This window comes from Thermococcus prieurii, from assembly GCF_054657655.1.
This window is the reverse complement of sequence record NZ_BAAHYH010000002.1, coordinates 1207690-1263635: the sequence shown is the minus strand read 5'-3', so window position 1 is coordinate 1263635 and position 55946 is coordinate 1207690. Positions and strand designations below refer to the sequence as shown.

Annotated in this window: 55 protein-coding genes, 1 other RNA gene and 3 pseudogenes (2 of these 59 only partly in view); 42 read left to right on the top strand and 17 right to left on the bottom strand. The window is 55.8% G+C overall.

What is annotated here, in order from left to right; genetic code table 11:
- A protein-coding gene (alaS, locus tag ACYQ04_RS10220; protein WP_460129280.1) for an alanine--tRNA ligase crosses the window boundary here: on the top strand, window positions 1–2071 show its 3' portion. It extends 671 nt beyond the left edge of the window; 2071 of the gene's 2742 nt are visible here — the last part of the coding sequence; its start codon lies beyond the left edge, outside the window; it ends in the stop codon at window positions 2069–2071.
- 36 nt (window positions 2072–2107) lie between these two features.
- Window positions 2108–2476, top strand: a complete 369-nt coding sequence (locus tag ACYQ04_RS10215) for a hypothetical protein (protein WP_460129278.1) — start codon at window positions 2108–2110, stop codon at window positions 2474–2476.
- Here ACYQ04_RS10215 and ACYQ04_RS10210 read toward each other — a convergent pair.
- From ACYQ04_RS10210 to ACYQ04_RS10200, 3 genes are all read right to left on the bottom strand, one after another.
- Window positions 2448–2912: a hypothetical protein gene (locus ACYQ04_RS10210; protein ID WP_099209519.1), complete on the bottom strand. Its 465-nt coding sequence runs from the start codon at window positions 2910–2912 to the stop codon at window positions 2448–2450. The two genes, ACYQ04_RS10215 and ACYQ04_RS10210, sit on opposite strands and share 29 nt — an antisense overlap.
- A 75-nt stretch (window positions 2913–2987) precedes the next feature.
- A complete protein-coding gene (locus tag ACYQ04_RS10205) occupies window positions 2988–3740 on the bottom strand; it encodes a Nif3-like dinuclear metal center hexameric protein (protein ID WP_460129276.1) in 753 nt (250 codons plus the stop codon).
- Window positions 3737–5137, bottom strand: coding sequence for an ATP-binding protein (locus ACYQ04_RS10200; protein WP_460130167.1), 1401 nt, complete (start codon window positions 5135–5137; stop codon window positions 3737–3739). The genes ACYQ04_RS10205 and ACYQ04_RS10200 overlap by 4 nt, the downstream gene beginning before the upstream one ends.
- A gap of 93 nt (window positions 5138–5230) precedes the next feature.
- Between ACYQ04_RS10200 and ACYQ04_RS10195 the strand changes: the two genes are divergently transcribed.
- The gene (locus tag ACYQ04_RS10195) at window positions 5231–7000 is read left to right on the top strand and encodes a tRNA uridine(34) 5-carboxymethylaminomethyl modification radical SAM/GNAT enzyme Elp3 (protein ID WP_460129273.1); all 1770 of its coding nucleotides are present in this window, start codon (window positions 5231–5233) and stop codon (window positions 6998–7000) included.
- Here the strand turns inward: ACYQ04_RS10195 and ACYQ04_RS10190 are convergent.
- The 4 genes from ACYQ04_RS10190 to ACYQ04_RS10175 all read right to left on the bottom strand — a co-directional run bounded on the left by ACYQ04_RS10190 (window position 6997) and on the right by ACYQ04_RS10175 (window position 11515).
- On the bottom strand, window positions 6997–7554 hold the full coding sequence (locus tag ACYQ04_RS10190) for an HdeD family acid-resistance protein (RefSeq protein ID WP_460129270.1): 558 nt from the start codon (window positions 7552–7554) through the stop codon (window positions 6997–6999). The two genes, ACYQ04_RS10195 and ACYQ04_RS10190, sit on opposite strands and share 4 nt — an antisense overlap.
- 99 nt (window positions 7555–7653) lie before the next feature.
- Window positions 7654–9573 carry a COG1470 family protein gene (locus ACYQ04_RS10185; protein WP_460129268.1) on the bottom strand — a complete coding sequence of 640 codons (1920 nt, stop codon included), beginning with the start codon at window positions 9571–9573 and terminating at the stop codon, window positions 7654–7656.
- Window positions 9574–9578: 5 nt separating this feature from the next.
- Window positions 9579–10595: an ABC transporter permease gene (locus ACYQ04_RS10180; protein ID WP_460129267.1), complete on the bottom strand. Its 1017-nt coding sequence runs from the start codon at window positions 10593–10595 to the stop codon at window positions 9579–9581.
- A complete protein-coding gene (locus tag ACYQ04_RS10175; protein ID WP_460130166.1) occupies window positions 10592–11515 on the bottom strand; it encodes an ABC transporter ATP-binding protein in 924 nt (307 codons plus the stop codon). The genes ACYQ04_RS10180 and ACYQ04_RS10175 overlap by 4 nt, the downstream gene beginning before the upstream one ends.
- Window positions 11516–11624: 109 nt before the next feature.
- Between ACYQ04_RS10175 and ACYQ04_RS10170 the strand changes: the two genes are divergently transcribed.
- The 11 genes from ACYQ04_RS10170 to ACYQ04_RS10120 all read left to right on the top strand — a co-directional run bounded on the left by ACYQ04_RS10170 (window position 11625) and on the right by ACYQ04_RS10120 (window position 19837).
- Window positions 11625–12140 carry a YkgJ family cysteine cluster protein gene (locus ACYQ04_RS10170; RefSeq protein ID WP_460129265.1) on the top strand — a complete coding sequence of 172 codons (516 nt, stop codon included), beginning with the start codon at window positions 11625–11627 and terminating at the stop codon, window positions 12138–12140.
- A gap of 27 nt (window positions 12141–12167) precedes the next feature.
- Window positions 12168–12734: a hypothetical protein gene (locus ACYQ04_RS10165; RefSeq protein WP_460129263.1), complete on the top strand. Its 567-nt coding sequence runs from the start codon at window positions 12168–12170 to the stop codon at window positions 12732–12734.
- 30 nt (window positions 12735–12764) lie between these two features.
- A complete protein-coding gene (locus ACYQ04_RS10160) occupies window positions 12765–13268 on the top strand; it encodes a PUA domain-containing protein (RefSeq protein ID WP_460129261.1) in 504 nt (167 codons plus the stop codon).
- Between the two features lie 439 nt (window positions 13269–13707).
- Entirely contained in the window at window positions 13708–13980 is a 273-nt protein-coding gene (locus ACYQ04_RS10155) for a hypothetical protein (protein WP_460129259.1), read from the top strand.
- Between the two features lie 15 nt (window positions 13981–13995).
- Window positions 13996–15006, top strand: coding sequence for a hypothetical protein (locus tag ACYQ04_RS10150; protein WP_460129257.1), 1011 nt, complete (start codon window positions 13996–13998; stop codon window positions 15004–15006).
- Entirely contained in the window at window positions 15003–15773 is a 771-nt protein-coding gene (locus ACYQ04_RS10145) for an ABC transporter permease (RefSeq protein WP_460129255.1), read from the top strand. The genes ACYQ04_RS10150 and ACYQ04_RS10145 overlap by 4 nt, the downstream gene beginning before the upstream one ends.
- Window positions 15770–16189: a hypothetical protein gene (locus ACYQ04_RS10140; RefSeq protein WP_460129253.1), complete on the top strand. Its 420-nt coding sequence runs from the start codon at window positions 15770–15772 to the stop codon at window positions 16187–16189. The genes ACYQ04_RS10145 and ACYQ04_RS10140 overlap by 4 nt, the downstream gene beginning before the upstream one ends.
- Window positions 16186–16842, top strand: coding sequence for an ABC transporter ATP-binding protein (locus ACYQ04_RS10135; RefSeq protein WP_460129251.1), 657 nt, complete (start codon window positions 16186–16188; stop codon window positions 16840–16842). Before ACYQ04_RS10140 ends, ACYQ04_RS10135 begins: the two co-directional genes overlap by 4 nt.
- On the top strand, window positions 16799–18430 hold the full coding sequence (locus tag ACYQ04_RS10130) for a PEGA domain-containing protein (protein ID WP_460129249.1): 1632 nt from the start codon (window positions 16799–16801) through the stop codon (window positions 18428–18430). Before ACYQ04_RS10135 ends, ACYQ04_RS10130 begins: the two co-directional genes overlap by 44 nt.
- A gap of 92 nt (window positions 18431–18522) precedes the next feature.
- Entirely contained in the window at window positions 18523–19269 is a 747-nt protein-coding gene (locus ACYQ04_RS10125) for a KaiC domain-containing protein (RefSeq protein ID WP_460129248.1), read from the top strand.
- 22 nt (window positions 19270–19291) lie between these two features.
- Window positions 19292–19837 carry a hypothetical protein gene (locus tag ACYQ04_RS10120; RefSeq protein WP_460129246.1) on the top strand — a complete coding sequence of 182 codons (546 nt, stop codon included), beginning with the start codon at window positions 19292–19294 and terminating at the stop codon, window positions 19835–19837.
- A gap of 1 nt (window position 19838) precedes the next feature.
- Here the strand turns inward: ACYQ04_RS10120 and speD are convergent, their stop codons facing one another.
- The gene (speD, locus tag ACYQ04_RS10115) at window positions 19839–20264 is read right to left on the bottom strand and encodes an adenosylmethionine decarboxylase (protein ID WP_099209535.1); all 426 of its coding nucleotides are present in this window, start codon (window positions 20262–20264) and stop codon (window positions 19839–19841) included.
- Between the two features lie 305 nt (window positions 20265–20569).
- Between speD and ACYQ04_RS10110 the strand changes: the two genes are divergently transcribed.
- The 15 genes and pseudogenes from ACYQ04_RS10110 (at window position 20570) to ACYQ04_RS10040 (ending at window position 35379) form a co-directional block, all read left to right on the top strand.
- A complete protein-coding gene (locus tag ACYQ04_RS10110; RefSeq protein WP_460129244.1) occupies window positions 20570–21478 on the top strand; it encodes a protein translocase subunit SecF in 909 nt (302 codons plus the stop codon).
- A pseudogene (locus tag ACYQ04_RS10105) lies at window positions 21475–22996 on the top strand (preprotein translocase subunit SecD). The gene ACYQ04_RS10110 and the pseudogene ACYQ04_RS10105 overlap by 4 nt, the downstream one beginning before the upstream one ends.
- A complete protein-coding gene (locus tag ACYQ04_RS10100) occupies window positions 22996–23673 on the top strand; it encodes a potassium channel family protein (protein ID WP_099209538.1) in 678 nt (225 codons plus the stop codon). Before ACYQ04_RS10105 ends, ACYQ04_RS10100 begins: the two are co-directional and overlap by 1 nt.
- A gap of 144 nt (window positions 23674–23817) precedes the next feature.
- Complete coding sequence (locus ACYQ04_RS10095) at window positions 23818–24129, top strand: V-type ATP synthase subunit H (RefSeq protein ID WP_099209539.1); 312 nt, start codon at window positions 23818–23820, stop codon at window positions 24127–24129.
- Window position 24130: 1 nt separating this feature from the next.
- Window positions 24131–26140, top strand: a complete 2010-nt coding sequence (locus tag ACYQ04_RS10090) for a V-type ATP synthase subunit I (protein ID WP_460129241.1) — start codon at window positions 24131–24133, stop codon at window positions 26138–26140.
- 3 nt (window positions 26141–26143) lie between these two features.
- Complete coding sequence (locus ACYQ04_RS10085; protein WP_099209541.1) at window positions 26144–26629, top strand: V-type ATP synthase subunit K; 486 nt, start codon at window positions 26144–26146, stop codon at window positions 26627–26629.
- Between the two features lie 35 nt (window positions 26630–26664).
- Window positions 26665–27276, top strand: a complete 612-nt coding sequence (locus ACYQ04_RS10080; RefSeq protein WP_167914235.1) for a V-type ATP synthase subunit E — start codon at window positions 26665–26667, stop codon at window positions 27274–27276.
- A complete protein-coding gene (locus ACYQ04_RS10075; protein ID WP_460130164.1) occupies window positions 27276–28376 on the top strand; it encodes a V-type ATP synthase subunit C in 1101 nt (366 codons plus the stop codon). The genes ACYQ04_RS10080 and ACYQ04_RS10075 overlap by 1 nt, the downstream gene beginning before the upstream one ends.
- Complete coding sequence (locus ACYQ04_RS10070) at window positions 28373–28681, top strand: V-type ATP synthase subunit F (protein WP_099209543.1); 309 nt, start codon at window positions 28373–28375, stop codon at window positions 28679–28681. The genes ACYQ04_RS10075 and ACYQ04_RS10070 overlap by 4 nt, the downstream gene beginning before the upstream one ends.
- Before the next feature lie 6 nt (window positions 28682–28687).
- Window positions 28688–30445, top strand: coding sequence for an ATP synthase subunit A (locus tag ACYQ04_RS10065; RefSeq protein ID WP_460129239.1), 1758 nt, complete (start codon window positions 28688–28690; stop codon window positions 30443–30445).
- Between the two features lie 5 nt (window positions 30446–30450).
- Window positions 30451–31842, top strand: a complete 1392-nt coding sequence (locus tag ACYQ04_RS10060) for an ATP synthase subunit B (protein WP_099209545.1) — start codon at window positions 30451–30453, stop codon at window positions 31840–31842.
- A 28-nt stretch (window positions 31843–31870) separates the two neighbouring features.
- Window positions 31871–32515 carry a V-type ATP synthase subunit D gene (locus ACYQ04_RS10055; protein WP_099209546.1) on the top strand — a complete coding sequence of 215 codons (645 nt, stop codon included), beginning with the start codon at window positions 31871–31873 and terminating at the stop codon, window positions 32513–32515.
- 100 nt (window positions 32516–32615) lie between these two features.
- Window positions 32616–33383 carry an oxygen-binding di-iron domain-containing protein gene (locus ACYQ04_RS10050; RefSeq protein ID WP_460129237.1) on the top strand — a complete coding sequence of 256 codons (768 nt, stop codon included), beginning with the start codon at window positions 32616–32618 and terminating at the stop codon, window positions 33381–33383.
- A gap of 9 nt (window positions 33384–33392) precedes the next feature.
- Window positions 33393–34145: a methyl-accepting chemotaxis protein gene (locus ACYQ04_RS10045; RefSeq protein ID WP_460129236.1), complete on the top strand. Its 753-nt coding sequence runs from the start codon at window positions 33393–33395 to the stop codon at window positions 34143–34145.
- A gap of 10 nt (window positions 34146–34155) precedes the next feature.
- Window positions 34156–35379 (top strand): alanyl-tRNA editing protein, encoded by a 1224-nt coding sequence (locus ACYQ04_RS10040; RefSeq protein ID WP_460129234.1) that lies wholly within the window; start codon window positions 34156–34158, stop codon window positions 35377–35379.
- Here ACYQ04_RS10040 and ACYQ04_RS10035 read toward each other — a convergent pair.
- From ACYQ04_RS10035 to ACYQ04_RS10005, 7 genes are read right to left on the bottom strand one after another with little or no spacing between them, the layout of a single operon-like run.
- Window positions 35357–36625, bottom strand: a complete 1269-nt coding sequence (locus ACYQ04_RS10035; RefSeq protein ID WP_460129232.1) for an ABC transporter permease — start codon at window positions 36623–36625, stop codon at window positions 35357–35359. The two genes, ACYQ04_RS10040 and ACYQ04_RS10035, sit on opposite strands and share 23 nt — an antisense overlap.
- Window positions 36622–37689 (bottom strand): ABC transporter permease subunit, encoded by a 1068-nt coding sequence (locus ACYQ04_RS10030; protein ID WP_460129231.1) that lies wholly within the window; start codon window positions 37687–37689, stop codon window positions 36622–36624. The genes ACYQ04_RS10035 and ACYQ04_RS10030 overlap by 4 nt, the downstream gene beginning before the upstream one ends.
- Before the next feature lie 49 nt (window positions 37690–37738).
- Window positions 37739–38572, bottom strand: a complete 834-nt coding sequence (locus ACYQ04_RS10025) for a PP-loop family protein (RefSeq protein WP_460129229.1) — start codon at window positions 38570–38572, stop codon at window positions 37739–37741.
- 27 nt (window positions 38573–38599) lie between these two features.
- A complete protein-coding gene (locus ACYQ04_RS10020) occupies window positions 38600–39265 on the bottom strand; it encodes a hypothetical protein (protein WP_460129227.1) in 666 nt (221 codons plus the stop codon).
- 17 nt (window positions 39266–39282) lie between these two features.
- A complete protein-coding gene (locus ACYQ04_RS10015) occupies window positions 39283–40203 on the bottom strand; it encodes a radical SAM protein (RefSeq protein WP_460129225.1) in 921 nt (306 codons plus the stop codon).
- 47 nt (window positions 40204–40250) lie between these two features.
- Window positions 40251–40952 (bottom strand): dihydroorotate dehydrogenase electron transfer subunit, encoded by a 702-nt coding sequence (locus tag ACYQ04_RS10010; RefSeq protein WP_460129224.1) that lies wholly within the window; start codon window positions 40950–40952, stop codon window positions 40251–40253.
- Window positions 40936–42159, bottom strand: a complete 1224-nt coding sequence (locus tag ACYQ04_RS10005) for a dihydroorotase (protein ID WP_460130163.1) — start codon at window positions 42157–42159, stop codon at window positions 40936–40938. The genes ACYQ04_RS10010 and ACYQ04_RS10005 overlap by 17 nt, the downstream gene beginning before the upstream one ends.
- A gap of 340 nt (window positions 42160–42499) precedes the next feature.
- Here ACYQ04_RS10005 and ACYQ04_RS10000 point away from each other — a divergent pair, with 340 nt between their 5' ends.
- The 9 genes and pseudogenes from ACYQ04_RS10000 to ACYQ04_RS09960 all read left to right on the top strand — a co-directional run bounded on the left by ACYQ04_RS10000 (window position 42500) and on the right by ACYQ04_RS09960 (window position 51907).
- The gene (locus ACYQ04_RS10000; protein ID WP_460129223.1) at window positions 42500–45034 is read left to right on the top strand and encodes a CGP-CTERM sorting domain-containing protein; all 2535 of its coding nucleotides are present in this window, start codon (window positions 42500–42502) and stop codon (window positions 45032–45034) included.
- A gap of 186 nt (window positions 45035–45220) precedes the next feature.
- Window positions 45221–45685, top strand: coding sequence for an ABC transporter permease family protein (locus ACYQ04_RS09995; protein WP_460129221.1), 465 nt, complete (start codon window positions 45221–45223; stop codon window positions 45683–45685).
- On the top strand, window positions 45625–46236 hold the full coding sequence (locus tag ACYQ04_RS09990; RefSeq protein ID WP_460130161.1) for an ABC transporter permease: 612 nt from the start codon (window positions 45625–45627) through the stop codon (window positions 46234–46236). Before ACYQ04_RS09995 ends, ACYQ04_RS09990 begins: the two co-directional genes overlap by 61 nt.
- A 10-nt stretch (window positions 46237–46246) precedes the next feature.
- Entirely contained in the window at window positions 46247–47794 is a 1548-nt protein-coding gene (locus ACYQ04_RS09985) for an ABC transporter permease (protein WP_460129219.1), read from the top strand.
- Between the two features lie 10 nt (window positions 47795–47804).
- Window positions 47805–48763 (top strand): annotated as a pseudogene (locus tag ACYQ04_RS09980) (ABC transporter ATP-binding protein).
- Between the two features lie 10 nt (window positions 48764–48773).
- Window positions 48774–49781: an ABC transporter ATP-binding protein gene (locus tag ACYQ04_RS09975; protein ID WP_099209560.1), complete on the top strand. Its 1008-nt coding sequence runs from the start codon at window positions 48774–48776 to the stop codon at window positions 49779–49781.
- 24 nt (window positions 49782–49805) lie between these two features.
- Window positions 49806–50282 carry a hypothetical protein gene (locus tag ACYQ04_RS09970; protein WP_460129217.1) on the top strand — a complete coding sequence of 159 codons (477 nt, stop codon included), beginning with the start codon at window positions 49806–49808 and terminating at the stop codon, window positions 50280–50282.
- Entirely contained in the window at window positions 50279–51043 is a 765-nt protein-coding gene (locus tag ACYQ04_RS09965) for an NAD+ synthase (protein WP_460129216.1), read from the top strand. Before ACYQ04_RS09970 ends, ACYQ04_RS09965 begins: the two co-directional genes overlap by 4 nt.
- Before the next feature lie 9 nt (window positions 51044–51052).
- Window positions 51053–51907, top strand: coding sequence for an EamA family transporter (locus tag ACYQ04_RS09960; protein WP_460129214.1), 855 nt, complete (start codon window positions 51053–51055; stop codon window positions 51905–51907).
- Here ACYQ04_RS09960 and glnA read toward each other — a convergent pair.
- Window positions 51898–53043, bottom strand: a pseudogene (glnA, locus tag ACYQ04_RS09955) (type I glutamate--ammonia ligase); the annotation flags it as partial. The gene ACYQ04_RS09960 and the pseudogene glnA overlap by 10 nt on opposite strands.
- A 191-nt stretch (window positions 53044–53234) precedes the next feature.
- Between glnA and ACYQ04_RS09950 the strand changes: the two are divergent.
- The 4 genes from ACYQ04_RS09950 (at window position 53235) to rnpB (ending at window position 55932) form a co-directional block, all read left to right on the top strand.
- Window positions 53235–53639, top strand: coding sequence for a DUF61 family protein (locus ACYQ04_RS09950; RefSeq protein ID WP_460129212.1), 405 nt, complete (start codon window positions 53235–53237; stop codon window positions 53637–53639).
- A gap of 93 nt (window positions 53640–53732) precedes the next feature.
- Window positions 53733–53918: a hypothetical protein gene (locus tag ACYQ04_RS09945; protein ID WP_460129210.1), complete on the top strand. Its 186-nt coding sequence runs from the start codon at window positions 53733–53735 to the stop codon at window positions 53916–53918.
- A gap of 41 nt (window positions 53919–53959) precedes the next feature.
- Window positions 53960–55573: a COG1361 family protein gene (locus ACYQ04_RS09940; RefSeq protein ID WP_460129208.1), complete on the top strand. Its 1614-nt coding sequence runs from the start codon at window positions 53960–53962 to the stop codon at window positions 55571–55573.
- A 37-nt stretch (window positions 55574–55610) separates the two neighbouring features.
- An RNA gene (gene rnpB, locus ACYQ04_RS09935) (RNase P RNA component) lies at window positions 55611–55932 on the top strand.
- On the opposite strand, the gene ACYQ04_RS09930 is transcribed toward rnpB, so the two are convergent.
- A protein-coding gene (locus tag ACYQ04_RS09930) for a DMT family transporter (RefSeq protein ID WP_460129206.1) crosses the window boundary here: on the bottom strand, window positions 55918–55946 show its 3' portion. The gene runs 817 nt beyond the window's last position; only the last 29 of its 846 coding nucleotides appear in the window; the start codon falls outside the window, past its right edge; its stop codon occupies window positions 55918–55920. The two genes, rnpB and ACYQ04_RS09930, sit on opposite strands and share 15 nt — an antisense overlap.

The following is a 55946-nucleotide window of genomic DNA, read 5'->3' as shown; positions in this document are numbered from 1 at the left end:
CCCGAGCCAGGTGGTCGAGATAAAGGGCGACTACTACGTCCCGATGGAGACGAGGGTCGTTGATACCGGCTACGGCCTCGAGAGGCTCGTCTGGATGAGCCACGGCACTCCAACGGCTTACGACGCCGTTCTTGGCTACGTTATCGAACCGCTCAAGAAGATGGCCGGCGTTGAAAAGATAGACGAGAGAATTTTGATGGAGAACTCCCGCCTCGCTGGAATGTTCGACATCGAGGACATGGGCGACCTGCGCTACCTTCGCGAGCAGGTTGCCAAGCGCGTCGGCATAACCGTCGAGGAGCTGGAGAAGGCCGTTAGGCCCTACGAGCTAATCTACGCGATAGCCGACCACACGAAGGCCCTAACCTTCATGCTCGCCGACGGCGTAATCCCGTCCAACGTCAAGGCAGGCTATCTGGCGAGGCTTCTCATCAGGAAGAGTATAAGACACCTCCGCGAGCTCGGTCTGGAGATTCCGCTCGCTGAAATCGTCGCCATGCACATAAAGGAACTCTCACCGACGTTCCCCGAGTTCAAGGAGATGGAGGACGTTATACTCGACATCATCAACGTCGAGGAGAAGCGCTACCACGAGACCCTCAAGAGGGGAAGCGACCTGGTGAAGCGCGAGATAGCCAAGCTCAAGAAGAAGGGCATAAACGAGCTCCCGCTCGACAAACTCATCCTCTTCTACGAGAGCCACGGCCTGACGCCGGAGATAGTGGCCGAGATTGCCCAGAGGGAGGGCATAAAGGTCGAGATTCCGGACAACTTCTACACGCTCGTTGCCAAGCAGGCCGAGAAGACCGAGAAGAAGACCGCCGGAGAATACGTGGTGGACTTCGAGCTGGTTAAAGACCTGCCCGACACGAGGACGCTCTACTACGAGGACCCCTTCATGAAGGAGTTCGACGCCGAGGTCGTTATGGTCATAGACGACTGGATAATCCTTAACCAGACGGCCTTCTATCCGGAGGGTGGCGGTCAGCCCTACGACACCGGAACGCTCGAGGTTAACGGCGGGGAGGTCAAGGTCACCAACGTCCAGAAGGTCGGGAAGGTCATACTCCACAGGGTCGAGAGGCCGGAGCTCTTCAAGGAGGGAGCCAAAGTTCACGGAAAGCTCGACTGGGACAGGAGAATCCAGCACATGCGCCACCACACGGGGACGCACGTCCTCATGGGCGCGCTCGTCAGGGTCTTAGGAAAGCACGTCTGGCAGGCCGGTTCACAGCTCCATACCGACTGGGCCAGGCTGGACATAAGCCACTACAAGCGCATAAGCGAGGAGGAGCTCAGGGAGATAGAGCGCCTCGCCAACCGCGTCGTCATGGAGAACAGGAAGGTCACCTGGGAGTGGCTCCCGAGGACGGAGGCCGAGATGAAGTACGGCTTCAGGCTCTACCAGGGTGGAGTCGTCCCCGGAAGGGTCATCAGGGTGCTCAAGATCGAGGACTGGGACGTCCAGGCCTGCGGTGGAACGCACCTGCCCAACACTGGCCTTATAGGTTCGATCAAGATTCTGAGAACCGAGCGCATACAGGACGGCGTTGAGAGAATAATCTTCGCCGCCGGAGAGGCCGCGGTTGACTGGATGCAGGAGACCGAGAGGCTCCTCAAGAGAACCGCCGAGACCTTCCGCGTCCCGCCCGAGAAGGTGCCGGAGACTGCCGAGAGGTTCTTCAACGAGTGGAAGGAGGCGAGGAAGGAGGTCGAGAAGCTCAGGAAGGAGCTGGCGAAGCTCCTCGTCTACGAGCTGGAGAACAGGGTCGAGAAGGTTGGCGATGTAGAATTCATCGGCGCGGTCGTTGAGGGCACGATGGAGGACCTCCGCGAAGCGGCCAACAGGCTCAGAAAGGAGAAGCACGTCGTTGTCCTCATCAGCAGGGAAGGCCACTTCGTTGTTGCAGTCGGCGACGGCCTCGACCTTAAAGCGGGAGAGCTGGCGAAAGTAATAACCTCCGTCGCCGGCGGTGGCGGCGGTGGAAGGAAGGAACTCGCGCAGGGCAGGATAAAGAACCCGCTGAAGGCCGAGGAAGCGATAGAGGAGGTTAAGAAGAGGCTTGGTTGAGTTTTTCTTTTCTTCCCTCCTGATTCAACCCAAGAGGTGTCCCCAATCAAGGTCAAAACCCTAACCCGCCAGATAATCGCGCTCGCAGATGAACTCGGCCTTAAAGCCGTTCCAGAATACAGAACCCGGGACGGCACTAGAATAGACGTGGCGATACTCGACGGCGAGAAAAAGCTTTTGGCGATAGAGCTTGAGGCTTCCTTCAAGTGGTTCCCCCAGAGGGTCCTCTACGACGTGGTCAAGGCCCACAGAGCTGGCTTCCCCGAGCTCTGGATAATCACTCCCTTTCAGGGAAGCCCCGGCTGGGTTGTCAAATACGCGGAAGAAGTCGGGCTCATCCTTAGGATAATGGGAGAAGAGAGGGTTCTTTCAAAGCTCAGGACTTTTCTCCCTTCCGGTACTTGATGTAGATGACGTCTTCAGCGTGCCAGAACGGGGCCTTTTCTCCGATGACCTTTATCTCTGGCGTGGCTTCTCCATTGACAACCTTAACCGCGAGCTCCTTGGGAAGCTGGAACTGTACGTATACTTGACTAGGGAGGCTGTCCTTGTTTACCGTTATTCTGAACGTGGTTGTCCCCCTGTAGTTTTTGTCCCCGTATCTGACCAGATAGCTCGTCCCCTCTGGGAATTTAATCGTCAGCTCAAAGGAGCTTATCTTGGGGTTTATGTGCATCGTAAAGAGGCCAAAGCCATCCTGTGTTACAAACGTAACGCTCTGGTTGTCTATGTAGAACACCTCTTTGTAGTCAATCGTAGCCGGCGGCAGCTGGGCGGTCTTGAAAGCGTACGCCACGAGTGCAATCGTGATAATTGCCATAATAGCGAGGGCCTTGTTCATCCCTGTCACCCGAAAAACTTTGTTTCAGCAGGTTATTAACGCTTTTGTGTAGGTGATTACGCCGAAAAAACGAAATTAAAGGCCGGTTGGCTCATCTATGAAGAAGACGCTCAGTCCAAAGCGCTCTCTAACGAGCTCCATCAAAGCCTTAACTCCCAGCGTCTCTGTCTTGTAGTGCCCCGCGACCAAAACACTCTGGGGCAGGTCGAGGGCGGTTAGGTAATCCGCGTGGCCGAATTCGCCGGTGATGAGCAGGTCTATTCCCTTCCTGTAAGCTTCTTCCAGCGCAAAGGCGCCTGCCCCGCTTATCGTACCGACGGTTTTAATCTTCCTCTCCCCGAACTCGTAGGTCTTAACGGTCGTGTCGAGCTTCTCCGCTATTATCTGGGCTACCTTCTCAATCGGCTGTGGTTTTTCAAACTCGCCGTAGAAGCCTATGCTCAGGCCCTTGTACTCGCCGAAGGGTCCCCTAGGTTCCAGACTGAGGAGCCTGAGCAGGCCGACGTTGTTGCCGGCTTCCGGATGAGCATCGAGGGGCAGGTGGGCGGCGTAGAGGTTCAGGCCGTTCTCGATTAGCGCCTTCAACCGCTTGTAGTGGATACCTGTTATGTAGTTAAGACCTCCCCAAATCATCCCGTGATGCACTATCAGCATGTCGGCCTTTCCCTTCACTGCCTTCTCGATTGTTCTGAGCGTCGTGTCAACGGCGAAAGCTACCCTCTCAACCTCCGTCTTTCCCTCCACCTGGAGACCGTTGCTCGACTTGTCAGGGTAAGCCGAAACCTGAAGGTACTCGTCGAGGAAAGCGACCAGCTCGTCGCGGTTCATTTCTCTCCCTCCAGCAGGTTTTTGATTCCCTCCTCATCGAGGGCTATAACGTTTTCCGGAACGTTCCTTAGCTTCCTCGCGATTAGGAGGTAATAAACCTCTCCCCTCCAGCCGGTGAGTTCCACCTTCCTTCTGAGCTCCTCAAGGAGCTTCTCAGCGTTCTGAGCCTTCTTCCTCCACTTGCACTCTCCAAAAATGGCTTTCCTCCCCCCGGGATCCAGGGCAACGATGTCAATCTCGTAGACCTTCTTCTTTCCACCTTCTCTGTAATAGCCCCAGTGTCGCCCGATAACTGCCGGCTGAAACGGGAGAAAGTTTCCGCCGAGCCTTAACAGCTCCCTGCAGGTGAAGTCGAACCTTTTGCCAGCGTAGTCCGGGAGATTCCTTTTAACGTCTCCCCATAGCCTTTCCCGGTTCACTTCGTACTCGCTCAGCCTCGGCTGGACGAAGTGGAACCAGAAGTTCAGGAAGGGATGCCTTAGGTAGAGGACGCTCCCCTTCCCCAGAACTGCCCTATCGTAATCGACGAGCTTGAAGTAGTTCACCAGCTCGTGGAGTTGTCTCGTTATCGAGGTTTCCTTCCTGTTCAGGTAGCCGGCAATCTCACCCGGCGAAGTCGAGCCGTTGGCTATCGCCTCAAGGATATCGTAGTAAACCCCCGAGCGCTTCCCAAACTCCAGCGAGAGTATCCTCGGGACTTCCTCCTCCAGGGGCGCCGAATAGCTGAAGATTAGCTCCTCGAGAATCCTTTCCGCGCCCTCGCCTTCAAGCCCCTCGTCCTCAACGGCCACCCAGTAGCGGGGAAAGCCACCAAAGACGGAGTAGAGCGTTATGAAGTCGTCGAGGTTCTCTATTCCAACTTCCCTCGCCATCTCGTAGCTTCCCCTGATGTCGAGAGGCTCTAAGCGAAGCTCCCGCTTTATTCTCCCGTAGAGGGGCTCTTTGGAGTCCTTGAAGAGCTTTTCCACCATTCCAACCGTTGAGCCAGTAAAGATTAGGAGCAGGGGCTTCCCTTCGTTCTCATCCATAAACCGCTGAAGCGTTGAATAGACCGAAGGCTCGACGAAGCGGAAGTCCTGAAACTCATCGAAAGCCACCGCGCCGGTGAAACGCTCAAATAGAACCTCGAAGAAGTCGTCCCAGCTCTTGAGCTCCTCCCTTTTGGAGAGAACGCCTTTTCCCCGGAGGATTTCCGAGTACTCCCTCAGGAGGGAGGCCGAGCTTTTGCCCCTGTTCACGAAGAAGTACAAATCGCCCTCGCTCAGGAACTCCCTCAGCAGTCTCGTTTTCCCCACCCGCCTGAGGCCGTAGATGGCAACGCTGTAGAGCTTTCTCTTGGAGCGCTCCTTGGCCTTCATGAGGAGCTCCATCTCGCGCTCCCTGTCGATGAAGCGCATTTTATTCACCAACTGAATTATTCACTAAGTGAATATAAGCTTTCCGGCAAACCCTTTTAAAACCCCGCCCTACATCGAGCGAGAGGTGTCGCTATGGACGAGTTTGAGAGGGCCGTTAACGAGCTGGCGAGACTCGTGATGGAGGGCGAGATTAAAAGCAGGGACGAGCTCAACCGCTGGAAGATTAAGGTGGCGAGAAAGTATCATCTCTCAAAGATTCCGGGCAATTCTGACATCCTGAAGGCCATTCCCGAGGAGAGGCGCGAGGAGTTCAGGGACTTGCTGAAGAGAAAGCCAACGAGGACGATAAGCGGGGTGGCTGTTGTTGCTATGATGACGAAGCCCTTTCCCTGCCCCCATGGCAGGTGTATCTACTGTCCCGGCGGGCCGAGCGTCGGTTCCCCCCAGAGCTACACGGGAAGGGAGCCGTCAGCTTTAAGGGCGATTCAGAGCGCTTATCACCCCTACATCATCATGATGCGCCGCCTTAAACAGCTCACCGACATAGGCCACGACGTTGACAAGGTCGAGGTCATAATCCAGGGCGGGACCTTTCCGGCGGTTGACCTGGACTACCAGGAGTGGTTCATCAAGTGCGCCTTCAAGGCCATGAACGACTTTCCACACTTTAGAGACATAGAGAACCTCGAGGAGAAGCTGATTAGGCTGATAGTGAAGAAGGACGAGTCCGTTTTTGAGGAGGACCCGAAGTTCCGCGAGGCGTGGCTCAAAACCCACTCCAAACCCTACTACTATCTTGAAGACGAGCAGAGGAAGAACGAGAAAGCTAAGGTCAGAATGGTCGGCCTTACGATAGAGACAAGGCCCGACTGGGCCTTCGAGAGGCAGATTGACAGGATGCTCAAGCTCGGAACGACGCGCGTTGAGCTGGGCGTTCAGACGGTTTTCAACTTCATCCACGAGAGGACCAAGCGCGGTCACGGCGTCGAGGAGATAGTGAAGGCCACTCAACTCCTCCGCGACGCTGGCTTGAAAATCAACTACCACATAATGCCCGGTCTTCCAGGGAGCAACTTCGAACGCGACCTTTACACCTTCAGGACGATTTTCGAGGATTCCCGCTTCAGGCCCGACATGCTCAAGGTTTACCCGACGCTCGTAACTAAGGACGCCCCCCTCTATCGCTGGTGGAAGGAAGGTAAATACCGTCCCTACCGCACGGAAGAAGCGGTAGAGCTCCTCGTCGAGGCCTACAAGCTCTTCCCGAAGTGGGTCAGGGTAATGAGAATCCAGCGCGACATTCCGGTTCAGCTCATCGTTGATGGAGTTAAGCACTCCAATCTGGGACAGCTTGTCTTCAACGAGCTTATCAAGAGGGGCATAAGGCCGAGGGAAATTCGCTTTAGAGAAGTCGGTCATATGATGGAGAAGTTCGGAATCCAGCCGGAGGTCGAGCACATAAAGCTCCTCCGCGAGGACTACGAGGCATCTGGCGGAAGGGAGATTTTCCTGAGCTTTGAAGATACCAAGAACGACATACTGATAGGCTTCCTGCGCCTCAGGATTCCGAGCGAAAAAGCTCACAGGAAGGAGATAAACTGCTGTCCTTCAGCTATAGTCAGGGAGCTCCACGTTTACGGCCCGCTCGTGCCGATTGGAGGAAAGCCACGCTACGAATGGCAACACAGGGGTTACGGAAGGGAGCTTCTGGCCGAGGCTGAAAGAATCGCCCGCGAGGAGTTCGACGTCAAGAAGATGCTCGTTATCAGCGGTGTCGGCGTCAGGAACTACTACCGGAAGTTCGGCTACCGGAAGAACGGGCCCTACGTCGCGAAGAGGCTCGATAGGGGCTACGCCGAATATAAAAAGAGCATGGAGTTCGACGCGCACCTGAACACTTAAGCCGAGACCCCGCTTTGTTCGCCTCCTGCCTTCGCCGCCAGCGCTATCGCGATGAAGTTGGCGCCGCTCATTATGAGGTCGAGCGATACGAACAGTCCAATCGCCCAGAGGCTTGACCAGGGCCACTGGAGCACTATCAGGGCACCGAGGAATATCGTCAGGACTCCTGAGAGGGTCATCAGCGCCCACTGGCTCACGTCCTTGTTCTGGAAGGCAACTCCAATCCTTATCGCGCCTATTGCAATCAGCGAGAACCCGAGGACGAGCGTCAGTACGGTCGTCGCGAGAACGGGGTTCTCAAGGGTCGCTATACCGCCTATGACGTAGATGACACCCATGAGTATGTGCAGGCCCCTGCTCTTCCAGTCCCTGGCCTTCGCTATTCCCTGGGCAATCTGGAGCGCTCCGGCGACGAGCATGAAGGCTCCGAAGATGGCAACGCTCGTTATCGTCACCAGTGGCAGGAGGAGCAACCCAGCGAATCCTAGGGTCACGAAGATTATTCCAAGGCCCAACAACCAGGCCCAGTTCTTCTTGAGCTCACCGTATCCCATGGAACCACCCCCAAGTTTTTTCACAAAAAGTAACTTTAACAGCTTAAAAAGTTTTCTGTAGTGAAGTTACTAAAATCTCGAAAAAGAAAAGGAAAGGCTTCAGCGCCTTCCGTACTTCCTGAGGATTACTGCCAGGATTACAAGCGCGGCCAGTATCATGCCGATGCCCAGGTAAGTGGCCCCGCTCCCCTTCGTCACGGTAACGCGGACCTGCTCCTGAGTTTTCTTCTGGTCGCTTTCGGCGGTGAGGGTGATGAAGTAGTCGCCGGCATCGACGTTTCCAGGGACGTTTATCTTAACCGTGAACGTGACCTCTCCGTTTTTCTCCACGCTGGCCACACGCTCGGGAGTTACCTGCACGTTCCAGCCCTGTGGAGCATCGACTTTGAGTTTTACGTTGGTCAGCGGGCTTGTCCCTGTGTTGTATACTCTGACGCTCAACGTCGTCTCTCCTCCAGCCTTCACCTTTACGCTGTACCTCTCAAGGCCAATCGCTATCCCGTAGCTCCCCATGAGCTGGGCTCTGAGCGTGACTTTCTTCTCCATGTCGCTTCCCAGCGACCTTATCGTCAGGTTCGCCGTGTAGTTCCCGAGCTTTGCCGTGTCGGGAGGTATTAGAATCACATACAGTCTCTTCTCCTTGCCTGCATCTACGTACGTTGAGCTTATACCCGTCCTCGACTCCGGACTCTCTACCACCATTCCACCCCAGTTGGGGGGCACGCGGAGCGTTAACGAGTAGCTGTCGCTCTCCTTTCCGAGGTTCCTGAGTATTACCTCGTAGGTCAGCGTCTCTCCGAGAACGACGCTCTTCGAGGGTGCCGGCACGAAGACGTCGAAGTAGTACGGGAGCTTCTCCAGATTGACCGTGACCTCCGTTTTTTCTCCTGCCTTCAGTTTTACCGTCTCGGTGACCTTTTTGTAGGCCTCCTTGGAGACGATGAGCTTGTAAACTCCCTCGGGCGCGTGGAGGACCGCGGTTCCGTCGGGAAGCGTCACGGCCCGGGTGGAGATTCCGCCGCCGGTCAGCTCGACCTTGGCACCTCCCACGTAGGTGCCCGAGCTTTCGTCCACGACCCTAACGACGAGCGTGCCGTTTTCCCCAGCGTGGGTCTCGGTCACGTAGACGTGAACCCAAACGCTCTCGTTTCCCGCGAGTATCTTGAGGGGATGGTCGCCTACGCTCGCGTTGCTCGGAATGCTCACGAGAACGGTTACTGTTCTCTCCCCGCTCACCCTGACGATTCTAACCGGTGAGCCGCCCGCGAGGAACCTGACGCTCCATCCCGGTGGTGCCCGGGCGCTCAGTGGGACGTCAGTTGGGGTTGACGAAGAGAGGTGAAGCGAGAAGCTGACGTTCGTTCCTGCAACGGCCTCCTTCCCCGGGCAATCAACGTACGCTTGAAGGGGTCTTCCCTGGACGACTGCCAGAATTGTGACGCTTGCGTTTCCGGCCCCAACTTTTATCCTGTAAGTTCCCGGTGTACTTCCGGCCTTCAAGACGAGGGTCAGGGGAAAGCTCTCCCCGTGCTTCAGGTAGAGGCCGAGAACGCTGACGCTGCCGGATTTGAGGATTCCAGTCCATCCCTCCGGGACCTGAACGGAAAGGGGGACATAGCCGGACTCTCCGAGGTTCTTCACGGTCAGTCCTATTCCCACCTCTTCCCCTGGCGACAGCAGTACCTCGTGGATTTGGGTGCTCAGCTCGACGTGGGTCTCGCCTCCGGTAAGCTTCACCCGTTTTCCTATGAAGAACAGCCTGGCCTGGCCCCTGTCGGGAAACACGCTCCCGACGACGATGGAGAGGTTGTTGATTGTAACGTTGTCCCCAAAGGAGAGCACGTAGAGAGTTCCATTGATTCTAACGGCCGCCCCTCCGTTTGAGGAAACGTCCACCAGCGTGACGTTCATGCCGTTTACTTTCACGGTCTCGCCGATGCTGAGCGTCACTCCCACCGTCTCAGCCAGAACGCCCGGAAGAAAAAGGAGGAGTATAAGCCCTGCAAGGGCCCGTCTCATGTTAATCACCTTATCTCAGCTCTCACGAACCCGAGGTACGCCAGCACAAACCAGAGGATTATGTAGGCGAACAGCGTTATTATCTCCTTCTTCGCAAAGGAGAGGCTTTCGCTCAGGCTGTACTTTGGAGCCTCTTCCGTTGGTGAGTGGGGGATGAAGTACGATTCGCTGGACTCCTTGTACGGGTCCAAGACGTAGTCCGATATGACCTCGAAGTCGTTCATGGGTGACAGCATGGTTATGTAGTACTCGGTCTTCCAGTACCTCCTGCCCCATTCCATGGTCTTGTTCTCGTACTCCTCCATGAGCTTCTCGTACTTGTTGAGCTCGGCCAGGGTAACGTTCTTGCTGGAGTGTATCTTCTGGGACATTGCTTGGAGCTCCGGCGGCATCTTGGGCTGCGGTCCGACGATGACCCTCGCCACCACAGGGGCCACCGTCATTATGACCACTATGAATATCAGGAACATTACGAGGGAGTACATTAGGGCGTTGCCGCTCTTCTTTGCGTACGCCGAAAAAGCCACCGCCATGGTGAAGAACAGGAACAGGTACAGGTAAGCGAACAGGAAGTACGTTATCAGCCTCGTGTAGCTGTCTATGGTTACGCCTGCCCATACGAGCATTCCCGTGACGACGAGGCCGGTTACGAGGACGGCAAATGCGAGGGTTATCGCACCCCCAAGGAGTTTGCCGAGGATTACCTGGTCCCTGAAAACTGGGTGGCTCATGAGGACCTTGAGCGTCCTGTCCTCCCTCTCGCGCGTTATGGCGTCGAAGCCGAGGGCCAGCGCGAAGATTGCCCCGACGAACTGAAGGTTCGACGTAACGCCGAACATCACCTCGTAGACCTTGCGCGTGCTCTCACCGGAAGACATTCCACCCAGGCTTATGACCTCTATGTTGAGCTTAACCTGGATGAGGGCCAGCACCATCACCACGAGCAGGAACCCGAAGAAAATCAGGAAGCGCCTGCTCGTCAGGTAGTCCCTAAACTCCTTCTCGGCTATCGCCCCAATCATTCCGCTCCCCTCCCGTAGACGAGTTCCATGAAGATTTCCTCGAGGCTGGGCTCGTGGAGGTGGACGTCGAGGACGGTGTACCCCTTCCCCGTCAGCTCCCTAACGAGGTCCTCCCTGATGTCCCTTTCAGCGTACACCACCAGTTTCCTGTCCCCGCTCCTCCTCCACTCTATCACGTCCGTTTCGAGACCCTCAATCTCGAGGGGTTCCTTGGTCTCAACGGTTATCAGGTACCTGCCTTCCATGAACTTCCTCTTTATCTCCTCCTGGCTCCCGCTTATGAGGAGCTTTCCCTGGGAGATTATGCCGATTTCATCGCTGACCTCCTCAACCTCCGCGAGTATGTGGCTTGAGAAGAATATCGTCTTGCCGTCCTTCTTCAGCTTCCTCACGAGCTCCCTGAGCTCAACTGCCCCCCTCGGGTCGAGGCCGTTCGTCGGCTCGTCAAGGAAGAGTATATCCGGGTCGTTGAGGAGGGCCTGTGCGAGGAGGAGTCTCTGCTTCATTCCGGTCGAGAATCCCTCAACCTTCCTGTCCGCAACTTCCTTCAGGCCGACGAGTTCGAGGAGCTCCCTCGCCCTCTTCTCCGCCTCGTTCCTTGGCATTCTGTAGAACTTGGCGAAGTAGAGGAGGTTGTCGATTGCGCTCAGGTTCGGGTAGAGGCCGCCCTCCGCCGGCATGAAGCCCGTTATCCTCTTGACTTCCACGGGCTTTTCCATCACGTTGATTCCAGCGACGCGCGCCGTCCCTTCAGTCGGTTCCACGAGCCCAAGGAGCATAAGGATTGTCGTCGTTTTACCAGCCCCGTTGGGGCCCAAAAATCCATAGACCGTTCCCTTCTTGACCCTGAGGTTGAGGTGGTCCACGGCGACCGTTCCATCGTAGACCTTGGTCAGATTTTCTGTCTCTATCGCGTACATAAAGACCACCACAAGGAATGGAAATTGAGAACATATAAACCTTTCTGCAACTTCAAAATCGTTTGGAGTAAAACGAAGGGTTTTTATGCCGTTATAGTAATGGGGCCCTATGCGCTTTAAACCGAGACCTTTTGTTAAGCCGGTCGGCTTCCGCTGTCTCTACTGCCTCGACTGTTGCCGGGGAAGGCACGTCTACCTTACTCTGAAAGACGTCGAGCGAATAGCCAAGGCCGGAAACGACCCCCAGGACTTCGTGACGTTCTCGGTCGAGGGGGACAGGATACGCTTCGTTCTCGCCGTCCGGGAGTGGGATTTGGGTTGCGTCTTCCACGACCCGGAAACCGGTAAGTGCAGGATTCACGAGGTCAGGCCGATTATCTGCCGTATCTACCCATTTATGGTCTCCAGAAAACCGCTCGGCGTCGAAGGTGAGAAGCCGTTCAATTACAAAGGCGAAACCCTGTGGCTCTACTACGATGAGAGCTGTCCCGGAATAAACGCCGAAAACCCAGAAACGACGATAACGCCCGAGGAGATAGCGGAGCTCGGGCTTGAGTTCGAGAGGGAGTTCGAGAAGACTGATATGGACGGCTTTGCAAAGCTACTCGACGAGCTCGAAAAGTAGATATACAACTTCTCCCTAACACCTCTTATGAAGGGCCTCCTGCTGACTTGCATTTATCTCGTTCAGGGCGTTCTCAACCTCGTCTTCTACGGGATTCCTTCGATAATGTTTTCTGTTCTCCTACCCCAGCGGGTGTTTCGTGAAGTTGCGTGGCTCCTTCCGTTCCTGGTTCTCCTGTACTTTGCCCTCGGGGCTTTCTCCCTCTATTTTCTTGGTTTCACCCCAAGGCCGGGCCGGGGAAGGGTTCTCGGTGTCGTTTACTTCTCCCTCGGGCTGGTTGGTTCAACGGCGGTTTCCCGTGAACCATTCGGTGAGACTCCCCTCCTACGGGTTCTCTTCGTTGCATGGGCACTCCTCTCGCTCCTCGGCCTGTTCCTCCTGCTCCGCACGGAAAACCTTGAGGACGTTTCGCCCCTGCTCATCGTTTCGGCGCTCCTGATTCTGCTGTTCTCGGGCGCGGTGAGCTTCCTGACCGCCCAGTGGATTGTTGAGGATTACTACGCCCACATTCATATGAACGAAAGCGTTCCTGAGAACGCGACCGTTATAGTTGCCCACCTAGAAAACGTCAGCCCTCCCAACGGAACGGGCTAAGCTTTTAAGTTCCGTGCCAAGGGTAGTGACATGAGCCAGGAACTCCGCTACCGCCGTGCCTCCGCATGGGAGTACGACTTAATCCTTCGCGAGGCCGAGAAGTACGGAGAGTTGAAGCACCATTTCTTCGCCGTCGTTGAGGGTAAGTTCAGGGACGTTTACGCCGTCAACGAGAGGGTCTGGAGGGAGCTTGAAGGCCTGGCCGTCAAACCCTACGCCTACGGAACCTTCGTCGGCACGATTAAGGTTGACAACCTCGTTGAAAAGTTCTACCCCAACGTCGAGTTCTTCTACTTCGTGAATGTCGAGAAGAACTACGCTGTGCTCAGTCCGAAGGCCGGCTTCCTCTTCACCACGGGCAAGGACGTTCCGAAGAGTGGTGTGCGAAAGTACGTCTGGCAGGGGACGAAGAAGCTCGTAATCTACGACGAGAACGGGGTTATCCTCGGCATTGGCAGGATAACCCCTGAGAGCAGAAGGAAGTTCATCCTGAACGTCACCGACATAGGAGAGTTTTTGAGGCGGAAGAGGTAGAATAACAACCTGCCTTAACCAGTTAGGGTGGGTTGTGCAGGAGAAATAAAGAGTGAAAAAGTTGTTTGGTTTATCCAACAGTCACAACGAGGGCATAGCCGCCGGTCGTTTTAGGTTCCCTCATCCTTATCGTTTCTTTTTGGTGTTGGGCGCCACTCCAGCGTTCCAAGCCCTTTGAGTACGCTGGTGGGTGATTCTGTCGATAATTAATAATTTGTAACCTCATTTTTGTATCTCTCTTTAGTAAAATATTTTTGTTTAATGAAAAACTTTATATATTTTAACTACATTGTAATAATGAAAACCTTTGATGGGGGTGATACGTACGAAAAAGCTCGTAAAACTAAGCTTGCTCTTCTGTCTCGTGGGTTTGGTTTCCATAGCTAGCGTGTCCGCGTGGACCTCAAAGGCCCTCATCCCATCGTCTGGATGCTGGAGAATGTACGACCAGGACACCGACACTCCCTCCTGGGGTCAGGATGAGTGGGTCTGGGCTGGCGTCTCTGGATGGCTGAACATCTGCGACGGAAGAATAACCGTCGACACTTCAACCGTGAAGCATGTTGCGTACTGGTCAGGCGTCAAGGTGGACAGGTCCAAGGTGCAGGAATACACTGGGGCTAATTTTTCGTTCACAAGGATACCCTACGAGAGGTATAACGGCGATACAGGGGAGGCTTTCGCGTTAATCCCCCACTTCTACAAGCACTGACCTGGGTGACGCCGCGTGCGGGGTAAAATAACGCTCGCCCTCTGGGTTTTAATTTTTTATCTGGGGGCCACTACAGTATCGGCTTCAACCCCGGCCTGGCTCAAGCCCGGGACCTACGTTACCTACGCGGTCATCGTCCCGAAGGACGCGAGGTTCGGGACGAACATCGTTATGGTTAAGATTGATATGCTCAACGAGCGCTCCTTTGAGGCGCTTTCTCGTTACCTTCACGTCTCGCGGGATGAGAACTACGTTACCGCCCTCTGGCCGACCGGAACCTCCTACCTCACCTTCAGGGTCCTCTCCGTGGAGAACGACACGGCCAAAATCCTTGTCAGGCTTGAGCTCCACGACGTGGCGATTGAAAGGCCCGACCTCGCGAACGCGAGCGTTCTGGTGCTTTCCGAGGTTCTCACCCTCGACCTCAGAACCGGCATGTACGTTTGCAACGGCACGCCCGTCGGCAGGCCGAGCTTCTTCGTAGACCCCTCCAATCCGCCAGGCCCCGGTGCCATCCTCCTGAACGTCACGGTTCCGGAAGGGGGAGACTGGGTGATGAGGGTTAAAAACCTGAGCTACTCCCGCTACCGGGGCTTTGAAGTCCTGACGCACCTGCGCACCTTCCATCCACCTTTCATCTACCTCGAATCCGACGTGATTAGGTTCAACCTCCACGGCCCGGACTACAGCTTCTCCGGGGGCACTTCTTTCTCGGCCCTCTACGACCCCTCAACCGGCCTGATGATAGCGTCCGACATGTTCTCAACCCCTCCCGAACTCGTTCTCATGGGCGTGGTTAGCTCCACGATGGAGGACGTGAACGCCTCGCGGGCCCTCCGCAAACTCCTCGCCGAGAATTCCCGGAAGCGCTGGCTCCAGGGCTGGAACCTCTACGCGACCAACGTGGAGTTCCCGAGGGAGCGCTCCTTTAGGGCGCCGGGCAGCCCCTTCGTTTACTACTTCGTCCTCGCGGTTCTCCTCGCCTTTGCGGTCGGTGTCGGGGACTTCAGGAGGTGGATTGGATGAGGATTCTCCGCTGGGAGCTCGAGGACCCGCTCAACCTTGCCGCGTTCGCCTTCGGCTTCCTTCTCATCGGAACTTCCCTGTTCCTTAAGGGAATTCGGGTCTCAAATCACTTTATGGTGTCCCCACCCAAGGAGAGCCTCCTCTTGGCCTCCTCCTACAGGACTATGGGCGTCAGCGTTCCCCTTCTCTCGGACGAAGTTTACACCGCCTTCATGCTGACGGCGGTTCTCCTGGCGTCGCTCGTCCTGCGGAACGACAGGGACACTCGCTTCGCCCTCTCGCTCTACTCCCTCCCCGTGGGAAGGAAGAGGCTCGTCCTCTCCAAGGTTCTGGCGATTTTCGTAATGCTCTTCGTCGCCTCTTTCCTTCCGTTCCTTCTGACGGTCATCTACATCTTCGGCGACACCGGGAACTTCCTTCTTACGGTTCTGCTCTCAAAGGGCCTCCTTCCCTTATACATGCTCTACTGGGCTTTAGCAGTGCTCTACGCGGTCGCGGTTTCCTCCTTTGTTGCCATGGGTTCCCCCAACACGTTCGTCTCGGTGATGGTCGGGCTCTCGGTTCTCTATCTGCCCCACTCGTTCGGAGTCTCTTCCCTGCCCCCGGCGGTTCTAAACTCGGCGATATTCCACGCGTACACTTCAAGCGTCTCTCTTTCCCACTGGTTCGGGGAACTCCTCTCGTCCGCTTTCCTCTCCTGCGTTCTTCTTCCCATCCTCCTCATCGCCATGACCCTCTACCTCGCGGAAAGGAGGGACGTCAGATGAGGTTCATCAGGCTCATCCTCTTCCTCGTCGCGGTCTTCACACTGGTGGCCCTCACGGTTCAGCACGCCGAGCTCTCCAAGCCCTACTCCGACTTCGCGGTTGGGACCTCCTGTGCGGTCGTCCCGTCGGCGAGGGTTCTCGTCCTCAACATGAACGGTCAGGGCAACTACTCCGTGACGTTCTATGACCCAGTTGAGAACCGGGTCGTTTACTCCTCCACGCTCTCTGGCTACGGGAGAAAGGTTGTGAAGTTCAACCACTCGGGCCCCTATTGCGTCGTGGTCTCCTCTGAGGTGCCGGCTTCCGTGGCAATCTCGGGTCGGGAGAGCTACCCGTCTTCTAGGGCCCTTTCAATTGAGTACCTCGTGGGCGGCACCTCTGCGCTCCTCTTTGCCCTCCTGGGGGTGAGGAGATGATAATCCGCACAAAGCACCTCACGAAGCGCTTCGGCCACGTAACCGCGCTCGACTCGGTGAGCGTTGAAATCGGCGGGGGCGTAACCCTAATCCTCGGGCCCAACGGCGGGGGCAAGAGCACTTTTCTTAACCTCTGCGCCGGAACCTACAGGCCGACGGCCGGGACGGTCAGGGTGTTCGGCGGCGACCCGTGGGCCGATGAAGAAGTCAGGGCGAGGTTCGGCGTCTCCTTCGACCCGCCGGCCCTGCCGAGACATAGAACGGGCCGTGAGTGGCTTGAGTTCCTGGCCGAAATCCGCGGCGGCTCCATCTCGGAGGTCGTTGATGCCTTCTCCCTCGGAGGCTTTATCGACAGGAGGATTTCAACCTACTCGGCCGGAATGGCGAAGCGCCTGAGCCTAGCCTCGGCATTCATCGGGGAGCCGGAGCTCGTCCTGCTGGATGAGCCGCTCGCGAACCTTGACTTTGACGCGATACCTGAAATCGCCGGTCTGCTGAGGCGGTTTGCCTCGGAAGGCCTGTCCCTCGTTGTGGTCTCCCACATATGGAAGCCCTTCGTCGAGTTCGCCGACAGGGCGGTTGTTATAGCTGGGGGGAAGGTGAAACAAGATGGCGACGTTGGGGAAGTTGTTTCTGCTCTCAATCTTATTTAGCGTGCTGTTCGTACCGCTGGCGTCCCCAACGCCCGTGCTCTTTGAGTTCAGCGGACGGGTAAGGGTTGGGGATTTAAACGCGACCGCTCCGACCGTGCTGAACCTGAGCGGCGGCAGATGGCAGGCTGAGCTGTCCATCGGGAACGTTACCCTCGTCTTCAACCTGAGCGTTGGCGGTACGCCCCTCGTGGTTGAGGTGAACGAGTCACTCCTGAACGAGGCCCTGAGAGGGTTCTCGACCGCGACCGTTTTCTTAGGGGGAAGAGAAGTCCCCACCCCGGAATCCGAGGAAACTCCGTGCATGTCAGCTCCCAACTGGACCGAAGGGGAAGGTGCGAACTCGGCGATGGGGCCATCAGAACCGGTCCCGATGGAAACGGTTCTCCTCGCATCGTGCCGCGTGAGGGACTACCTCCTCCTTCCAAGCGGTCTTCCTGTGGCCGCTGAATACGCAGGAGTCACAAAGTACTGCCTCGTCAAAATTTCGGTGAGTAAAAGCGGCTGGAGTTCCTTCGGCGGCTGTTCTAGGGAGCCCATTGAAAACGCAGTAACCCCAGTTCCAGTGAGGATACTCTCAAGGCCGGCCAACGCCACGGTCTACGTCAACGGCTTCCATCTTTTTGGGGAGTGGTTTACCCCGATGAGGCTCTATCTCCCCTTTACTCCCCTGCTGAATTCGTACAACATCTCCCTTGGTGCCAACGGCTATCCGTTTGTCTCCGGCATCGTGGTTTCCGCTGGGGGAAACGTCACGGTCTTCGCCGACCTCTCCCTGCTGTCGCGGGCGGTTTCGGTTCATCCTGAGGCCGGAACCCTTGAGGTCTCGACGAGGCCCTCCAACGCAAGTCTGGCGATTTTTGCGGGGAACCGGAAGGTTTTCTCAGGGAAAAGCCCGCTCAGACTCATCCTTCCTGCGGGCACCTACACGGTCAGCGCTTCCCTTCGGGGCTACGGCGGCGTTGTGAAGAACGTGACGGTTCCGGCCAACGGAAGCGCCTCGCTGAACCTGACCCTCAGCCCCCTGCCGGCCAGACTCAACGTGAGCACTTCTCCTCCTGGTGCTCTCGTTCGCGTCGGAAACAGGACCTGTACCTCCCCGTGCTCAGTGAACTTAACCGCGGGTGTCTACAACGTTTCGGCCGTGCTCACTGGGTATCTTCCCAACTCCACGCTCATCTCATTGTCCCCCAATACCTCGGCCCACCTTTTCCTGAGATTAGTCAGGAAACCCATCCTCGAAGTTGTAACATCTCCTCCTGGTGCAACGGTCTCGGTGGGCGGAAAAACATGCCACACTCCATGCAACCTCTCTCTGATGCCAGGAAACTACAGCGTGAGGGTGGAGAAGGAGGGATATGAGAGTGCTTACCTTCAGGTTTCCCTTCAGCCTGGAAAAACGGTCAGAGTAAACCTCTCCCTCACGGAAACGGGAATTCCCCTGGGTACTACCTCATCCTTTTCCCCCACCTTCGAAAGTTCTGGAGCTGAAACACCATCAGAGACAAAAAGCGCAGGCTTTTCCGTGCTCCCTGCGCTTCTCATCGTGGTCGTGGTTTTGGCTGCGCTCCTTCTCTGGAGGAGGGGCTAACCTTGTTGAATTTTCTAACCGCACGTAACCTTTTTAAGACCTTTTGCGTAGAGCCTAATGGTAACTAAAGGTTACTAAAGGGGGTGACGCTCATGATTAAGAAGGTCAAGACCGGCATTCCGGGCATGGACGAAATCCTTCACGGTGGAATCCCCGAGAGGAACGTCGTCCTGCTCAGCGGTGGGCCGGGAACGGGGAAGACGATATTCAGCCAGCAGTTCATATGGAACGGACTCCAGATGGGCGAGCCTGGCATTTACGTTGCCCTCGAGGAGCACCCGGTTCAGGTGAGGCAGAACATGGCCCAGTTTGGCTGGGACGTCAGAAAGTACGAGGAAGAGGGCCTTTTCGCGATGGTGGACGCCTTCACCGCTGGAATCGGCAAGAGCAAGGAGTACGAGAAGTACATCGTCCACGACCTGACCGACATCAGGGAGTTCATAGACGTCCTCAGGACGGCCGTGAAGGACCTCGGGGCCAAGCGCGTCGTCATTGACTCGGTTACAACGCTCTACATCAACAAGCCGGCGATGGCAAGGAGCATCGTCATGCAACTCAAGCGCGTTTTAGCGGGTCTCGGGGTTACGAGCATACTCGTTAGCCAGATAAGCGTCGGCGAGCGCGGATTCGGCGGACCCGGCGTTGAGCACGGCGTTGACGGCATAATCAGGCTCGACCTTGACGAGATTGACGGTGAGCTCAAGCGCTCGCTGATAGTCTGGAAGATGCGCGGAACGAGCCACAGCATGAGGAGGCACCCGTTCGAGATAACCGACAGGGGAATCGTGGTTTACCCGGACAAGGTGCTGAAGAGGAAGACCATCGTTGAGGTTGAGTGAAAACTGGAAGGGGGTGAGATGTGTGGAGGTTCCGCTGAACCCGATTGGAAGAGAGGAGATACACAGGCTCGAGAGCATACTGCTCTTCGCGACGCTCTTCAGGCCCGAGGTCATAGAGCTCATCAAGGATCCAGCCGAGAGGCTCACCTGGGTCGACAGCCTCGCCGTTGCCGCCGGAGCGATAGCGAGGGAGAAGGCTGGTATGACCGTCAGGGAAATCGCTGAAGAGCTCGGCAGGACGGAGGCGACCATAAGGAAGCACCTCAAGGGTGAGACCAAGGCCGGCCAGCTCGTCAGAGAAACTTATGAACTCATAAAGCAGGGCAAGCTCGACGAGCTCGTCAGGAACGTTGAAGTCCTCGCCAAGGGTGGTCAGCTCGTTGCCATGGAGGAGTATGAGAAGCTCAAGCGCGAGAAGGAGGAGCTCCGGGCAAAGCTCAACGAGCTCCGGGAGCAGGTCGAAAAGCTTGAGGAGCAGAACCGCGAGCTCCAGGCGAAGCTTGAAAACGTCAGAAGGGTTCTGGGCGATGCACTCGAAAGGATAAGAGAAATAGAGAAACTGCTGTGACTTATCCCTTTCCATTCTTTCTGAGGGCCTCTTCCCAAGTCATTATCATGTGGGTGAAGGTGTCGTCGTCCTCTTCAATGCCCCTCTTTATCTCGGAGACGTGGGCGTACTTGGCCTTGAGCTTGTCGAGGATGTAGTCGACGGCCTTCTCGGGCTCGGCCTTGGTCCCGCAGGTGTAAACGTCCAGGGCTGCGTAGCCCTTCTCCGGCCAGGTATGGATTGAGATGTGGCTCTCCGCGACGATGACGACGCCACTGACGCCGGTCGGTGAGAACTTGAAGAAGTAGCTTGACTTGACCTCCATGTTGCCGACCTTTGCCGCCTCGAGGAATATCTGTCTTATCTTGTCAGCGTCACCGAGTATCCCTGGGTCGCACCCGGCGGCTTCAACAACGTAGTGAAAGCCAATGGTCTCTATCTCGCTCATGGCTTCTCACCTGAGGGGTGGGTAGTGCGCTCCCTTTTTAAAGTTAATCCCGGAAGTGAACGGGAATGAGCGGACCGTTTCAGTTCTGAACTAACTGGAGCGGAGCTTTATTGATTTAAACTGAAAGTTTCTGGCAGTTTTTAGAAAATCCTGTTACTCTTGGCCAAAATGATTGTTAAGCCCTCTTCTGCCGTTTAAACTTTCCTGATGAGTGGTGCTCAACTCCATCCAGGGAACCACTAATCTTAAAACTCCCCCGTCAAATTAACCACAAGTCGAGATTAAAAACTCCCAGGGGTGAACGTATGGCCAAGAAGAAGGCTAAAAAGCCCGGGGCTACGAACGACTTCCGGGCAAAGAAACGGAACAAACTAAGATTTTTGGCCGAGATGGAACCGAAGAAGATGATAATCTACCCGCTCGTCGTGTTCATAGTTGCCCTGTTGCTCCTGGCGGTGCACTTTCCGCCCCTTGGAATAGACCTTAAGGGCGGTGTCGTCGTCACCGGCTACGGCATAAACGCCAACCCCGACCAGGTTGAGAAGTGGCTCAGCAAGGACCTCGGCGTTGAGGTTACGGTCGAGAGCTTCACGAGCGTTGAGGGTGCCAAGGGAATCCGCGTTTACGCTCCCGCCGGAGTCGACCCGGTTAAGATTATCAACCTGCTTAAGGAGAAGTATCCAAACGCTGAATACACCCACAGCGAGGTCCTTCCGACGTTCGGAGAACTCGCCAAGAAGCAGGGAATCAAGGCTATAGCCTTTGCCTTCCTCGCGATGGCGGTCGTTGTGTTCCTGTTCTTCAGGAACCCGATATCGTCAATGGCCATAATCTTCTCGGCCCTCTCGGACATGGTCATAGCGGTCGCGGTGATGGGAATCTTTAGAATTCAGCTTACAACGGCGACGATAGCGGCTCTGCTGATGCTCATAGGTTACACCGTCGATAGCAACATTCTGCTGACCACGAGACTTACGAGGAGGAAGGAAGACACGATAGAGGAGGCCTATCTAAGCGCGGTTTCAACGGGTTTCACGATGAGCACCACAACGCTGGGAGCGCTCTTCATGCTCTGGCTCATCTCAACGTCGCCGACGATAGACAACATAGCCATAGTCCTCATCTTCGGTCTCCTCGCGGACTTCATGAACACCTGGATGTTCAACGCCGGCGTTCTCAGGTGGTATCTCTCGACAAGGGGGGTTAAGGCATGAACAGGAAGCTTAAGAAGTTGCTCCTCAACTGGAGGATAATCCTTCTCATACTATTCCTCGCGGGCTCGATAGCAACCCTCGCGATGCGTCCCCTGACCTTTGGAATCGACATATCCGGCGGAGTCGCACTCATAGCCCAGACCGAGCATCCCGTCAATTCCAAGACTATGGAGCTCGTCGTTGATTCCCTTCAGAAGCGTTTGAACACCTTCGGTCTGAGGGACGTTCAGGTTCAGGGCCAGGGCAACGACATAGTCGTCGTCAAGGTGGCAAACGTCACGAGTGCGGAAGAGGCGAACCAGCTCAAGAAGGTCATCGAGAGCCAGGGTGTTTTCTACATGGAGTTCGACGGTGTAATCTTTGGAACCGGCAAGGACATAACCTACGTGGGTCCCTACCAGATAAAACCCGACAACAGCTGGTCAGTTCCGTTCAGGATAACCAAGAGTGCCGCCGAGAAGTTCGCGAAGCTGGCCAAGGGAAAGGCCGGCTGGCCGGTTGACATGTTCCTCGACCCCCCAACGAACTCTCTCCTGGTGGTCCCAAAGAGCATGTACGACCTAATGAACAGCACGGCCTTCAACGCCCAGGCACCAGATGCGCCCTACCTCATAGTTAGAATCCACAAGGCCTTCAACATAACCACTGTGGCCTACACCAACCAGAGCGCGGCCGAGCTCAAGAAGCTCGCCGATGGAAAGCCAATCGTCCTCGTCGCGGTAGGGGAGGACCTCGTGAACCAGCTCAAGTCCATGAACGTGAGCGTTCGCTACATTCCGAGGCAGGCGGGCGTCACTGACACGGCCCTCGTTAAGAGCGTCCTCGGTCTCTATGGGCCGTACTCGCTCGGTGAAGGTCTCGCGAACGGAGAACCCCAGACGGACGTCCAGATAACCGGTCATGCCGCCAACAGACTTCAGGCCGAGCAGGAGGCCAAGACGGTCTACACCGTCCTGAAGAGCGGTTCGCTCCCGGTCAAGCTCAAGGTCATCGGAATGCAGTTCATATCGCCCAAGCTGGGTGAGAGCTTCAAGACCCAGGCACTCTACGCGGGAATAGGTGCCCTGATAGCCGTCCTCCTGCTGGTTTACCTCCACTACAGGAACTGGAAGATAGCCATACCCGTTGCCAGCACGAGCCTCTTCGAGGTCACCATAATCCTCGGAATCGCCGCTTTGATAAGGTGGAACCTTGACCTGCCCAGTATCGCAGGTATTATTGCGGCCATCGGTACTGGAGTGGACCAGCAGATAGTCATAACCGACGAGCTCCTCGGCGGTGAAAAATCGAGTAGGATTGCCAGACGTTCGAGCACTCTCAAGAGGATTGGAAGGGCGTTCTTCATCATATTTGCCTCGGCTGCAACGACGATAGCAAAGCCATGAGCTTCCTGCTGGTTTACTTCGTCGGGACGCTCAAGGCTTCGCCGTGACGACCATCATCGGTGTCCTCATTGGAATATTCGTCACGAGACCGGCCTACGCCGAGATAGCCAAGTACCTAATCGGTGAGGACTGATGTACGTCATAATAATGGGTGCCGGCAGGGTTGGCTACCTCGTCGCCAAGATGCTCGAGGAGGACGGCCACGACGTCACCATAATAGAGATGGACAGAAAACGAGCGAAGGAACTGTCGATGCAGATAAACGGCCTCGTTATAGAGGGCGACGCGACCGACCCGAAGACGCTGGAAGAAGCAAACATAAAGCAGGCCGATGCCTTCGCGGCTTTAACGGGCAAGGACGACGCGAATTTACTGGCGTGCATACTGGCGAAGAACCTCAACCCCAACGTCAAGACCTCTCTGAGGATAAGCAACCCCAAGAACAGGAAAATCTTCGAGGAGGTGGGCGACCTCAAGAAGTACTTCGACTTCGTGATTTCGCCCGAGGAAATAGCGGCGGAGTACATAAGCAGGAACATCGTCACACCTGGGTTTGACCGCGTTCTCTTCCCAAAGGAAGGGGCTGAGATAGTCCGCTTTAACATCGACGAGAACAGCGAGATAGCCGGAAAGCTCGTCAAGGAACTCAACCTCCCCAAGGACGCTCTCATCATAGCGGTTTACGACGAGAAGGGCAACCTTATCATCCCATCCGGCGATACGAAGTTGCCGGAGAGGGGTCAGGTAATCGTCTTCGCCAAGAACTCGGTCCTCAAGGAAGTGAAAGAACTTTTGGAAAGGAAGAGGTAGCATAAAAAGCGACCGGAATTTGATGTACATTTTTAATCATTTTTTCATTTCTGTCCCTCAAAACCATAAACTATTTAAACCAATTAGGGAAGCCAAAGGTGGCGAAAAGCTCAACTGTTTTCAGGGTCACCGGAGGGGCGGCTCATGGAGGACGTCATCAAGCGGATTGTTGATGCAGAAAAAGACGCAGAGGAGCGTATCGAACGAGCAAAGGAAGAGGCAAAGGAGATAATTGCAAAGGCCAAAGAAGAGGCCAAGTCCATAGAGGAGGAAATCCTCTCCAAGGCTCAGGTGGAGGCCGATGCCCTCGTTCAGAAGGCGAGGGAGGAGGGTGAGGTCGAGGCTAAGAAAATCCTCCAAGAGGGTGAGAGGGAAATTGATGCCCTTCGCTCGAAGGCCGAGGCCAACTTCGAGAGCGCCATCACCCAGGCAATAGAGCTCGTGAGAGGGGGCTGAGATGTTTAGGCCCGAGGAAATGGTCAAGCTCGACGTTATAACGCTCAACCGCTACAAGGATGCACTCCTCACGTACCTCCACGAAGTTGGTGCGGTTGAGCTCAGGGAGCTCAACGTCAGGATAGCCCAGAAGGACACCCCAAACGAGTACCACCGAAAGGCCGCTTCCTACAGCATAACCATCTCAAGGCTCGCCGACTTTCTTAAGGCCCACAAGAAGGCCCAGGGCGGAGGGATAAAGGAGCTCTTCTTCCCGAAAGAGAAGCCGAAGAAAACCTACCGCTACGAGGGCATCGAGAAGCTCATCAAGGACGTTGAGGACTTCCTCTCGAAGGCTGAGCCCGAGATAAAGGCCATTGAGGGGAAGCTCAGCTCGCTTCAGACCGAGATTGAGAGGATTAAGGAAGCTATAGCCACCCTCGAACTTCTGTCCGTCTTCAAGCTCCCCGTTCAATACCTCAGGCACGGCGGTCTCGTCGAGGTTTCCGTCGGTTCCGTTGAGAGGGTCAAGCTCGGGGCCCTCATCGAGGACCTCAAGAAAATAACGGAGGGCAAGGTTGCCGTCGTGACCAAGGAACTCGGCGACAAGGTTCTCCTGGCGATAGCCAACCTCTCGAAGGACCACGACAAGGTCAATTCCGTCCTTGCCAAGCACTCCTTCGAGAGGCTCGAGGTTCCCGAGGGGGATGGAACGCCCGACGAGCTCATCAAGGAGTACAGGAGGAAGCTCGACGCCAAGCTTGAGGAACTCGAGGAGACGAAGAAAGAAGCCGAAAAGCTCGCCGAGAAGTACTACGACGACGTCGTCTTCTACCAGGAGCTCATGGAGAACGAGCGCGATAAGGCCTCAGTTCTCCCGATGCTCGCGAGGACGAACATGACCTTCGCCCTAACCGGCTGGCTCCCGAGGGTCGACGTTCCGAAGGTCCTCGAGGGTATAAAGAAGGTCACCAACGGAAAGGCCTACATAAACGTCCGCGAGCCGAGCAAGGAGGAAATCGAGGAGATTCCGATTAAGCTCAAGAACCCCGGCTGGGCGAGACCCTTCGAGATGCTCACCGAGATGTACGGCGTTCCGAGGTACGACGAGATAGACCCGACGCCGATAATAGCCTTCACGTACTCGTTCTTCTTCGGCTTCATGCTCACGGACTTCTTCTACGGTCTCATCGTCGGCATCGTCGCGGCACTGCTCGTCAAGGGCCACAAGAAGTTCAACGACGGGACCTACAAGTTCGCATATACACTGCTCGTCAGTTCTTTCTTCACAATGCTTATGGGAATCCTCTTCGGCAGCTACTTTGGCAACGCCGGCGACATAGTCCTCCAGTACGTCACGGGCAACCCGAACGCGCACTTCCCGCGCATAGCGGACGCTTTGAAGGACCCGATGTTCGTCCTGATGCTCGCACTCGCCATAGGTCTCGCGCACCTCTTCACCGGCTACACCATAGGCTTCATCGTCAAGTGGAAGAACGGCGACAGGAAGGGTGCTCTGCTGGAACAGCTCCCCTGGATGCTCATAATACTCAGCATAGTCCTCTTCGCGACCAAGAACGCCTCGCTGATGCTACCGGCCAAGGCGCTCTTCGGAATCGGCATAGTCCTCTTCGCGGTCGGCGAGATAGTTGCCAACGGCGGACTCGCGGCGCTGATGATAATCTCGGACTTCTTCGGCTTCGTGGGAACTTGGCTCAGCTACGCAAGGCTCATGGCCCTTGCACTGGCAACCAGCGGAATAGCGATGGTCGTCAACGTCCTCGCCGCAATGGTCTGGGGAATCAAGATAAGCGTCGTTCCGCTCGGAATTATCATCGGTTTGATTATCTTCATCGGCGGTCAGCTGTTTTCGACCGCCATAAACGCCCTCGGAGCGTTCGTTCACTCGCTCCGTCTCCAGTACGTTGAGTTCTTCGGAACCTTTTACTCGGGCGATGGAAAGCCCTTCACCCCGTTCAAGTCCAAGAGGGAGGTTTCGAAACTCGAGTTGAAAGCTGATGGAGGTGCATGAAGGATGGACCCGATAGTTTACGTTGCCCTCGGTGCGGCGCTCGCGAGCGGAATAGCGGGTGCCGCCTCGGCCTTCGGTGTTGGTATAGCAGGTGCCGCGGCTGCAGGAGTCGTTGCAGAGGACGAGAAGAACTTCAAGAACGCGCTGATACTCGAAGGTCTGCCGATGACCCAGAGTATCTACGGTCTCATTACGCTGTTCCTCATCCTGCTCAGCGCGGGAATCATAGGCGGCGGCTTCAAGTTCGCCCAGCCCACCACCGACAACATAGTTAAGAGCGCCATACTCTTCGGTGCCGGCCTTACCGTCGGCCTCACCGGCCTCTCCGCCATACCGCAGGGTATCATCGCGAGCGCTGGAATCGGTGCCGTTGCCAAGAACCCGAAGACCTTCACCCAGGGCATCATCTTCGCCGCTATGGCCGAGACCATGGCCATCTTCGGTCTCGTCGGTGCGCTCATCATGATTGCCACCGGCGTCGGTCTCTGAACCCTCTCCTTTTTACAGCTTGAGGAGGATTGAAGATGGAAGGGGCTGAACTGATAATTCAGGAGATAAACAGGGAGGCCGAGCAGAAGATACAGTACATACTCAGCGAGGCCCAGAAGGAAGCGGAGAAGCTCAAAGAAGAGGCCAGGAAGAGGGCAGAGGCCAAGGCCGAGTGGATACTCCGAAAGGCCAAGACCCAGGCCGAGATAGAGAGGCAGAGGATAATAGCCAACGCCAAGCTCGAGGTCAGGAAGAAGAAGCTCGCCGTTCAGGAGGAGCTCATAAGGCAGGTCATCGAGTCCCTCAAGGAGAGGCTCGCGAACCTTCCCGAGGATGAGTACTTCCCGATGCTCGTTGAACTCACCGTCAAGGCCGTTGAGGAGCTCGGAACCGATAAGGTCGTCGTCCGCTCCAACGAGAGGACCCTCAAGCTCATCGTTGAGAGACTGGCCGAGTTCAGGGAGAAGCTCAAGGAAGCCCTCGGGAAGGACGTCGAGGTCACCGTCGGTGAGCCGATTCAGACCATCGGCGGAATCCTCGTGGAGAGCTCCGACGGAACGGTTAGGGTTGACAACACCTTCGAGGCCAGGATAGAGCGCTTTGAGAGCGAGTTGAGGGCTACCATTGCCAAGGCCCTCTTCGGGTGATTGAGATGGAGGCAGTAACGGGAATCCTCAACACCACGATTGCAGTGGTTTTCACGTGGGTGGGCTACAAGACCGCCAGGATAATCTGGAAGTACACGCCTTACTCCTATCCAAACGCCAGAATCAAGGCGATGGACGCGAAGCTCCTTACCGAGCAGAAGTTCAACGAGTTAGCTGAAAGCAGAACCCTCCAGAACTTCGTCGTGAACCTTGAGGATACGGACTACAAGGACTATTTCGGAGACGTTTCGAGCTACACCGTTGAGGAGGTTGAGAAGGCCCTCGAGAAGGCCCTGGCTGGAACCTACGGACTCATGTTCAAGATACTCCCCAAGCGCTCAAGGGGCTTCTTCGAGCTCCTCCTCGAGGGCTGGGACGTCAGGAACATAGCCAACGTCGTCAAGGCCAAGCTCGTCGGAGAGCCGGCGGGTGACTACGTCGTCGAGCTCGGAACGATGCTCCCCAAGGTCAAGGCCATGGCCGAGGCGAAGACCCTCGAAGAAATCCTCGTAATCCTCGAGGGAACCCCATACGAGGAGGTTTACCAGAAGCTCCTGCTCGGCGAGATAGACGTTACCCGCTTCGAGACCGAGCTCTACAGGATGCACTACGGAAAACTGCTGAGCTATGCCCTCTCAAGGAAGGACGACGAGAGGATTATCTTAGAGGAGTTCGTGAGGCTCTCGATAGACAGGGTCAACATCCTTACCGCGCTCAGGGCAAAGAAGGCCGGTCTCTCGGCGGAAGAGATAAAGCCGATGCTGATTCCGGGCGGAACCGTCAAGCTTGACCCGCTCCTGCACGTTGACTCTTTCGACATGGCCTTGGCCGAGCTCGACTCGACCAAGTACGGCCCGGTAATCAGGGACGTCAGGGAGGAAATCGAGAACGACCTTAGCGTCCTTGAGAAGGCACTCAACGACCACATAATCGAGAGGATTTCGGAGCTCGAACGCTTCTACCCGCTCAGCATAGCAACGCCACTGAGCTACGTCCTCAGGAAGGAGAGGGAAATCAGGAAGCTGAGGGCAATAGCCAAGCTGATAGAGAACGGCGTTGAGCCCGAGAGGATAAAGGAGCTCGCGGGTGAGGTGGCATGAAGATAGCCGTGCTCGGCGACAGGGACACCGCTCTGGGCTTCAAGCTCGCCGGTGCTCACGAGGTTTACGCCTTTGAGGATAGCCCCCTTGAGATGGAGAGGCTTAGGAACAAGCTTAAGGAGCTCGTTGAGAGGGGCGACGTGGGAATCATACTCATAACCGAGAGGTTCGCCCAGAGGATTGAAATTCCGGACGTTACGATTCCAATCATCCTTCAGGTGCCGGACAGGTCCGGCTCTAAGTTCGGTGAAGAGGCCCTCCGCGAGATAGTCAGGAGGGCTATCGGTGTTGAGCTCAAGAGGTGAAGGGAAATGGGAAGGATAATTCGTGTTACGGGACCACTCGTCGTTGCGGACGGCATGAGAGGAAGCAAGATGTACGAGGTCGTTCGCGTCGGTGAGATGGGTCTCATCGGAGAAATCATCCGTCTCGAAGGCGACACGGCAGTCATCCAGGTCTACGAGGAAACCGCCGGCATAAAGCCCGGTGAGCCGGTCGAGGGAACCGGTTCGTCGCTCAGCGTTGAGCTCGGTCCCGGTCTGCTCACCTCGATGTACGACGGAATTCAGAGACCGCTCGAAAAGCTCCGCGAGCTCAGCGGTGACTTCATAGCGAGGGGTTTGACGGCTCCGGCCCTGCCGAGGGACAAGAAGTGGCACTTCACGCCAACCGTTAAGGTCGGCGACAAGGTGGTTGGTGGAGACGTCCTCGGTACCGTTCCGGAAACCAGCATCATCGAGCACAAAATCCTCGTTCCGCCCTGGGTCGAGGGTGAGATAGTCGAGATAGCCGAGGAAGGCGACTACACCGTTGAAGAGGTTATCGCCAAGGTCAAGAAGCCCGACGGGAGCATAGAGGAGCTCAAGATGTACCACAAGTGGCCTGTCCGTGTCAAGAGGCCCTACAAGAACAAGCTCCCGCCCGAGGTCCCGCTCATCACCGGACAGAGAACCATCGATACTTTCTTCTCGATAGCCAAGGGTGGAACTGCAGCAATTCCGGGTCCGTTCGGTTCAGGAAAGACCGTCACCCAGCACCAGCTGGCGAAGTGGAGTGACGCGCAGGTCGTCGTCTACATCGGTTGCGGTGAGCGCGGAAACGAGATGACCGACGTCCTTGAGGAGTTCCCCAAGCTCAAGGACCCGAAGACCGGTAAACCGCTCATGGAGAGAACCGTCCTCATAGCCAACACCTCAAACATGCCGGTCGCGGCTCGTGAGGCTTCAATCTACACCGGAATCACAATCGCCGAGTACTTCCGCGACCAGGGCTACGACGTCGCTTTGATGGCAGACTCCACCTCAAGATGGGCCGAGGCGCTCCGTGAAATTTCCGGCCGTCTCGAGGAGATGCCCGGTGAGGAAGGCTACCCGGCCTACCTCGCGAGCAAGATAGCGGAGTTCTACGAGCGTGCCGGTCGCGTTGTCACGCTCGGTCAGGAGCCAAGGGTCGGTAGCGTTTCCGTCATCGGTGCCGTTTCACCGCCGGGTGGAGACTTCAGCGAGCCCGTCGTCCAGAACACCCTCCGTGTCGTCAAGGTCTTCTGGGCCCTCGATGCCGACCTCGCGAGGAGGAGGCACTTCCCGGCAATCAACTGGCTGAGGAGCTACTCGCTCTACCTCGACTCGATACAGGACTGGTGGCACAAGAACGTTGACCCCGAGTGGAGGAAGATGCGCGACACCGCTATGGCTCTCCTCCAGAAGGAGGCTGAACTCCAGGAGATTGTCAGAATCGTCGGTCCAGATGCCCTGCCGGACAGGGAGAAGGCCATACTCATCGTCACGAGGATGCTCCGTGAGGACTACCTCCAGCAAGATGCTTTCGACGAGGTCGACACCTACTGCCCGCCGAAGAAGCAGGTCACCATGATGCGCGTTATCCTCAACTTCTACAACAAGACCATGGAGGCCGTCAGCAGGGGAGTTCCCGTTGACGAGATAGCCAAACTCCCGGTCAGGGAGAAGATTGGCCGTATGAAGTTCGAGCCCGACGTTGAGAAGATTAGGGCGCTCATAGATGAGACGAACGAGCAGTTTGAAGAGCTCTTCAAGAAGTACGGGGCGTGATGCTCATGCCGGGAATGGAGTACTCCACCGTTAGCAAGATTTACGGCCCGCTGATGATTGTCGAGGGCGTCAAGGGAGTCGCCTACGGTGAGGTCGTCGAGATAGAGACCGAGAGCGGGGAGAAGAGGAAGGGGCAGGTGCTCGAGGCCAGGGAGAACCTCGCGATAGTCCAGGTCTTCGAGGGAACGCGCGACTTGGACGTCAAGACCACCAGCGTCCGCTTCACCGGCGAGACCCTCAAGGTTCCCGTTTCGATGGACATGCTGGGAAGAATCTTCAACGGTATCGGTAAGCCCATCGACGGTGGACCGGAAATCATACCCGAGGACAGGAGAGACGTTCACGGTGCACCGCTCAACCCCGTTGCCCGTGCCTATCCGAGGGACTTCATCCAGACTGGTATCTCGGCCATAGACGGTATGAACACTCTCGTTCGCGGTCAGAAGCTTCCGATATTCAGCGGTTCGGGTCTGCCCCACAACATGCTCGCGGCGCAGATAGCGAGGCAGGCGAAGGTTCTCGGCGAGGAGGAGCAGTTCGCCGTCGTCTTCGCGGCTATGGGTATCACCTACGAGGAGGCCAACTTCTTCAAGAAGAGCTTCGAGGAGACCGGGGCAATAGAGAGGGCCGTCCTGTTCCTCAACCTCGCCGACGACCCGGCCATCGAGCGTATCATCACCCCGCGTATGGCCCTGACCGTTGCCGAGTACCTCGCCTTCGACTACGACATGCAGGTGCTCGTTATCCTCACGGACATGACCAACTACGCCGAGGCTCTCCGTGAGATTTCGGCAGCGAGAGAAGAGGTTCCCGGAAGGCGCGGTTATCCGGGTTACATGTACACCGATTTGGCGACAATCTACGAAAGGGCCGGTCGTGTCAGGGGCAAGAAGGGAAGCATAACCCAGATGCCAATCCTTACGATGCCCGACGATGACATCACCCACCCGATTCCAGATTTGACCGGTTACATCACCGAGGGCCAGATAGTCCTCAGCAGGGAACTCCACAGGAAAGGAATTTACCCGCCAATCGACGTCCTCCCGAGCCTCAGCCGTCTGATGAAGGATGGTATTGGTAAGGGAAGAACCAGGGAGGACCACCCACAGCTGGCCCAGCAGCTCTACGCGGCCTACGCCGAGGGACGCTCCCTTAGGGACCTCGTCGCCGTCGTCGGTGAAGAGGCTTTGAGCGAGACCGACAGGAAGTACCTCAAGTTCGCGGACAGGTTCGAGCGCGAGTTCATCGCCCAGCGCTACGACGAGGACAGGAGCATCTTCGAGACCCTCGACCTTGGCTGGGAGCTCCTTGCAGAGTTGCCAGAGAGCGAGCTCAAGCGTGTCAGGAAGGAGTACATCCTCAAGTACCACCCCAAGTACAGGAAGAGGGGCGAGTGAGCCCCTACCAACTTTTTAGGTGGTCGAGATGGCAGAACTGCTCAACGTGAAGCCGACGCGAATGGAGCTCCTCAACCTGAAGAGGCGCATCCAGCTGGCCAAGAAGGGTCACAAGCTCCTCAAGGACAAGCAAGATGCTTTAGTCATGGAGTTCTTCACAATCTACGACGAGGCGCTCCAGCTGAGGCGCGAGCTCAACCTCAAGATGAAGGAGGCCTTTGAGGCCCTTCAGATGGCCGAGATTGACGTCGGAACGCTCCGCCTCAAGGAGATAAGCCTCTCCGTGAAACCCAACAGGGAGGTCGAGATTAGGAAGAGGAACGTCATGGGCGTTCCGGTTCCCCTCATCGAGGCCGAGAGCTTCAAGAGGAACGCGGGGGAGCGCGGTTACGCCTTCGTTTCGAGCTCCGCCAAGGTTGACCTCGTGGCCGAGAAGTTCGAGGAAGTCCTTGATTTGGCGGTCCGCCTCGCCGAGGTGGAGGAGACCCTCAAGAGGCTCGCGAGGGAAATCGAGGTCACCAAGAGGCGCGTCAACGCGCTCGAGTACATCATCATCCCGCGCATGGAGGCAACGGTTAAGTTCATCAAGCAGCGCCTTGATGAGATGGAGCGCGAGAACTTCTTCAGGCTCAAGAGGGTTAAGGCGTTAATCGAGGCCAGGGGCGGTTCCTGAGCCCACTGAGCTCTCCTTTTTCTGTCCGGCGTTTATGTAGGTGCTTGTGTAGGCAAATCGCTTAAATATAACCTTTCCGTAACTAAACTGGGGGTGAGCGATGGGGGAGTATCACATCGAGCCCGGACTCGACCCGAGAAAGGACCACGTTCTCTACGAGGATGATGAGCACCTCGTCGTTTACCTTGGAACGCAGGAGGGCGGCGAGGACGTTGACGTCAACAGCTACCTCATAGTCAGCAGGGGGAAGGGGATTCTCATAGACCCCGGAGGATACAAGATTTTCTCGAAGGTTCTTGCCAACATATCCAAGTACATCGACCCGAGGGACATCGAGTACATCTACATATGCCACCAGGACCCGGACGTTGCAGGCAGTTTGCCCCTGTGGAGAGAGGTGAGCAACGCAAAAATCATAGTTCACTGGCTCTGGACGAGGTTTTTACCGCACTTCGGCTTTGAGGATGCCAAGGCGGTGACCCACGAGCTGCCGGACGAGGGCGAGACGATGCCCTTCGGCGCGACCACGCTCGAGTTCATACCTGCCCACTTCCTCCACAGCCCGGGACACTTCACGATATACGACCACAGGAGCAAGTTCCTCTTCACCGGCGATATCGGCATAGCGCTCCTGGACGAGCCCTACATAGTCGTTGAGAACATGGAAAGGCATATTCAGGCGATGAGGCCGGTTCACGAGAGACTCATGCCGACGAGCAGGGCTATAAAAGCCTGGCTCGACAGGGTGAAGTTCCTCGACGTCGAGGCGATACTGCCCCAGCACGGGGCGATAATACCGAAGAGGTTCATACCGCGCTTTTACGACTTCCTCGAGAACCTGAAGTGCGGCGTTGACCTCTACCGCTGAGGTGGTAGCATGAACGTCAGGAGCATCGAGAAGGCATCGAACGCCCTGGCCCAGTCGGTTCGTATAAAAACCTCCAGCAGGGAGTCCAGCAAAATCATAGACGAGCTGGCGGAGCAGATTAGCGGGCAGTTCCTTGAGAACAACATGGTGATTATCGAGAACATTGAGAAGCTCTCTCAGGTCATGAAGGAGCTTGAGCGCTTTCAGGAGGAGTTCCTGCCCTTCTTCCAGCGCTTTGAGGTCTTTGCCCAGGAGTTCAACACCCTCGTCGAGAACCTTGAGTACGTGTCGAGGATAAGTGACTCGATAGCGAGCGTGGCAAAGCAGACGAACCTCGTTGCCCTGAACGCCTCCATTGAAGCCGCCCGCGCTGGGGAAGCGGGAAGGGGCTTCGCGGTTGTCGCCGATGAGATTCGAAAGATGGCCGTTCAAACGATGAACCTCGCCAAGGAGATAAAGGACTTCAACACCCGAGTCATGGGCCAGCTCGAGACGCTCCGCGACGCTTTAGCTGTAATGGACAGGATTAAAGAGGGCACGGACATACTTGGGAGAGACATAGAGGCCATGGTCGAGATTAGCTCTGTCCTCGACGAGATTTCACGCGAGCAGGAGGAGATAGTGAACGACATCAAGAGGCTCAAGGGAATAGCCTTGGCTTTGAGGAAGTTCGCCGACATGCAGGACAAGTACAACAAGGAGCTGGCTTCCCTCCTCAGGATGATGGTCAGCGAGTACGCGAAGGAGCAGGCCGAAAAGTGAGGTGTTGAGAATGACGGAGAGGCTTTACTATTCCGACCCCTACCTTGAGGAAACCACCGCGAAGGTTATTGAGGTTAAGGATTTGGGCAACGGCCTCGTTGAGGTCCTCCTCGACAGAACGATATTCTACCCTGAAGGCGGTGGCCAGCCCTCTGACAGGGGGCTTATTGAGGGCGATGGGTTCACGATAGAGGTCACCAAGGTTAAGGAGCGGGAGGAAATCTGGCACGAGGGCGTCATCGAGGGCAGGCTCCCAGAGAAGGGCGAAGAGGTTAAGCTGAAGCTTGACTGGGACTGGAGATACGAGAACATGAAGAACCACACCGGCCAGCACATCCTCTCGGCCGTTCTGAAGAAGCTCTACGACCTCGACACGACGGGCTTCCGGATTTTTGAGCACTACAACAAGATTGAGGTCAACGGCCCGCTTGACTGGGAGATGATTACCGAGGCCGAAATCGAGGCCAACCGGGTGATAGCGGAGGGAATTCCCGTAACGGTTGAGGAGTACAAGTACCTTCCCGACGACATCGTCAAGACCCTCAGGAAGCACGTGAGCAAGGTGACCGACAGGGTCAGAATTGTTACAATCGGCGACGTTGACAGGACTCCCTGCGGTGGAACCCACGTTAGGAACACCTCCGAGATAGGGTTCATTAAGGTTCTCCGCTTCTACAAGAAGTCCAAGAACCTCTGGAGGATAGAGTTCGTCGCCGGAAACAGGGCTTTAAGGACGCTCAACGAGCTCCTTGAAGACTATTGGAACGCTCTGGACGAGATGCCGAACAAGAACAGGCCGCTCGTTGAGAGGGTCAGGGAGCTGAAGGCCGAGATGGATTCCCTTGAGGAAAAGCTCGACGAGCTCAGGCACGAGCTCTGGCGCTGGAAGGGTCTTGCCTTGATTGGGGAGGCTGAGGAGGTCGGACACTACAACATTGTCGCCCTCGTCGAGAAGTGGTCCATGAAGGACGCACAGGCCTTTGCGGTGAACTTCGTCAAGGAGAACCCCGGCTCGATACTTCTACTCGCCAGCGAGGATTACGTCCTCTTCGCCAGGAACGAGGAAGTTGAGGTTTCGATGAAGGAGCTCCTCTCGAAGGTCATCGAGGAGCTCGGCGGCAAGGGCGGTGGAACCGACAACCTGGCTAGGGGAAGGGTTGAGGCGGAGCCCGAGGACATCCTCGATGTTGCAAAGGAAAAGCTGAGGGAGCTTATAAACTCTTCCAGGGATTGATAAACCTCTCCTCAATCTCACTTTTTACCAGCAACAGACCTATGGCAAGCAGGGTTATCGCCATTCCAACGGGCAGGACCATCCACCAAGCGTTGTTGTAGATGGCCTTTTGAGTTACCACCATCGTGAACAGTTCCCCCCAGTTGAAGCCGAAACTCACCCTGAAGAACCCAAGTATTGAAATCAACGCTATAACCTTGGCGCTAATCAGGATGAACTGGGAGCTCACGTAGGGCAGAACCGCTCTCAACACATGCCTTCTAAGAACCCATGCATCGCTTGCACCGGCCGCCTTTGAAGCTAAGATGTGCTCTTTGGAGAGTTCAGTCATGGTTATAGTCCTGACATTCTGACTGACCTTGCCGAAGAGGAGGAGTGAGAGGGCGAGGACAACGGGCCAAAGAGGTATTTTAATCTCCCCATAGTAGCTAACCCCTCCGAGTATCGGGACGAGGAGAATCATCACGGGAATGAGAGGTAGCATTGAGGATACCTTTGCAAAGCCCTCCACGAGGACTCCCAGCTTCCCTGAGAGGGCTCCAAACAGACCGGCCGCGGTGCCGAGCAGAACCGTTGTAAGGGCGGTCATAAAAACTATTACGAGAGTTTGGGGCAGTCCTCCGATGAATATAACCGCTATGTCCCTTCCGTAAGAGTCCGTTCCTAGGGGGCCGTAACTCATTCCGACGACCCGGAGGGTTACCTTCGATGATGCCCTAACAGTGAAGAGGTAGTCCCCTTTTACGGGAACCCACTTGCCGCCTTCCTTCCTGAAGAATAGGATTTTGAGACCCTCCCCCGTAACTATCATATCCGAGATGTCTCCTTTAACCTCCATTTGCTTTGCGAGGTTGAAGACTGTGGAAAACGACCTTCCCGTGGACGTTATTCCGGTTACCCTGCCGGAGTAAAGAGTTACCCTTTTTCCGTCAGGGGTTAGTACTCTCACATCCACAAAGCCAGACCAGTTTGATTGAGGTATTATTAAGATGTCTTGGGGTGGCTGAGAGTAATGAAAGTTGTAGACGTATTCTCCGGGTTTTTCTTCCCTTAGGTTGCCCGTTGGGGGAAGGTTCTCTCCAAAAAGGTTGACCCACTCTGGTGGGGCCATTCTTGGATTCTTCTCCCAGTAGGTTATGTAGTGCCAGTTCCTAATGTCGTTCGGGTTTATAAGAATGGGTGAAACCGCCGCAAGGAACAGGTAGGCGACGATTATCGCGGTTCCGACTTTGAGTTTTACGCTCATGTTCTCACCCTCGGGTCGAGGTAAACGTAGAGCAGGTCGACGAGAAGGGAGTTGATGTAGTAGAGCAGTATCATGAAAAAGCCGACCGTGAATATTGCCTGGGGATAGTAGTAGTACTCGACACCGTGAGGGGGCACGTTGACGGCTTTGAACGAATTCAATAGGATGTACCCAAGGCCGGGGACGTCAAAGACAACCTCGATGACGAGAACGCTCATGAGAACGTCCATGAAGTTGTAGCTCGTATAGGTTAGAAAACTTGGAAGGACCAGCCTCAGGAGTTTTCGTCGAATTCTCTCCTCTGGGAGTCCCCTGGCCCTGTCGTAGATGACGTAGTCGTTCTCCTTCTCGGTTGCCAGGATGTTTCTAAGCGTGTATGCGTACTCCCAGACCGAAGCGAGGACCATTGTTATCGCCGGCAGAAGGAAACCGATGATGTATGCGCTCGCTTTTCCCGTGGTTCCTGTTGCCGTGAGCTGGAGTCTCATTGTGAAATCGGGGATGACGGAGACCCTCCAGGAGAGGAGGAATATAAGTGCACCGATGAACCACACAGGCACCGCTGAGAATAGCTGAGCGAGCGTGGAGATGAGTGCGTCGAGTTTTCCTCCATCATAGCCAGCCTTAAGGCCGAGGTAAGTTCCGAGCCCAAGGATTGTGAGCTCAACGAGGAGGAGTATGATTAATGTGTTTCTTAAGTAGTACCAGACTGACTGACGGAAACCTCCGCTGAATAGTTCCCTACCAGTTTTTCCGAAAATGGAGAACGCCGTCCTCGCGTAGTACTCGAGGGTCCCCGTGAATGTTGGTCGTATGTTGAGCTGTTTGTAGGTCAGATACCAAGCGTACTCCGTCTCGTTCATTCCTAGTTTCTCCATCTCCCCCTCAAGGCGTTCCTTGTTCTCCCGGACGAAGGCGAGATTGCTGATGAATACGTCCTTCATCTTGAACTTCGTGACGCTCCATTGGGCGGCCGTCACCAGTGTCAAAAAGAGGAGTGCCACTATGATAAACAACACCGTGTTCTTGAGTACAACCCGTCCCGCTTGGTTTCTCCTTCCCATGGCTCACATCGGATTATCTACCATCTGAAAGTTAAAAAATTTGTGTGTGTCAAAGGTTGAACCCGTCTTTCTCAAGCCCCAATTTCTCCAGCACGAGCTCCCACTGCTCCCGCGGGACCTCCGGTTTTTTCAGTTCCGCCTCCGCCCTCTCCCGGCTCATGAGGCCGTAGCGAACGAGGGCCGCTATTCGTCTGTGTTCAAAGCTGTGGCCGTGCTTCTCCCAGTAGAGTTGCAGAGCCGGCCCAAGGACGAGACAGTTGGTGGTATAACCAGGAAGCTCCGGGAACTCGAAGGGAAGCTTTTCCAGGATTTCAAAGCGCTCTTTCTCGGTCATCATTGAGAGGAGCCTAATCTGGACGACCCCTCCGCTCATGAGCCTGTGCGGGTGATGGCCGAATGGAAGCTCGTGGCCCGTTATTATGTACCTGTAGCCGTTCCTGAGGGCGTACTTCCTCAGCTTCTCCATCGTCCTCTTCGAGCAGGCCCGGCACGGGCTCTGACCCTTCAGGAGGGCGTTTCTGAATATGTCGGAGTAGTCGTAGCGCAGAACCCTGAAGGGAACTCCAAGATGCTCGGCTATTCGCTTCGCGTTCTCTATAGCTTCCTCGGCCATGAGTCCGTGGTCTATCATCACCGCTTCGAGCTCCGGAACTTTGTAGACCTCCTTGGCCAGGTAGAGCGCTACGACGCTGTCCTTTCCACCGGAGTAGGCAACCACTGCCCTGTCGACGTCCTTCATGAGTTCTTCGAGTTCCTTTCTGATTTTCTCCCTGTCAAGGGGGTGCTTTAGGTAAACCTGGCATTCACGGCATATTGGCTTTCCGTTTACGATGTCTATTCTCGACGTTCTCTCATCGTTGACGCAGAGTGAGCACTTCAGCATGGCGAGAGAAAAGAAAGGCCCTTTAAATCATTTTTTGAAGCGCGAGGTCAGTGAATTTTTCTTGGACTTTATGAGTTTGGCCTTTTCCTCTGCCTTCTCCGCAGTTTTCTTTCCCGCGAAGAGGAGCACGAGGGCAATCTGGTCCCTCAGCAGGATTCCTCCGTTGTTTCTAGCGACGAGCCCCCCAAAGGCAAAACCTGAAAGCAATCCTAGAAGCCATAGTTTGAGGATGAAAATTCCAACGGGGCCTCTGGACGTTGAAAGGGCGGAGAGAGCTTTGTAAGCCAGGGCTAGGGCCAGGATGAACGTTCCTTCGAGGAGAAGCCCAAGCCTCGTGACCCTTGCAAGGGTTCCGAGGAACCTTCCCCTTAGATTCCTCAGGATTTTTCCATCGTGGTGGCTGTAGACGAGGAGTTTAGATACGTTTGCTCCGCTTCTGAACGCTAGAAATGCGAAGAGCATCGCCAGACAGTCCCAGCGAACCTTCCAGGCGCCGTAGAGGCCAACTCCAACCCAAATCGGCGTGAACAGCCTTTCGAGGGTCTTCTTCTCGTTTTCTGGGAGCTCTATGCGGAGGGCTTTTCTTGCTAGTTTTCCAGTTATCTTAGCAGTGAACCGGATGAACGAGAGCCAGATGTTTATTCCTATGAAACTGAGAAGGATTAATGGGGAGAGTATTCTTAGAAGCCCCATAGGTACCCTCTTTTTAACTACTCCTGCTCCCTTTTGAGGTTTTCCCTTGTCCTCTTCACAACCGGCGCGACTTCTCTCGCGACCCTCTTGACGCTGAAGAGCGTGAGCGCGTCCATCCTCTTGAGCTGGGCTAAAAGGCAACCGCTTATTCTGACGTCTATGTACTTCTTCGCCTCCATCGCCGTTTTGAGGAGCTCCCTCATGCTCTCCGCCCTCTCGAAGTCGAGGCCGGCTTTTCTGAGCCTGTCCACGTTGAGCTCGTGAACCGTCAACGGCTGAAGGTGCATCTCATCTATTCCCAAGGAAGAGGCTAGCTCCGCTATCCTCGGTATGTCCTCGTCGTTTATCCCCGGCATGAAAATCGTCCGTACAACCGAGCGGACGCTCTTATCGCTCCCGACTATCCTCAGCGCGTTGACGACGGCATCGAAGGTGTCGGCGTTCGTAATTTTGAGGTGCTTTTCGCGCGTTGAGGCGTCGAGGCTTATCATGACGATGTCGAAGTCGAGCTTTTGCCAGAGCTCCTCTGTGAGGAGCGAGCCGTTAGTCTGCAGGTCGAGCCTTGCCTCCGGAAACCTCTCGCGGAGCATTCTGTTGACCTCCACTATCCGTTTGCTCAGCAGTGGTTCCCCGTACTGCGAAACAGTTATCGCCTTCGGGTTCTCCCAGCCGTAGTAGCCCGGTTTTGGCGCCTTTCCGAGCTTCACCGCGACGTTCGAGTAGCAGAAGATGCAGTCGTGGTTGCAGGCAGGAGTTAGCTCGTAGCTTGGGTGGTGAACGGGGTTTGGATTGCTCAAATCGAGGCCCTGGCAGTATTGACAGTGACTCGGGTGGAGCATATCGTCAACGAACTTCTTTAGAAGCCTCGCCTCCTCGTTCTCAAGAATCTGGGGCTCGACGCCCATCTTCCTCGCAAACTCCTCCCAGCTGTACCTCATCCTCTCACCGGCCGGAGCGGATAAAAGGGGCTTAAAAAGGTGATTGGTCAGAGAAGCCCCCTGAGCTGAAACCCGTCGAAGACCGGGCCGTCCCTGCACACCAGGTATTTCCCGAGGTTGCAGGAACCGCAGACACCGATTCCGCACTTCATGTAGCGCTCCGCCGAGACCTGGACGTTTCCGTAGTCCATGACTCTCAGGACGGCCTTGAGCATAGGTTCCGGACCGCAGGCGTAAACCCCGTCAAATTCGCCCTTCCTCTCGGCTAAGACGTCCGTCGGAAAGCCTTTCCTGCCGGCCGAGCCGTCGTCGGTGGTGATTACAACCTCGTCCACGTAGTCCTTAATATTGAGAAGGGCCAGCTCTTCCTTCGAGCGGGCGCCGTAGATTAGGGTTATCCTATCGAACTCATTTCTCCGGGCCCTCGCCAGCGCGTAGAGTGGTGGAATTCCGATTCCCCCAGCGACGAGCGCTACCCGTTTCCACTTCCTCTCGAAGCCCCGTCCGTAGGGCCCGCGAACCCAGAGCCTCTCACCTTCGCTTAGCTCGAAGAGCTTCGAGGTGAAGGGTCCGACGCGCTTGACGACGAGCAGGTCTTTCCAGGCTAAACTGAAAGGTTTTTCTCCGACTCCTGGAAGCCAGACCATCACGAACTGCCCCGGCGTGAAGTCGAACCCCTTCGAGAGTCTGAAGGCCCTAACGTCCTTTGCAACCTCCCAGGTTTCCCTCAGCTCAACCACGCTGTACATCCAGACGAACCCCCTCCGGCTTTCCTACGATTTCATCTTCCTCCATAACTACCCTTCCGCGGAGAATCGTCATCACAACCTTTCCCTTCAGCTTCCGCCCCTCCCAGGGGCTCCATTTGGCCTTGGTGTAAAACTCCTCCGGTTTGACCGTCCACTCCCGCTTAAGGTCAACGACCGTAAAGGTGGCCTCGTTTCCGATGGCGAAGTTCCTACCTCTGATTCCGAAGACCTTAATCGGGTTGTCGTGCATCTTCTCAACGATGTCAAAGATATCCATAATCCCGCGGTTCACAGCATCGAGGAGGAGCGCAACCTCCGTCTCGAGCCCCGGAATTCCCGCCGCTCCCGCTTCCTTGTCCTCGAGCGTGTGCGGTGCGTGGTCGCTCGCTATTATGGGAATCCGCGAGAAGTTCTCCCAGAGCGCTTTAACGTGCTCCTCCGTCCTCAGAGGGGGGTAAACCTTGAGGAGCGGGTTCCTCTCGTAGTTCCTCCTCGTCAGGAACAGGTGGTGGGGCGTGACCTCGAAGCTCACCCAGGGGAGGTTTTTTCGGAGTATGGCTTCAATTCCTCCCTTCGTTGATACGTGGCAAATGTTGAGGGGCTTTTTGAGCCTCTCAGCGCTTTCAAGGGCTCGCTTTACGGCCACTTCTTCGACCTCTGGCGGTCTCTCCGGCTTTTCTTTTATCAGCTCCGCGTCTTCGGCGTGGACGCTCAGAACGCCTGGTGAGCAGGCATAGTCGCTCTCAAAGTCCTCCGAGTAGATTCCCCCTGTGGAGGCCCCCATAAAGGCTTTGTAGAAATCTGCCCGGGCTTTTTTAGCCTCTCCGCAGTTGCTCCTTATCAAAAAGCTGAGGGCGTAGTCGGCGTAAGCCTCTCTCTGGAAAAGCTCAAGGCGCTTCTCAAAGATCCTGGAGTCCATGACAGGTGGCTTCGTGTTGGGCATGTCAAAAACTGCCGTGATTCCCCCGTGGAGGGCCGCTTTCGTCCCACTTTTGACTGTTTCTTTGTCCCTCTGCTTGAAGTCCCTCAGGTGAACGTGCGTATCTATGAGACCAGGGAGAATGATGTATCCAGATAGGTTCAGCACACTTTCTCCCTCAAGGTCATGAGCGGCTATCTTGGATATTCTCCCGTTGTCAACTCCTATGCTTCCCCTTACGAGTTTCCCATTGGCTGGAAACTTTCCCCTCAAAACGAGCTCGTGCATTGAAGCCCGCACGGGGTTTTTCTGGCCGGGGTTTTAAGATTTTTGACTGGTCAAAAATTGCTCCAACCCTTTTTTCGAATTTCTATATACTCTATATAGCTCGAAATACTAAATAGGGCTCTTGTATTGTCCAATTAACTTATCTACAGGAGGTATGTGTCGCATTATTCTGATATTCAGTGGAATTCGCGTGATTTGGCTGTATCTTGGTTGTCCTCTTAGTTGCATTCCGGCTCCTTTTACATTAACGTAACCCTTAAATAGGGCCCGAATGTATAGCTCCATGCCATTATACGCCGTATGTGGCAAACGTTGCCAAAAGTGAAGGAGGCAGTGGAGTATGAATAGGAAGGTCCTAAGCCTGTTCGTTATGGGCTTGATGTTGTTTAGTGTGTTCTTGGTTGCACAGCCAGCCAGCGCCCAGAGCACCCAGCTTGGGAACAAGCTTAAAATCGTCATACTGGCGTCCCAGGGTTCAATCTTCATGGACGTCTTCTCCCCGATGGGATTCAGTGACGTTTACACGATTCGTGTCAGGTACTTCCTCTCTGACCCAGCTTACGTCACCGGCCCGGACGCCAAGTTCCACAACTACCGCTGTGAGCTCGTTAGTGTTAAGTACAACGTCAAGGTTCCAGACGATGCTATAATCTGGAACGGAACCCAGAAGAAGTGGGTTGCCCCCTACGCCGGTAAGACCGCTCAGAGTGCCGTCACCTGGAAGTGTGGCCTCGGAAAGTGGCAGGATGGCCAGCCGGTAACCCTTGCGGACATTCTCTTCAACTACGCGATGGACTGGGAGTGGAGCTACCAGAACGGCAAGAACGACAAGTACTACAGCCAGAAGTGGGCCATAGGTACCGCCCCCCTCCTGAAGAACGTTCTCGGTCTCAAGGTTGACAAGGTCACCGACCAGTACGTCGAGTACACCCTCTACCAGAACTACGCCGTTCCCTACGACAAGTGGACCACCGCCGTTGGAAACATTATGTGGTACACCATGTGGCCGTGGGAGCTCTACTACGTTATGGACGAGATGGTCGTCAACGGCGTCAACGGTAAGAAGTTCGCCTGGACCACCCAGCCTCAGAACGGCTTCAGGCTCAACATGATTGACCCGCAGCAGGCTCCGTACTTCGCGGCCGAGGCCGAGAAGCTCGCCGCCGACGGAACCATCCCAATATGGCTCAGCACCCTCAAGCCCTGGCTCCAGAAGTGGGGCATCACCGAGGAGCAGGCCGGTATAACCACTGACCTCGCCAAGGCCGGTTACCAGGCCATAGCCAACTGGGCCAAGGAGTACAAGAACGCTTACATAAGCAACGGCCCGTACTACCTCTACAAGTACGACCCGAAGGCCATGACCGTCATTCTCAAGCTCTCCGACAAGGTTCAGAGGATTGGCTTCCCGGACAAGATTAACGGTCAGCCCCTCCCGTGGGCTCCGCACTGGAAGGAGATTGACATTTACGGCACCCTCAACGCTCAAACTGCTCTCCTGGCCGTCGCCAAGGGTGACTACGCCCTCTACTGGTACAACGCCAAGTTCAGCGACATCCAGAAGATTCTCCAGGAGTACAAGAACGACGTCTATCCGGTTAGGACCATAAGCACTTGGGATGCCCTCCAGATAAACACCATCGGTGATGAGCAGACCGGTCTCGTGAACTCCAGCGGTAAGATTGTCTTCAACGTCATGGCCCTTCGCGGCGTCAGGTACGCCCTCCAGTGGCTCGTCAACAGGCAGTACATCGTCAGCCAGATACTCCAGGGAAGCGGTGCCCCAATGTTCGGTCCCGAGGTCAGCGGTCAGGCCAACGCCTACCAGAGGGTAATGACCGTTGCCAACGCCATGGGCCTCACCCCGCAGGGTGACGAGCAGTACGCCCTCAAGCTCATCGACCAGGCCATGAACAAGGCTGCGCAGAACCTCAAGGCTAAGGGCTACGTCCTCGAGAAGAAGAACGGCAAGTGGTACTTCGGAAAGGCTGGAGGAAGCCTCAGCCCGGTTACCGTTAAGGTTATCGCCCGTGTTGAGGACGAGAGGCTTGACATCGGTAAGTACACTGCCCAGCTCCTCGAGAAGGCCGGCTTCACCGTGGACCTCCTCAAGTGGGACAGGACCAAGGCAAACAAGGTTGTCTACAACGGTGACCCGCACACCCTCCAGTGGCAGGTTTACACCGCTGGATTCGTTTCAAGCGGTATTCAGCCGCTCACCTGGATAGTCTGGGACTACTGGGTCTTTGACTACTACTACGCTCCGCCTAACGCTCCTAAGGAGGACAAGTACACCGTTAAGGACCTCGTTAACGCCGTCTCAAACGGTGACCTCAACAAGTTCATCCAGGAGTTCAACCTCAAGTACTACAACACCCCGGACAAGCTGAAGCAGCTCCTTGACTGGAACGGATACCAGCTCGATAACGTCCTGGCCTTCAACAGCTGGAAGGGACCGAACAACCAGACCCTTACCATAACCAACCTCGACCAGCTCTGGGACATCTACAAGATTGCCTACGGCCTCTACGTCTACAACTCACCGTTCGTCAACCTCGTTGAGACTTGGACGTTCTACCTCACCAACAAGAAGCTCATCAAGCTTGGAATGACCGACCCGGTCAGCGGTCTCGGAAGCTTCCTCTCCGCTAGGGCCATACTGCCCGCCACTACCCAGACCACCACTACGAGCACCTCAAGTACCTCAACCAGCACCGTGACCAAGACCACTACCAGCACTAGCACCAACACTGCCACCAGCACTCAGGCTCCGACGAGCAGCACTACCACTTCGAAGAGCAGCAAGGGCATCTGCGGTCCGGCCGCGATAGTCGGACTCGCAATAATACCGCTCCTCCTCAGGAGGAGGAAGTGACCCTTTCCTTCTTTCTTTACACTCTCCCTGATGGACATCCCTGTTCTTGTGTTCAAAATGTGTACATTTGTGCTCTTTTTGGGGAAAACTATTTAAACTTTAACTGGCACGTAAAAGTTGACTTCATAGAATGCCAGTAGTATCGTTGCTGGAGGGGATAGAATGGGGATGAGCTTTGGAAAGTACGTGCTGTACCGTGTGGTAAACGCGTTAATCCTCCTTTTCCTGGCCGTGCTCTTGATGTCGGCCCTCTTCACGAAACTTGCGACGGTACAATTGAACGCCCAGATAAACTCCGAGGTTCAGCAGTGGATTCGTACCTACCAGCAGAAGACCCACCAAGCACCTACACAGGAGGCAATAGAGGCATACCGCAAGAGCCTTGAGCACCAGTACGGTCTCGACAAACCCTACTGGCAGAGGGCGTGGAATTATGCAATAGACACGTTTACGTTTAAATGGGGGCAATCAATCCCGCCTCTGTACGGCACCCACGACGTTAAGGACCAGATAAAGACTGCCCTCGCCAACACGATTCTGCTGTTCACGACGGCGCAGATTCTGATAATCCTCATAGGACTCTCCTCGGTATCAAGAGCGCCCGCAATCCAGGAAGCCTGCTCGACAGAACGATATCCATCTTGGCAATGATTACCACGAGCCTCCCGATGTGGTGGCTTGGAATGCTCATGATACTCCTCTTCGTCGTCTACCTCGGCTGGCTGCCTATAACTCTGTACTCCCAGGTTGAGGTCTCGGGATGGGTCAATCTGCTCAAGAAGATGACACTGCCGCTCGTTACAATCGTGCTCGTTTCCTTCGGAGGTTGGTCATGGACAACCAGGAACATCATGATTGGTACAATGCAGGAGGACTTCATCATGGTTGCCAGGGCCAAGGGTGTTCCTGAGAGGAAGATAATCTACGGACACGCCCTCAAAGCCGCCGCTCCGCCGATTATCACCATGGTTATATTCGGTATGATTGGTTCAATGGGTGGTGCCATGATTACGGAGATAGTCTTCAACTGGCCCGGAATGGGACGTCTCTACTGGATGGCCCTTGGTCAGAACGCCGTTAGGACCATGATGGCACTCAACTACATGTTCGCAGTGATGACCGTGTTCTCAATGCTCCTGGCGGACATACTCTATGCGTACCTCGACCCGAGAATCAGGATTGGTGCCGCGGCCAGCTCGTGAGGTGGTGTAAATGAGATGGGTTGATTTCAAGGACAGCTTCAAGAGGTTTTGGAGCGAGTACAAGCATCAGAAGAGTGGAATGCTCGGTTTGTTTTTCCTCCTGCTGCTCATAGTCTTGGCCATCGCCGCTCCCTTCATAACCAGCCCCAACATACCCAAGGAGTGGCAGACCGGAACCGCCTGGATTACCAACCCCAAGAACGCCCCGCCCTCATGGGAGAACTACTTCAGCCACCAGAGCAGGGCACCTCAGAAGGTCTATACCCTCAAGAACCTCAACGAGAAGACATACGTCAACGGCTCCTACCGCTACTACGTCCTCACATTCACGTACGATATGAAGTACTACTACCCACCCAAGGACCTCGTCATTACGGGTATAACCTCCAACGCGTCAAATCCGAAGGACAACCCAGTCATTGACGTTGTCATCACGAGGCCTCCCGAGAAGGGAGTTAAGTACAACACCCTCGTCGTTGCCCACAACTACCAGATGACCAGTGGGGGCTTCCTCCAGCTCTCGTACACACCGACCTCAAAGAGTCTCGTGTTCCTCTGGCTCTACGAGAACGGTGTCCTTAAGCTCCCGATGGCGATACCGAACAACCTTCCCCTTGACATGAAGCTCATGTACATTTCCCAGCAGGTTACCATGAACAACACCCTCTACGGCTATTCCCAGGCCATGGACCTAATGAGGGTTGTGTTCGGCAAGATAACCGACGACAACGGTAAGCCCCTCCCTCTCACCGACGTCATATACAACACCAAGCCCCTCCAGGGCAACTACAAGGTTGAGGTCATAGTCAAGGCTCCGAAGTACGTCCACGTGGACCTCAGCAACATGAAGGTTGTCATGGTTGGTAGGAGCTACGGCATCCTCGGAACCGACCAGTTCGGCAGGCCAATCGCAGTCGGTCTCCTCTGGGGAATCCGCGTTGCCCTTGCCATAGGTCTGTCGGTTTCGGTTAGCACCGTCCTCATAGGAATCCTCATCGGAGTTACGAGCGCCTACCTTGGAGGCTGGGCGGACGAGGCCATACAGACGTTCACAATGTTCATGATGACCCTGCCAGTGCTCCCGATGCTCATCCTGCTCTCGCTGTACTTCGGAGGAAAGATTTCGCTGACGCAGCTGGTGTTCATCCTGGTGCTCTTCGGATGGATGGGCACCACGAGGGTTGCGAGGAGTATGGCACTTCAGATTAAGGAACAGACTTACGTTGAAGCGGCCAGGGCCCTCGGTGCGAGCACCGGAAGGATAGTCTTCAAGCACATCGTTCCACAGCTCCTCCCGTACGCGTTCGCCAGCATAGCCCTCAGCGTTCCTGGAGCAATCCTCAGCGAGGCCGGGCTGAGCTTCCTTGGTCTCACGAGCAAGAACATGATAACCTGGGGTCAGATGCTCAACAACGCACAGGCTAACGGTGCTACGCTCAACGGCTACTGGTGGCAGATTATACCGCCGGGACTTGCTATAGCCTTCGTGGGACTGATATTCGTCCTGATTGGTGTGTCACTCGACACGGTCCTCAACCCGAGGCTCAAGCGCGCGTGAGGTGGTTTAGATGGCTAAGAACGTCCTTGAAGTTAGGAACCTCAAGATGTATTACTTCACCAGCAAAGGCGTCGTCAAGGCAGTCGACAACATCAGCTTCGACCTCAAAAAAGGAGAAGTGCTTGGACTTGCCGGTGAGAGCGGTTGCGGCAAGTCCTCCCTTGGTTTTACTCTCTTAGGCATGCCCACTCCCCTGGAAAAATAGTTGACGGAAGCATCAAGATTGACGGGAGGGAAATAGTCGGCCTTCCGGAGGACGTGCTTAGAAAGGAAATCCGCTGGCAGAAGATTTCGATGATATTCCAGGGAGCAATGAACGCCCTCAACCCTGTCTACACGGTTGGATACCAGATGATTGAGCCCCTCCTCTACCACAAGCACATGAACGAAGAGGAGGCTCTCGACAGGGCTCAGAAGTACCTCGAGCTCGTTGGCCTCGACCCTGAAATAGTCTACCGCTACCCGCACGAGTTGAGCGGTGGTATGAAGCAGCGTGTGGTTATTGCAATGGCCCTCCTTATGGAGCCCAGCGTCATCATTGCAGATGAGCCGACTACCGCTCTGGACGTTATCGTTCAGGCGCAGATTATCAACCTCATGAAGAGGCTCAAGAAGGAGCTCAACCTCTCAATGATATTCATCACCCACGACCTCAGTATCTTGGCGGAGATTAGCGACAAGGTTGCCATCATGTACGCGGGTAAGATTGTAGAAATCGGCGACAGCGAGAAGATTTACTACGAGCCGGCCCACCCGTACACTCAGAAGCTCCTCGCGGCAATCCCGAGACTTCACGAGGACGTTGAGAGGCTTGAGTTCATCCCCGGACAGCCGCCCAACCTCATCAACCCACCGAAGGGGTGCCGCTTCCACCCGAGGTGCCCGTACGCGATGGACGTTTGTAAGGAGCAGGAGCCCGAGCTGAAGGAGATTGATAAAGACCACTACGCGGCATGCTGGCTGCTGTGAGGTGTGAGAAATGGCGGAGCCGGTACTCAAAGTTGAAAACCTCAAGAAGTACTTCCCACTCAAGAGGGGTCTCCTCGCTGGTCTGCGCGGTGAGCCCCAGCGCTTCGTTCACGCGGTTGACGGAGTCAGCTTTGAAATCTACAAGCAGCAGGTCTTTGCCCTCGTCGGCGAGAGCGGCTGTGGAAAGTCCACCACCGGAAGGCTCATCGTCAAACTCCTCGAGCCAACGGACGGTAAGATTTACCTTGAGGGTGAGGACGTCACGGACATTAAGACCAAGGAGGAAGTCCTGGCTTACAGAAGGAGAGTACAGATGATATTCCAGGACCCGTTCGCTTCACTTAACCCGCGCTTCAGGATTTTTGACGTCCTCGAGGAGCCGCTCCTGATTCACGGCATCGGTGAAACCAGGGCCGAGCGTGAGGAGCTCATCTACAAGGCCCTTGAGATGGTCAAGATTACGCCGCCCGAGGATTACGTTAGCAGGTTCCCGCACATGCTTTCGGGTGGACAGAGGCAGCGTGTGGCTATTGCAAGGGCCCTCATCCTGAATCCAACGTTCATTGTTGCAGATGAGCCGGTGTCGATGCTCGACGTTTCAATCCGTGCGGAAATCCTTGAGCTCATGAAGAGCCTCAAGGACAAGATGGGCGTCACCTATCTTTACATCACCCACGACATGTCCACTGCGAGGTACTTCGCCGACTGGATGGCGGTCATGTACCTTGGCAGAATCGTTGAGATGGGTCCTGCGGAGAAGGTCATCGACAACCCGCTCCACCCGTACACGAGGGCCCTGCTCGCGGCGGTTCCAGAGCCGAAGCCCGAGAGGAGGAACGTCATCAAGGAACTCCCGATTAAGGGTGAGGTCCCGAGCGCGGTCAACATCCCGCCCGGATGCCGCTTCCACCCGAGGTGCATCTACTTCAAGAAGGGTCTCTGTGACGTGGAGCAGCCGAAGCTCATCGAGTACGAGCACAACCACTGGGCGGAGTGCCACCTCGTCGGCAAATTCTGACCCTCTCTTTTTTCCTCGTTGGTGATGGGAATGAAGGAAGCTCTCAAGCTCATTTCTAGGTCGAAGCTCATGGTTGCCGGCTTCACAATGTTAGTCTTGGCCATGCTCCTGTCGGCCCTCGCGGTGTTTTACACGACGACACCCACTTACTCCTCAGGGGGTAGCCTTGGGCGGGGGGTCCACGTCATCGGCAACGGAAGCTTTGAGGATAGGTATCCATACTACAACCGGACCCTTACACTGAGCGCGAACAACGCCACGGTTCAGGTTTCTTGGACTGGCTTCAACAGAACGTACAGCATCAGGGGAAACGTTACAGTTTACCCATCCGACAGGCCTGAGGTGAACGTTATTAACGGCACCGTCACTTACACGTACAGGGTGAAGGCCATAAGCCACCCCTACTCTGACCTCGCGATACCCGCGTCGATTCTCGCAGTCGCTGGAACGATAACTTTTTGGGTTGCCTACGTTCACGCATTCAGGGGGAAGCGGAAATGAGGTCCCTCGACTACAACTCCGTCGTCGAGATAATCACGGCCTTTATCCGGGAGAAAGTGGACGAGGCGAGAGCGGAGGGCGTCGTGATAGGGATAAGCGGGGGCATAGACAGCGCAACAACGGCTTACCTCGCGGTTAGGGCCCTCGGGAAGGAAAAAGTTCTCGGCCTGATAATGCCCTACTACCAGAACCGGGACGTTGAAGACGCTAGACTGGTCTGCTCCTCCCTCGGAATCGAGTGCAGGGAGATAAACATAAAGCCCATCGTTGACTCGTTCGTCTCTCAGCTCGGCTTCCAGCCCGACAAGAGGAGCCTCGGCAACATAATGGCCAGGACGAGAATGGTTCTCCTGTACGCCCACGCCAACGAGAGGAACCTCCTCGTCCTTGGAACAAGCAACAGGAGCGAGTTTCTCACCGGCTACTTCACCAAGTGGGGCGACGGGGCGAGCGACTACGCGCCTCTCATAAACCTCTACAAGACCGAGGTCTGGGAGGTTGCAGAGCTCATCGGCGTTCCCGAGAGGATAATCGAGAAGAAACCCACCGCTGGCCTCTGGGAGGGCCAGACTGACGAGGACGAGCTCGGCATAAGCTACAGCCTCCTCGACGAAATCCTCTGGCGCCTCGTTGACCTGCTGAAGGACAAGGAGGAAATAGCCGAGGAGCTGGGCGTACCAATCGAGCGGGTCGAATACGTCGAGAACCTTGTTAAGAGGAGCGAGCACAAGCGCCGTTTGCCACTGGGCCCGAGCTTCTGAGGTGAGCCGATGAAGCGCGGTTACCTTCTCGTTTTTCTCGCTGCTTCAATGTGGGGAACCCTGGGAATCTTCGCGACATATATCTACCGCTACGGCGTCGATTCCTTCACGATGGTCTTCTGGCGCGTTCTCTTCGCTCTAATAATTCTCGGAACCTACATCTTGCTCTTCCTGCGCGAGAACCCCTTTACGCGCGAGAAGCTGTGGTTCTACGCGGTTTACGGCCTCGTTGGAGTTTTCGCCTTCTACACCCTCTACTTTTACACCGTCAAAATCTCGTCGGTCGGCTTCGCGGTTCTGCTCGTCTACACCGCCCCCGCTTTCTCTGTAATCCTCGGCAGGTTAATCTTCAAGGAGCCGGTAACAACCGAGAAGGCAATGGCCCTGGCAATGGTCCTTGCTGGAGTTATCCTCGTCGCCGGCAACGTTGACTTCAACGTGAGCCACCTGGCTTTGCTGACCGGCATAGCGACCGGCTTCACCTACGCCCTCTACGGGGTTCTGGCCAAGTTCGGCGTCAGAAACGAGAGGCCCGAGAGGGTTCTCTTCATGACCCTGCTCTTCGGCCTGTTCTTCCTCGCTCCCTTCTCTAAGTTCTCCGTTCCGAGGGGAGCGATTCCATACCTCCTCGGCCTGGCCTTCTTCCCGACGTTCCTCGGTTACACACTCTACAACCACGCCCTCAAAGAAGTGGAGGTCAGCAGGGCCAGCATAGTGGCGACCGTTGAGCCGGTGGTTGCAATAGTTCTCGCGTACATCCTGTTTGGCGAGGCTCTAACGCCCCTCCAGCTCCTCGGCGGGGCGCTCATAATAGGGGCATCAATCCTCGTGCACATGAGGGAAGGAAAGGGGAATCAAACGTAGAAGTACCTCTCGAGCTCCCACTCGGTCACCTTCTTGGTCTCCAGCGGGAGTTCTCTGCTCTCGAGGTAGGTAACGTACTCGCTCCATTCCCTTTCCTTGTAGGCGATAAAGTTCTCGTAGGCCTCTCCGAGCGCCTCCCTGACGACCCTGTCCTTCTTCAGCTCCTCCAGCGCCTCCCCGAGGCTTCCAGGAAGGGTCTCGATTCCCGCTTTGCTTCTCTCCTCCTCGCCCATCTCGTAGACGTTGGTCTCGACGTAATAGCTTGGCTCAAGCTTCCTCTTGATTCCGTCGAGTCCAGCCAAGAGTATCGCCGAGAAAGCCAGGTACGGGTTGGCGCTCGGGTCGGGACAGCGGTACTCTATCCTCGCCCCGTTGCCCCAGAAGGCCGGGACGCGGATTAGCGCGCTCCTGTTCCTGTAGCCCCAGCTGATGTAAACCGGAGCCTCATAACCGGGGACGAGGCGCTTGTAGCTGTTCACCGTCGGGTTGGTCAGGGCCGTTAGTGCCTTCGCGTGCTTCAGTATTCCCGCTATGAAGTGCAAAGCGGTCTCGCTCAGCCCGTCCTCGCCGATGAAGGCATTTTCTCCGTCCTTCCAGAGGCTTATGTGGAGGTGCATTCCGTTGCCGGGGTAGCCGTAGAGGGGCTTTGGCATGAACGTTGCATAGAGACCGCGCATCTCGGCGATGGCCTTGACGACGTACTTGAAGCTCACGATGTTGTCGGCGGTCTTGAGGGCCTCGTCGTAGCGGAAGTCAATCTCGTGCTGGGCCTTTCCGACCTCGTGGTGGAGCACCTCTGGAACGAGGCCAAAGGCCGGCATGTAGAGGGCTATCTCCCTCCTCAGCTCCCTCGCCTTGTCGAGGGTTACAAGGTCGAAGTAGCCCCCGCTGTCGGGTATGTGGAGCTCCCAGGTTCCGTTCTTCTTGAAGAGGTAGAACTCCGGCTCCGGCCCGATGTAGGCTTTGAAACCCTCTTTTTCGAGCCTTTCAAGGGCCCTCCTGAGGACCCCCCTCGGGTCTGCCTTGTAGGGCTTTCCGTCCTTGTATATGTAGCCGTAGACCCTCGCTATGCCCTCCCAGGGAACCTCGGCGTAGGTACTTGGGTCGGCCTTGAAGATAAGGTCGCATTGTTCAATTGTTTCCGCTAGATGCTGAACAGATACACCTAATTAACCCTTTCCCCTGAATTTTTGAACACCTGACGAAAAACGGCCTATGAACGTCATCGTTTTGATATAGATAAGTCTATTCTTTCGCTTAACTTCGAACTTTTTGACAAAAAAATGTCTAACAACGTTTATCTGCCCCGACTCAAATTGACACCTGTATGAACCCTGAAAACGCCCTCCTGAGGGAAATCTACCGCATAAACAGCCACCTTCCTGCGAAGAGGCCAACCCTCGCTCAGCTCATATCGGACAGCGAGCCGTCTGTTAAGCTACGGGACGGGAGCGTGCACTCCTTCCGAAAGGCAGAGCTCGAGAGGATTAAGAACCTCGTTGACCCCGGCGACGAGGAGAAACTGCTCCTTCCGATAGTCCTCGAGATAGTCAGCGACTTCAGGGGCTACTTCAGGGTCAGGGGAAGGGTCGCAGTCAAGGTGATAGACAGACTCCTCGGCTCCTACGACCCCCTTGACGAGCCCGAGGAGAGGCTCTACCCGAGGTACCTGCTCCCCAGGGTGAGGCGGGAGCTACCGACTGCGACAACCTACGCCTTCATAGCGGAGTGATGGACATGGGACGACAGGAAGGTTTTCCTCAACTACCTCGCCTTCACCGTTCCCCACGTCACGGTTTTCGCCGGGGCGGTCTTTGGAATCCTCGTGCTCCTTGGCATAAAGACGTCGCTCGCCCTCGGAATCTTCGCCCTCCTCTACGGGGTGATGCTCCTGGCCATAGCCCTCGTCGCCAGGGAGCACTTCTCCGGTCTAGGACTCTACAGGTTGTTCCTCCTTTTCTCGTTCATTCTGACCGTTTCGGGCGCGGTTCTGCTGGCACTCGGTCGGTAGTGTTTTATACCCTCCAGTTGTATAACCTTAGGGTGGTTTGAATGCGGAGGCTTTCCTCGGCCGTCATCCTCCTTATGTTGCTGGCCCTCATACCCCCGAGTTCGGCGTCATCAAGTCAGGCGATTCAGGTCATAGCAGGGGATTACGCCGTTGGAACGTTCACGGTTTCAAACCCAACCGATGCCTCATACAAGCTCGCCGTGGTGAGGGACATCTGGGTTGAGGATTCCAACGGAAAACGGGTGGAGGGCTTCAACGTAACGGTATCACCCCGCATAGTCCAGGGATGGGGACCGCGGGAGGAGAAGACCTTCTCATACAACGTGAGCTGTTCTCCCAATGTTCCCGCGGGAAGCTACTACCTGAAGATTAGGTTCCTAGTTTCCCTATCAACTGGTGGCCTGTCCACGTTCACAGCTTCGGTACCTTTGACGGTTCTCTCAACTCCTCTGCGCTTCGGTGAGGTCCACGCGTACACCCCCTCGGGCACCTGGCCGCTCGTTTTTATGGGTGAGGGCTTCGTTGTGTATTCCACGGTTCATAACCTGGGCCACAAAACCGTTAAAGGGACCGCGTACTTGACGGTTCTTCACGACGGAAAGCCCTACGTTCACCTGAGTAAGGGCATCGTCTTTGGACCTGGAACTACGTCGGTGAGCTTTGAGGTGAAGACTCCGTACTCCCTCCCTCCGGGACACTACGTTTTTAACTACACCATAAGGACCCCCCGGGGAACGTTTTCCAGAACCAAAGCTTTCACCCTCAGCTGGGGTGTCTCACTCCTCGGTGTTTCTCTTGAGAGAAGTGGTGTTTACACAGGCGACAAGGTGGTTGCCTACGTTTCTGTTCTCTCCCAAAGAAACGTGCGGGCGAACCTGAGCGTGAAGTTCTACCTAAACGGGAAGCCGGTTTATTCCCTCACAAAACCTCTCTCACTCGACCGGGGCACTCTCGTCTTCAACGTGCCCCTGTTCACGAAGAACCCCGGTCAGTACCGCGTCTCGGTTTCCCTGCTCGTGGCTGGAAAGATTGTCGGCACTGCATCCTCGGAGTACAGGGTTATAGCGCCCCCCAAGATATCCTCGGTGGTACCAGCCCGTTCGGAGAAACTCCTTGAGTTCAGGGTTCTCATTTCGAATCCGGGCCCCGCGACCTCTGGGCTCCTCTCGTACGTTGTTCGTCTCGAAAACGGCACGACCTACAGCGGCTCGAGGGTAGTTGATATACCCCCCGGAAACTCGACGGTTGACTTCTCTTTCCCATCGGGCGAAGTTGGTGTGGCGTACTCGTTCAACCTCTCCACTGACGGTCACGTTAGCTCGGTTAGTGGGACTCTTGCACCGCCCGTCCAGACCACGAGCACCACCTCTACCAACAGCCCAACCTCTACTGAGACACTGGAAACCACATCAACTTCCCCTTCCCCCTCCAACTCAACGGCCCTCTCGAGCTCTGGAGGCAACGAGTGGTGGCCGGCTCTCATTATCTTGCTGATGGTTTTAGTTGCAATAGGTGCATACTACCTCTATTGGAACTCTGGCAGTAAGAAACGTCGGAAGAGGAGGGGGCCAAAGCGCCGCTCACCGCTCGGGAGGTTCAAGAGGCCGAAGCCGCCAAAGTTCCATGAGAGGGACTCCCTGCCCAAAAAGAAGTGACCAAACCTTTTTATTCTCCCTTTTCTACCTCCTTACGGCGAGGGGGTCGGGGGCTCTCGGGGTGCTCCCGAGGAAGTTCCGCCCACCGCACCGGGGCCGCGGTGCCGCAAGGCACCTCCCGAGAGGGAGGGCAACGGCGCAGAAACGACACGGCCCCCGGGGGATGTGGATGACGCGCGCGAAGGGCCCGGCGACGGGCACCGAGCTAACCCGCAGACAATCCCGGGGGATGCGGTGAAACGGCCGTCCCGCGGGGTGCAAGGCCGACGCTGGGGCGATGAGTTCCCGGTGCGAGCCCCGTGGTAGGCCGCTCAGTCGAATGCCCCCTTGATACAGAAGGCGGGCTACGACCCCCTCGCCAAATCAATAGCTG

Coding starts and splice junctions, on each gene's coding strand:
- ACYQ04_RS10210 (WP_099209519.1), bottom strand. CDS start 2,912: ATGAACAAGGCCCTCGCTATTATGGCAATTATCACGATTGCACTCGTG.
- ACYQ04_RS10205 (WP_460129276.1), bottom strand. CDS start 3,740: ATGAACCGCGACGAGCTGGTCGCTTTCCTCGACGAGTACCTTCAGGTT.
- ACYQ04_RS10200 (WP_460130167.1), bottom strand. CDS start 5,137: ATGCGCTTCATCGACAGGGAGCGCGAGATGGAGCTCCTCATGAAGGCC.
- ACYQ04_RS10195 (WP_460129273.1), top strand. CDS start 5,231: ATGGACGAGTTTGAGAGGGCCGTTAACGAGCTGGCGAGACTCGTGATG.
- ACYQ04_RS10190 (WP_460129270.1), bottom strand. CDS start 7,554: ATGGGATACGGTGAGCTCAAGAAGAACTGGGCCTGGTTGTTGGGCCTT.
- ACYQ04_RS10185 (WP_460129268.1), bottom strand. CDS start 9,573: ATGAGACGGGCCCTTGCAGGGCTTATACTCCTCCTTTTTCTTCCGGGC.
- ACYQ04_RS10180 (WP_460129267.1), bottom strand. CDS start 10,595: ATGATTGGGGCGATAGCCGAGAAGGAGTTTAGGGACTACCTGACGAGC.
- ACYQ04_RS10175 (WP_460130166.1), bottom strand. CDS start 11,515: ATGTACGCGATAGAGACAGAAAATCTGACCAAGGTCTACGATGGAACG.
- ACYQ04_RS10170 (WP_460129265.1), top strand. CDS start 11,625: ATGCGCTTTAAACCGAGACCTTTTGTTAAGCCGGTCGGCTTCCGCTGT.
- ACYQ04_RS10165 (WP_460129263.1), top strand. CDS start 12,168: ATGAAGGGCCTCCTGCTGACTTGCATTTATCTCGTTCAGGGCGTTCTC.
- ACYQ04_RS10160 (WP_460129261.1), top strand. CDS start 12,765: ATGAGCCAGGAACTCCGCTACCGCCGTGCCTCCGCATGGGAGTACGAC.
- ACYQ04_RS10155 (WP_460129259.1), top strand. CDS start 13,708: ATGTACGACCAGGACACCGACACTCCCTCCTGGGGTCAGGATGAGTGG.
- ACYQ04_RS10145 (WP_460129255.1), top strand. CDS start 15,003: ATGAGGATTCTCCGCTGGGAGCTCGAGGACCCGCTCAACCTTGCCGCG.
- ACYQ04_RS10140 (WP_460129253.1), top strand. CDS start 15,770: ATGAGGTTCATCAGGCTCATCCTCTTCCTCGTCGCGGTCTTCACACTG.
- ACYQ04_RS10135 (WP_460129251.1), top strand. CDS start 16,186: ATGATAATCCGCACAAAGCACCTCACGAAGCGCTTCGGCCACGTAACC.
- ACYQ04_RS10130 (WP_460129249.1), top strand. CDS start 16,799: ATGGCGACGTTGGGGAAGTTGTTTCTGCTCTCAATCTTATTTAGCGTG.
- ACYQ04_RS10125 (WP_460129248.1), top strand. CDS start 18,523: ATGATTAAGAAGGTCAAGACCGGCATTCCGGGCATGGACGAAATCCTT.
- speD (WP_099209535.1), bottom strand. CDS start 20,264: ATGAGCGAGATAGAGACCATTGGCTTTCACTACGTTGTTGAAGCCGCC.
- ACYQ04_RS10110 (WP_460129244.1), top strand. CDS start 20,570: ATGGCCAAGAAGAAGGCTAAAAAGCCCGGGGCTACGAACGACTTCCGG.
- ACYQ04_RS10100 (WP_099209538.1), top strand. CDS start 22,996: ATGTACGTCATAATAATGGGTGCCGGCAGGGTTGGCTACCTCGTCGCC.
- ACYQ04_RS10095 (WP_099209539.1), top strand. CDS start 23,818: ATGGAGGACGTCATCAAGCGGATTGTTGATGCAGAAAAAGACGCAGAG.
- ACYQ04_RS10090 (WP_460129241.1), top strand. CDS start 24,131: ATGTTTAGGCCCGAGGAAATGGTCAAGCTCGACGTTATAACGCTCAAC.
- ACYQ04_RS10085 (WP_099209541.1), top strand. CDS start 26,144: ATGGACCCGATAGTTTACGTTGCCCTCGGTGCGGCGCTCGCGAGCGGA.
- ACYQ04_RS10080 (WP_167914235.1), top strand. CDS start 26,665: ATGGAAGGGGCTGAACTGATAATTCAGGAGATAAACAGGGAGGCCGAG.
- ACYQ04_RS10070 (WP_099209543.1), top strand. CDS start 28,373: ATGAAGATAGCCGTGCTCGGCGACAGGGACACCGCTCTGGGCTTCAAG.
- ACYQ04_RS10065 (WP_460129239.1), top strand. CDS start 28,688: ATGGGAAGGATAATTCGTGTTACGGGACCACTCGTCGTTGCGGACGGC.
- ACYQ04_RS10060 (WP_099209545.1), top strand. CDS start 30,451: ATGCCGGGAATGGAGTACTCCACCGTTAGCAAGATTTACGGCCCGCTG.
- ACYQ04_RS10055 (WP_099209546.1), top strand. CDS start 31,871: ATGGCAGAACTGCTCAACGTGAAGCCGACGCGAATGGAGCTCCTCAAC.
- ACYQ04_RS10050 (WP_460129237.1), top strand. CDS start 32,616: ATGGGGGAGTATCACATCGAGCCCGGACTCGACCCGAGAAAGGACCAC.
- ACYQ04_RS10045 (WP_460129236.1), top strand. CDS start 33,393: ATGAACGTCAGGAGCATCGAGAAGGCATCGAACGCCCTGGCCCAGTCG.
- ACYQ04_RS10040 (WP_460129234.1), top strand. CDS start 34,156: ATGACGGAGAGGCTTTACTATTCCGACCCCTACCTTGAGGAAACCACC.
- ACYQ04_RS10035 (WP_460129232.1), bottom strand. CDS start 36,625: ATGAGCGTAAAACTCAAAGTCGGAACCGCGATAATCGTCGCCTACCTG.
- ACYQ04_RS10030 (WP_460129231.1), bottom strand. CDS start 37,689: ATGGGAAGGAGAAACCAAGCGGGACGGGTTGTACTCAAGAACACGGTG.
- ACYQ04_RS10025 (WP_460129229.1), bottom strand. CDS start 38,572: ATGCTGAAGTGCTCACTCTGCGTCAACGATGAGAGAACGTCGAGAATA.
- ACYQ04_RS10020 (WP_460129227.1), bottom strand. CDS start 39,265: ATGGGGCTTCTAAGAATACTCTCCCCATTAATCCTTCTCAGTTTCATA.
- ACYQ04_RS10015 (WP_460129225.1), bottom strand. CDS start 40,203: ATGAGGTACAGCTGGGAGGAGTTTGCGAGGAAGATGGGCGTCGAGCCC.
- ACYQ04_RS10010 (WP_460129224.1), bottom strand. CDS start 40,952: ATGTACAGCGTGGTTGAGCTGAGGGAAACCTGGGAGGTTGCAAAGGAC.
- ACYQ04_RS10005 (WP_460130163.1), bottom strand. CDS start 42,159: ATGCACGAGCTCGTTTTGAGGGGAAAGTTTCCAGCCAATGGGAAACTC.
- ACYQ04_RS10000 (WP_460129223.1), top strand. CDS start 42,500: ATGAATAGGAAGGTCCTAAGCCTGTTCGTTATGGGCTTGATGTTGTTT.
- ACYQ04_RS09985 (WP_460129219.1), top strand. CDS start 46,247: ATGAGATGGGTTGATTTCAAGGACAGCTTCAAGAGGTTTTGGAGCGAG.
- ACYQ04_RS09975 (WP_099209560.1), top strand. CDS start 48,774: ATGGCGGAGCCGGTACTCAAAGTTGAAAACCTCAAGAAGTACTTCCCA.
- ACYQ04_RS09970 (WP_460129217.1), top strand. CDS start 49,806: ATGGGAATGAAGGAAGCTCTCAAGCTCATTTCTAGGTCGAAGCTCATG.
- ACYQ04_RS09965 (WP_460129216.1), top strand. CDS start 50,279: ATGAGGTCCCTCGACTACAACTCCGTCGTCGAGATAATCACGGCCTTT.
- ACYQ04_RS09960 (WP_460129214.1), top strand. CDS start 51,053: ATGAAGCGCGGTTACCTTCTCGTTTTTCTCGCTGCTTCAATGTGGGGA.
- ACYQ04_RS09950 (WP_460129212.1), top strand. CDS start 53,235: ATGAACCCTGAAAACGCCCTCCTGAGGGAAATCTACCGCATAAACAGC.
- ACYQ04_RS09940 (WP_460129208.1), top strand. CDS start 53,960: ATGCGGAGGCTTTCCTCGGCCGTCATCCTCCTTATGTTGCTGGCCCTC.